We start from the raw sequence: 55,553 nt of genomic DNA on the forward strand, positions 1-55,553 counted from the left end.
GCAGGCGCAGCAGGCCAATCAGCGGGCCTACGCCCTGGGCGGCTGGATGCTGACGGGGGCTGTGCTGATGCTGTTCGTCGTCGCCGGCTGCGCGATCTGGTGGCAGCAAACCGTACTGCTGGGGCCGCTGAATACCATGCGGCGCCATTTTGAACGCATTGCCGCCGGCGATCTGGCGACGCCGGTCGAGGTGAAAGGCAACAATGAGATCAGCGCGCTATTCGCCGGACTGCGGCAGATGCAGCAGTCATTGACCAACACTGTCGGCGCGGTACAGAACGGAACGGAAGCCATGCTGATCGGGTTGCAGGAGATTGCGGAGGGCAATAACGATCTCTCCTCCCGTACCGAGCAGCAGGCCGCCTCGCTGGAAGAAACCGCCTCCAGCATGGAGCAGTTCACCTCAACGGTGAAGCAGAATGCCGACAACGCGCGGCAGGCCACGCAGCTGGCGCGCGACGCCTCGGCCATCGCCGCCAAAGGCGGCGAGCTGGCCGGCGATGTGGTCAACACCATGCACGCCATCGCCAGAAGTTCGCAGAAGATCGGCGCCATTACCGGCGTGATCGATGGTATTGCCTTTCAGACCAATATTCTGGCGCTTAACGCGGCGGTGGAGGCGGCACGTGCCGGCGAACAGGGGCGCGGTTTCGCCGTGGTGGCCGGCGAGGTGCGCAGTCTGGCGCAGCGCAGCGCGCAGGCGGCACAGGAAATTAAAGGCCTGATTGATGAGTCTGTCGAGCGGGTGCAACAGGGGTCGACGCTGGTGGAACACTCCGGCGACACCATGCAGGACATTGTACGGTCGGTGACGCGGGTCACCAATATCATGGGGGAAATCGCCTCCGCATCCGATGAGCAAAGCCGAGGAATTGAACAGGTGACGCAGGCGGTAACGCAAATGGATCAGGTTACGCAGCAAAACGCGGCGCTGGTGGAAGAGGCCGCCTCTGCCGCCCGCGGACTGGAGGAGCAGGCGATTGCCCTGGCGGATGCGGTGTCGGTATTTCGCCTGGCGGACGAGCATGTCAGCGCGTCGCCCTCAGATCGTTTACACAGGCAAAAGGAGACGCCAGATTGTCAAACCCTATAACACAGGCTTATTTCCCGGGTAAAACGCGATGAAGCCGTTACCCCACGGCGCAGCGACGCCTCTGGTACAGATGGCGCAGCGCCTGCCGCTGTCCGACGTGCATTTTCGCCGTATCAGCCAGCTGATTTATCAGCGTGCCGGCATCGTGCTGGCGGAGCATAAACGAGAAATGGTGTACAACCGCCTGGTGCGCCGTCTGCGCCTGCTGGGCATTAATGATTTCGGCAGTTATCTGGCGCAGTTGGAGGGTGACGTCAACAGTGCCGAATGGCAGGCGTTTATCAATGCGTTGACCACCAACCTGACGGCGTTTTTCCGTGAGGCGCACCACTTCCCGATCCTGGCTGAACATGCCCGTTCGCGCCCGGACGGCTACAGCGTCTGGAGCACCGCCGCCTCGACCGGCGAAGAGCCGTATTCCATCGCCATCACCCTGAGCGAAACGTTGGGGCGGCGGGGCGGCGGTTTCCAGGTCTGGGCCAGTGATATTGATACGCAGGTGCTGGAGAAGGCGCAGGCGGGCATCTACCGGCACGAAGATCTGCGCACGCTGACGACGGGACAGCTGCAGCGCTACTTTTTACGCGGCACCGGGCCGCATCAGGGGCTGGTGCGTATCCGGCCGGAGCTGGCAGCGCAGGTGCATTTCCAGCCGTTGAACCTGCTGGCGCCGCAGTGGGATCTGCCGGGGCAGTTTGACGCCATCTTTTGCCGCAACGTGATGATCTATTTCGATAAGGCGACGCAGGAAAAGATTCTGCGTCGGTTTGTTCCCCTACTGAAGCCAGGCGGGCTGATGTTTGCCGGTCATTCCGAAAACTTCAGCCAGATTAGCCAGGATTTCTACTTGCGCGGGCAGACCGTGTATGGCCTGACCAAGGAGAGGTAATGAGTAAAATCAGAGTGTTAAGTGTAGACGATTCTGCCCTGATGCGGCAGCTGATGTGTGAAATCGTCAACAACCACGCGGATATGGAGATGGTGGCGACCGCGCCGGATCCGCTGGTGGCGCGCGATCTCATTAAAAAATTCAATCCGCAGGTGCTGACGCTGGACGTTGAAATGCCGCGTATGGACGGGCTGGAGTTTCTTGAAAAGCTGATGCGCCTGCGGCCGATGCCGGTGGTGATGGTGTCGTCGCTGACCGGTAAAGGTTCGGAGATTACGCTGCGGGCGCTGGAGCTGGGGGCGATTGACTTCGTCACCAAGCCGCAGTTGGGCATCCGCGAAGGCATGCTGGCGTACAGCGAGCTGATTGCCGAAAAGATCCGTACCGCCGCCCGAGCGCGCTTGCCGTCGCGTACGCGCGCCGCCGCGCCGCCGATCCTCAGTCATACGCCGCTGCTCAGCAGCGAAAAGCTGATCGCTATCGGCGCCTCCACCGGCGGCACCGAAGCGATTCGTCAGGTGCTGCAGCCGTTGCCGGCCACCAGTCCGGCGCTGCTGATCACGCAGCATATGCCGCCGGGGTTCACCCGCTCCTTTGCCGAGCGCCTGAACAAACTGTGTCAAATCACGGTGAAAGAGGCGGAGGACGGCGAGCGTGTGCTGCCGGGGCATGCCTACATCGCGCCGGGGGATCGCCACCTGGAACTGGCGCGCAGCGGCGCCAACTATCAGGTGAAACTGCATGACGGGCCGCCGGTCAACCGGCATCGGCCGGCGGTGGACGTGCTGTTCCGTTCGGTGGCGCAGTTCGCCGGCCGCAATGCGGTCGGAGTGATCCTGACCGGCATGGGGAACGACGGTGCCGCCGGCATGCTGGAGATGCACCGCGCCGGCGCCTATACCCTGGCGCAGGATGAGGCCAGTTGCGTGGTGTTCGGCATGCCGCGCGAGGCCATCGCCGGCGGTGGCGTCAGCGAGGTGGTGGAACTGGAGCGGATGAGCCAGCGCATGCTGGCGCAAATTGCCGGGGGGCAGGCGCTGCGCATCTGATGCCTGCCGCACCGGGACGAACGGATTTAGCCGGCGTTGTCGGAAGTATGGCGACGCGGCTGTTGCTGCAATTGGCTCAATCATGGGCATTAAACCTTAGGACTAACTATGGCAGATAAAAATCTCAGATTCCTCGTGGTGGACGACTTCTCAACCATGCGTCGCATCGTCAGGAACTTACTGAAAGAGCTGGGCTTCAATAATGTGGAAGAGGCAGAGGACGGCGCCGACGCGCTGGCTAAACTGCAGCCCGGCGGCTTTGACTTTGTGGTCTCCGACTGGAATATGCCGAATATGGACGGTCTGGAGCTGCTGCAGGCGATTCGCGCCGACGGGCAACTGGCGAAACTGCCGGTGCTGATGGTGACCGCCGAAGCCAAGAAAGAGAACATCATCGCGGCGGCGCAGGCCGGCGCCAGCGGCTATGTGGTGAAGCCGTTCACGGCGGCGACGCTGGAAGAGAAGCTCAATAAGATCTTTGAAAAACTGGGCATGTAAGGAGAAAGCGCCATGACAAATATTCCGATGCCTGCCAGCGATGCGGCAAGCGCGGGGGAAATTATCGCCCGTATCGGCCAGCTGACGCGGATGCTGCGCGACAGCATGCGCGAGCTGGGGCTTGACCAGGCTATCGCCCAGGCGGCGGAGGCGATACCGGATGCGCGCGACCGGCTGGACTATGTCGTGACCATGACGGCGCAGGCAGCGGAACGCGCCCTGAACTGCGTTGAAGCGGCGCAACCGCGTCAGGCAGCGCTGGAAACGGGGGCAACGGCGCTGCAGGCGCGTTGGGATACGTGGTTCGCCAACCCTATCGAACTGGCGGATGCGCGCGTGCTGGTCAGCGATACCCGCCAATACCTGGCGCAGGTGCCGGAGCACACCGCCTTTACCAACGCGCAACTGTTGGAAATCATGATGGCGCAGGATTTCCAGGATCTGACCGGGCAGGTGATCAAACGCATGATGAGCGTGGTACAGGAGATTGAAAAACAGCTGCTGATGGTGCTGATGGAGAATATTCCGGAGCAGCCGGTCAAAGAGAAGCGTCCCAATGACAGTTTGCTCAACGGCCCGCAGCTCGATCAAAACGGCGTCGGCGTGATCGCCAATCAGGAGCAGGTGGATGACCTGCTCGACAGCCTCGGTTTCTGAGGGATACCGGGCGCGGGCAGCCGCGTCCGGTGATATTTTCTGTGTAATCGACGCTCTGCAGCTGCAAAACTGGCTGTAATCTCCGCACCCGGCCGCTCCCCATCCCCGAAATAACTCATCTTTTCCCGCGCTGTTCCATCAATAAATTCCGCATTTTTTTGTCATGCTGACCGCAATGTTATCCCTACCCGGCACGGTGCACAGGCAGTGGCTGAAGAGAGCGATCTGGAAAAAAGCGAGGCTCCCACGCCCCATCGGTTGGAGAAAGCGCGGAAAGAGGGGCAGATCCCGCGCTCGCGCGAACTGACCTCGGTGCTGATGTTGATCGCGGGGCTGGCGTGTCTGTGGCTGGGGGGCAGCAATATGGCCCGGGAGCTGTCGCAGATGCTGGCCGGCGGCCTGCATTTCGATCACGCCATGGTGAATAACGATAAACAGATGCTGCGCCAGCTGGGCACGTTGCTGCGTCAGGCGGTGTGGGCGCTGTTGCCGGTGCTGGCGGGGCTGGTGCTGGTGGCGCTGACCGCGCCGATGCTGCTGGGAGGGCTGCTGTTCAGCGCCAAATCACTCAAGTTCGATCTCAAACGGCTGAACCCGCTGTCCGGCCTGAAACGCATCTTTTCCAGCCAGGTGCTGGCGGAACTGCTGAAGGGCGTGCTCAAGGCGCTGCTGGTGGGCTGGGTGACCGGTCTGTATCTGTGGCACAACTGGGCGGCGATGCTGCATCTGGTGACGCAGCAGCCGCTGGATGCGATGGCCAACGCGCTGCAGATGGTGGCGTTCTGCGGGCTGCTGGTGGTGCTTGGCCTGGTGCCGATGGTGGCGTTCGACGTGTTTTATCAGCTGTGGAGTCACTTCAAAAAGCTGAAGATGACCAAGCAGGATATTCGAGACGAGTTTAAGGAGCAGGAGGGCGACCCGCACGTGAAGGGGCGGATTCGCCAGCAGCAGCGCGCCGCCGCCCGCCGCCGCATGATGGCGGACGTGCCGAAGGCGGACGTGATCGTCACCAACCCGACGCACTACGCGGTGGCGCTGCAGTACAACGATAAAAAGATGAGCGCGCCGAAGGTGCTGGCTAAAGGCGCCGGCGAGATTGCGCTGCGCATCCGCGAGCTGGCGGGAGAACACCGTATCCCGCTGCTGGAGGCGCCGCCGCTGGCGCGCGCGCTGTACCGTCACAGCGAGATTGGCCAACATATTCCCACTACTCTGTACGCCGCGGTCGCCGAAGTGCTGGCCTGGGTATACCAGCTGCGCCGCTGGCAGCAGGAAGGCGGGCTGATCCCGAAAAAACCTGAACATTTACCGGTGCCGGACGCACTGGATTTTGCTGGAGAAAGTAACGTTGATGGCTAATTTGGCCTCCCTGCTTCGTTTGCCGGGGAATTTTAAAGATACGCAGTGGCAGGTGCTCGCCGGCCCGGTGTTGATTCTGTTGATTCTGTCGATGATGGTGCTGCCGCTGCCGTCGTTTATCCTCGATCTGCTGTTCACCTTCAATATCGCACTGTCGATTATGGTGCTGTTGGTGGCGATGTTTACCCAGCGCACGCTGGAGTTCGCCGCATTTCCCACCATTTTGCTGTTCTCGACCCTGCTGCGCCTGTCGCTGAACGTGGCCTCGACCCGCATCATTCTGATGGAAGGGCATACCGGCTCCGCCGCGGCGGGGCGGGTGGTAGAGGCTTTCGGTCATTTTCTGGTCGGCGGCAACTTCGCCATCGGCATCGTGGTGTTTATCATCCTGGTGTTGATCAACTTTATGGTGATCACCAAGGGGGCCGGGCGGATTGCCGAAGTGGGCGCGCGTTTTGTGCTTGACGGTATGCCGGGCAAGCAGATGGCGATCGACGCCGACCTGAACGCCGGCCTGATTGGTGAAGAAGAGGCGAAAAAACGCCGCGCCGAGGTAACGCAGGAGGCAGATTTCTACGGCTCGATGGACGGCGCCAGTAAATTTGTGCGCGGCGATGCGATTGCCGGCCTGATGATTATGGTGCTGAACGTGGTCGGCGGCCTGTTGGTCGGCGTGGTGCAGCACGGCATGCCGCTGGGCGCGGCGGCGGAGAGCTACACACTGCTGACCATCGGCGACGGGCTGGTGGCGCAGATCCCGGCGCTGGTGATCTCTACCGCCGCAGGCGTGATCGTCACCCGCGTGGCGACCGATCAGGACGTTGGCGAGCAGATGGTCGGCCAGCTGTTCAACAACCCGCGCGTGATGCTGCTCAGCGCCGGGGTGCTGGGGCTGTTGGGGCTGGTGCCGGGCATGCCGAATCTGGTGTTCCTGCTGTTTACCGCCGGGCTGCTGGGGCTGGCCTGGTGGCTGCGCGGCCGTGAGCAGCAGGCGCCGCGTCAGGCGGAAGCACCAGCCGCGCCGCAGGATAACCCGCAGGCGCTGGAGGCCAGCTGGTCGGACGTTCAGTTGGAAGATCCGCTGGGCATGGAAGTGGGCTATCGGCTGATCCCGATGGTGGACTTCCAGCAGGATGGTGAGCTGCTGGGGCGTATCCGCAGCATCCGCAAAAAATTCGCCCAGGAGATGGGCTACCTGCCGCCGGTGGTGCATATCCGCGACAATCTTGAGCTGCCGCCGGCCCGCTACCGTATTCTGATGAAGGGTGTGGAAATCGGCAGCGGTGAAGCGCATCCGGGGCGTTGGCTGGCGATTAATCCCGGCAATGCGGCGGGAGAGTTGCCCGGCGAGAAAACCATCGATCCGGCCTTTGGTCTGGAGGCGGTGTGGATCGACAGCGCGCTGCGTGAGCAGGCGCAGATTCAGGGCTTCACGGTGGTGGAGGCCAGCACCGTGGTGGCGACCCATCTGAATCATCTGATCGGCCAGTTCGCCAGTGAGCTGTTTGGCCGTCAGGAAACGCAGCAACTGCTGGACCGCGTGACGCAGGATATGCCGAAGCTGACCGAAGACTTTGTACCCGGCGTGGTCTCGCTGACCACGTTGCACAAGGTGCTGCAAAATCTGCTGGCGGAACGCATTTCGATTCGTGATATGCGCACCATTATTGAAACGCTGGTGGAACATGCGCCGACGCAGAGCGACCCGTATGAACTGACCGCTGCGGTGCGTGTAGCGCTGGGGCGGGCGATCACCCAGCAGTGGTTCCCGGGCAACGGTGAAATTCAGGTGATTGGTCTGGATACCCAGCTGGAGCACCTGCTGTTGCAGGCGCTGCAGAATGGCGGCGGGCTGGAGCCGGGGCTGGCCGAACGCCTGTTGGAACAGGCGCAGCAGGCGCTGCAGCGTCAGGAGATGCACAGCGCGCCGCCGGTGTTGCTGGTCAATCACGCGCTGCGGCCGCTGCTGTCGCGCTTCCTGCGCCGCAGCTTGCCGCAGCTGGTGGTGCTGTCGAATCTGGAAATCAATGATGAGCGCCAAATCCGCATGACCGCCACCATCGGCGGCGTCTGATGAGGCGTCTGTGGCTACTGCTGTGGCTGTTTGTCGTTCCTGCGGTGCAGGCGGCTTCCGGCTCCTGGGCGGCCGATGCGCTGGGGGCGACGTTGAGCCATGGCGGCGTCAGCGAGCAATCGCCCGCGCTGCGGCCGCCGAATGTTTTAACGAGCGATAAGGCGCGCATCGTCAGCGTCAGCTGGCGTTATCTGCTGACATCACCGCCGCCGGCCGGTCTGCAGGTGCAGCTGTGCATGGCGGGGCGTTGCGTACCGCTTGCGGGCGCCAGCGGTACTACGCTGGCGCTGCAGGGGGCGCCGGCGGCCAGCGAGCTGCGCTTCAGCTATGTTGTGCAGACGCGCGGCGCGCTGTTTCCTCCGCTGCGGGTGCTTAGCAACCAGGTGATTGTCAATTATCAGTAATGTCTCAGGCGAGGATCGCCAGTCCGCTGCGTTCAACCAGCGACAGCAGCTTCATCGCCGCGGAGTTGGGTTTTGCCTCGCCGCGCTCCCACTTTTGCACCGCTTTTTTACTGACGTTGAGGTGCAGGGCGAACACCGGCTGGCTGACGTTTTCACGTTCACGCAGGGCGCGGATGTCGGCGGGCGAGTAGTGTTTAACCGGGTGTAAACAGAGCATATCGAAGGTGCGCATTGTCACATCGTCGACGAAGCCCGTTTGGTGCAGTCCCTGCACTTCCTGGTGGATCTCAGACAGAATTTTGCTCATCACACAGCCTCTTTAATTCCTTGTTGTTAACCAACTGATAAAGCCTATAAGGCGAGAAATCCAGATACAGGGCCGCCAGGCATTTTAATGCAGCCAGTTCGTCGCGGCTCAGGTTCTCCCGCTCGCTTTTGGCGAACCCGCGCATAAAAAACAGCCGGTTCTCCTCACGGAAGGCGATCAACAGGCGGTAGTCGCCGCGTTTTCCCCCACCGTGTCTCGCGACCCGTTTTTTGTACACGCAGCCGCCGAGGCTGGCCTCGTAGTTTTCATGCCGTATTTCTCTGGCGGCTTTGATCACGGTGGCGTCGCTGATGCCTTCACGCGCGGCAAAAGCCTGAAACGTTTTGGTCAGGTAGATATCCGTCATTCACGCTCCCTGTGAAATCTATACCCTTAGTGGGTATATTTCAAACGGTTTAACAACGCGCTCATCATGCCGTGTCAAACGTGGGAGGCACAGAGGAATAGAGGGATTATGCGGGACGTGATGAATTTAAAAATGACGATATAGCGGCATTTATCAAAGGAATGCGCATGGCTGCGCAAAATGGTAAACGTCGTCCGGCGCCATGGGGCAGCCGGACGACGCGAAGAGGGATTTAAACGCCGATTTTACGCCCCAGCAGGCTGCCGGCGCGCGACTGTCCGTCCGGTCCGTACAGCGTTTTATTCTGTTTGTTCAGCACCGCCAGTGCCTGAGCGTTGTGGTCGATATGGCGGCTGAGCAGCAGGCCGTTATGCTGGTTTTTCTCACGCAGCTGCTGACTCAACTGCTGCACCTGCCGCCAGCGTGCCGTCAGCGCGTCGTGGCCGGCATAGGGCGCTTTCAGGCCGCCGCTATTTTCCAACTGCTGTCGCTGCTGCTCCAGATGATTGACCGTCGCCAGCAGCTGGCTTTTGTCATCGGTGACGCGCTGCAGCGTCGGCCCTGGCAAGCGACTGGCGCACAACAGGGCGTGTTCTTCCGCCAGCGTACTCTCCAGCTCGCTGAGCGTTGCCAGCAGCTTGTCCAGCTGCAGGGTCAGGCTTTCCATGGTGTTGATTTACCTTTTCTCTCGGGTGTTCAGCGCGGGCCGGCGTTCCACTGGCTGTCGTTTTGCATTTCCTGCAGCAGCGCGTCGGCAATTTTGCCGGCGTCCATGGTGAGATCGCCGCTGCGAATCGCCTGTTTAATCGCCTCGACCCGGGTCATGTCGATATCCTGGCTGCCGGGCTGCATCAGCTGCGCCTGCGCATCGCTGAGCCTGACCTGCGTACCGCTCAGGCCGTTTTCCGCCTGGGCGTTCTTACGCGCTTTCAGCGGCGTTTCCGCTGCGGTGTCACGGGGCTGCACGGCAGAAATGGCCTGCAGCCGTTGGGTGCGATCGATACTCATGTTCAATCTCCATCTACGTTGCCGCATGTGCGACGACGGAAGTCGTTATTGCTCTGGCCGCTCAGCGGAGGGGCGGCCGATGCCGTTGATAGTGTAACTATCGGCAGGCCGGCGCAAACCTTTATACCCGGCATACTTCAATGTGACCGGGGTGTTGGCGGCGTTCAGTCATCCGAATCACTTCTGAGCATGCTCATCGGGATGCTTTCCCTTGCCGCAACGCGAACGACTTGGGGTCTGGCCGCTTTCTTTATAACGCAATGCGGATGTCGCCGTCCTCATCGACCGTGCCGCTGACGATCCGTCCGGAAGCCATACGCACCCGCACGCTGTCATCGACAGCGGCGTTGTTCATCGCCTTACCGTTGCCGCTGATAGTAAAACTTTCGCCCTGTATCCGCACCTGCACCGGTTGGCCGGCTTTCACCTGCCAGGGGCGGCGCAGCATCGGGATAGTCAAAGGCTGGCCGCGGCCGATATGGCGCAGGCTGACGGCGCCGAGGGCGCGGCGCGCCTCGCGGAGTGCGCGCGGCGGCAGCGTATCCAGCCGTCCGCGCACGACTTTTACGTCTGCCGCCGTCAGCGCCTGGCCGGCGCGAATGGCGCGCGCAGCCACCAGATAGCGGCCGCTCGCCGCCACCCGCGTCTGAATAAAACGGCGCTCGTCGCCGCAACGGGCAGAGAGAGTAACGCTGCCCCAGAGGCGGGCGCTCTGCGTCAGCGCCAGCAGCGGCGTGGCGCAGGCGGGCCATTGCGCCTTCGGCGTGCGCACCTCGACGTTGACCTTCACCGGGCTGTCGGCAAACTGCGCCTGGATAAAACGTTCGACCTGGTCGCTGAAATCGTCGGCGCAGACCGGTAAAGCCGACAGCAGCGCCAGCAGCATAAGTAGTAATCGCAATCCCGACCTCCCGGACGTTATCCGCACCAACGCCGCCGTGGCGACCTGTCTGATAGGCGATAGTGTACCCGGACTCCGCGCCGGTTAAGCGGGCAAATAGCGACGCATTTGACGTTTATTCTCGCGATAGGTTGGCCATAGCGGCGTTTATGCTGTCGGCTCCAAATTCTAACCTCGTGAGGGAGCATGCTTGACAAACTGGACGCCAACCTGCGTTTCGGGCAAGAGGCGCTGAACCTGCGCGCGCAGCGCCAGGAGATCCTGGCGGGCAATATCGCCAACGCCGACACGCCGGGTTATCAGGCCCGGGATATCGATTTCGCCGGCCAGCTGAACAAGGTGATGGCGCAGGGCCGCCCCAGCGGCAGCGGCGTGGCGCTCAGCCTGACCTCGGCGCGCCATATTCCGGCGCAGAACCTGCAGCCGCCGCAGCTGGAGCTGTTGTACCGGGTGCCGGACCAGCCGGCGAGCGACGGCAACACGGTGGATATGGATCGCGAACGCACCAATTTTGCCGATAACAGCCTGAAGTACCAAACCGATCTGACGCTGCTCACCGGTCAGATCAAAGGCATGCTGTCGGTGATTCAAGGATAAGACGTATGTCACTACTGAACATTTTTGATATTTCCGGCTCGGCGCTGAGCGCGCAGTCGCAGCGGCTGAACGTCAGCGCCAGCAACATGGCCAACGCCGACAGCGTCACCGGGCCGGACGGTCAGCCGTACCGCGCCAAACAGGTGGTGTTCGAGCTGGCCGCCTCCGCCGGCCAGCCTACCGGCGGCGTACGCGTCGCGCAGGTGGTGGAGGATCCGGCACCGGCGCGCAGGGTGTATCAGCCAGGCAACCCGCTGGCGGACGCTCGCGGCTACGTCAAGATGCCGAACGTTGACGTGGTCGGTGAAATGGTCAACACCATCTCGGCCTCGCGCAGCTATCAGGCCAACGTCGAGGTGCTGAACACCACCAAGTCGATGATGATGAAAACTCTCACGCTGGGCCAATAACCGGAGCTTTTATGGGCATTGCCGCAACCACCAATGAACCGCTGGACAACACCGTCGCCGGCGCCAACGCCAGAAGCGGCGCGACCGGCAACAGTAGTCAGGATCTGCAAAACAGTTTTCTGACCCTGCTGGTGGCGCAGTTGAAAAACCAGGACCCGACCAACCCGATGCAGAATAACGAACTGACGACCCAGTTGGCGCAGATCAACACCGTCAGCGGCATCGAAAAACTCAACACCACGCTGGGGTCGATTTCCGGCCAGATCAACAGTAATCAGTCTCTGCAGGCCAGCGCGCTGATCGGCCACGGCGTGATGGTGCCGGGCAAAGACATCCTGGTGGGCAGTAAAGAGGGCCAGGTCAGCACCACGCCGTTCGGCGTCGAGCTGGAACGCGCCGCCAGCAGCGTTACCGCCACCATCAGCGATGCCACCGGTAAGGTGGTGCGCACCATCGAGATCGGCGGCCTGGGCGCCGGGGTGCACGCCTTTACCTGGGACGGCAAGCTGGAAGACGGCAGCAACGCGCCGGACGGCGCCTATACCGTTGCCATCAACGCCAAGGGCAACGGCGAGCAATTGGTGGCAAACCCGCTGCGTTTCGCCATGGTGAACGGCGTCACCCGCGGCGCGGACGGCGCCAAACTGGATCTCGGTCTGGCGGGCAGCGCCACGCTGGAAGATGTGCGCCAGATCTTATAACAGGCAGCGCCGGCAGAATCTGCCGCGCCTTATTCAGCGCAGGCTGTTTTAACTTACCTATTTGTTTTTTGGAGACTACACATGGCTTTTTCTCAGGCAGTCAGCGGCCTTAATGCGGCGGCGACCAACCTCGACGTTATCGGCAACAATATCGCCAACTCCGCCACCGCCGGGTTTAAATCCGGCAGCGTATCCTTTGCCGATATGTTCGCCGGCTCGCAGGTCGGGCTGGGGGTAAAAGTGGCGGGCATTACGCAAAACTTTAACGGCGGTACGCCGACCAGCACCAACCGCGCGCTGGATATCGCCATTACCGAAAGCGGTTTCTTCCGTATGCAGGACAGCGACGGCGGTATTTTCTATACCCGCAACGGCCAGTTCAAGCTGGATGAGAACCGCAACCTGGTGAATATGCAGGGCCTGAAACTGACCGGCTACCCGGCAGCCGGTACGCCGCCAACCATTCAGCAGGGGGCGGATCCACAGCCGCTGAGCATCCCGGAAGGGATGATGAACGCCAGAGCATCCACCTCCGGCGCGATGGTGACCAACCTGAAGTCCACCCACAAGGTGCCGGAAAATGCGACCTTCGATCCAAGCAAAACGGACTCCTATAACTACGTCAACGTTATTACCACCTACGACTCGCTGGGCAATGCGCACAACATTAACGCCTATTTCGTCAAAACCGCCGACAATAAATGGGATGTCTACACCCAGGACGGCAGCGTTGACGGCGCTCCGGCCGACAAGGCCGGCAGCCTGAACTTCAACACCAGCGGCACCCTGACTGAAACCCTGGACGCCGACGGCAACCCGAGCGCCACGGCGTTCAGCCTGACGATCCCGATGTCGGCCAAAGACGGCGCGCCGGCGCAGGACTTCACCCTCAGCTTTGCCGGCAGCATGCAGCAGAACGTCGGCAGCGACTCGGTGAGTAAAGTGTCGCAGGACGGCTACAGCGCCGGCGAATACACCAACTTCCAGATTGAGCAGGACGGCACCGTGGTTGGCCTGTACTCCAACCAGCAAAAACAGGTGCTGGGGCAGATCGTGTTGGCTAACTTCTCCAACCCGGAAGGGCTGGCGTCACAGGGCGATAACGTGTGGCAGGAAACCGGCGCCTCCGGTCAGGCGCGCGTCGGCGTGGCGGGCGGCGGCGGCTTCGGCAAGCTGACCAGCGGCGCACTGGAGTCCTCCAATGTCGATCTGAGCCAGGAACTGGTCAATATGATCGTCGCACAGCGCAACTATCAGTCGAACGCGCAGACCATCAAGACGCAGGACTCCATCCTGCAGACGTTGGTCAGCCTGCGCTGACGGCGGGGTTAAAGGAACCAAGCTATGGATCACGCGATTTATACCGCGATGGGGGCAGCGCGTCAGACGCTGGACCAGCAGGCGATCACCGCCAACAACCTGGCCAACGTTTCGACGCCGGGCTTTCGCGCCCAGCTGGCGGCGCTGCGCGCGGTGCCGGTCAACGGGCCAAGTCTGCCGACGCGTACGCTGGTCGCCGCGTCGACGCCGGGCGCCGATATGAGCCAAGGGGCGCTGAACTATACCGCGCGTCCGTTGGACGTCGCGCTGCAGCAGGATGGCTTTTTGGCGGTGCAGCTGGTCGACGGCGGCGAAGCCTACACCCGCAACGGCAATATCCAGATTTCCGCCGAAGGGCAACTGACGGTGCAGGGCCGGCCGCTGTTGGGCGACGGCGGGCCGATCGAGGTGCCGCCGCAGTCTGAGATCACCATCGCCGCCGACGGCACCATCTCGGCGCTCAATCCGGGCGACCCGCCGAATACCATCGCGCAGATCGGCCGGCTGAAGCTGGTCAAGGCGGAGGCTGCTGAGGTGGCGCGCGGCGATGACGGGCTGTTCCATCTGACGCCGGCAAGCCGGCAGCAGCGCGGCAACCAGCTGGCGAACGACCCGCAGGTGCGGGTGATGCCCGGCGTGCTGGAAGGCAGCAACGTCAACCCGACGGAAACCATGGTCGATATGATCGCCAACGCCCGCCGCTTCGAAATGCAGATGAAGGTCATTCACAGCGTGGATGAGAATGCACAACGCGCCAACTCGCTGCTGTCAGTGAGCTAAGGAAAACAACATGATCCCATCATTATGGATTGCCAAAACCGGTCTGGACGCGCAGCAGACCAATATGGACGTGATCGCCAACAACCTGGCGAACGTCAGCACCAACGGCTTCAAGCGCCAGCGCGCGGTGTTTGAAGACCTGCTGTACCAGACCATGCGCCAGCCGGGGGCGCAGTCCTCCGAGCAGACCACGCTACCGTCGGGCCTGCAGATAGGCACCGGCGTGCGGCCGGTGGCCACCGAGCGCCTGCACAGTCAGGGCAATCTGTCACAGACCAACAACAGTAAAGACGTGGCGATCAAGGGACAGGGCTATTTTCAGGTAATGCTGCCGGACGGCAGTCAGGCCTATACCCGCGACGGTTCGTTCCAGATCGACCAGAACGGCCAGTTGGTGACCGCCAGCGGTTTCCAGGTACAGCCGGCAATCACCATTCCTGCCAACGCGCTGAGCATTACCGTGGGGCGCGACGGCATCGTCAGCGTTACCCAGCAGGGGCAGACGGCGGCGCAGCAGGTCGGCCAGCTGACGCTGACCACCTTTATCAACGACAGCGGTCTGGAGAGCGTCGGTGAAAACCTGTACCAGGAAACCGAAAGCTCCGGCGCGCCGAATGAGAGCACGCCGGGGCTGAACGGCGCCGGGCTGCTGTATCAGGGCTATGTGGAAACCTCCAACGTCAACGTGGCGGAAGAGTTGGTAAACATGATCCAGGTACAGCGCGCGTATGAAATCAACAGTAAGGCGGTGTCCACCTCCGATCAGATGCTGCAGAAACTGACGCAGCTGTAACCGATGCGGACGCATCAGGGCGCAGCCTGCTGCGCCCGCTTAACTCTCTCGTAAACAAAGGCGATATTTGTTGTGCTAACCACTCTTTTGACGGCGCGCCGGCCATCGCAGGGCAAACGCGCGCTGGCCGCCACGGCGCTGTTGGCGCTCAGCGGCTGCGCCTACATACCGCACAAACCGCTGGTCGACGGGGCCACCAGCGCGCAGCCGGCGCCGGCCACCGCGCCGGTGCCGAACGGCTCGATTTTTCAGACGGTACAGCCGATGAACTACGGTTACCAACCGCTGTTTGAGGACCGGCGGCCGCGCAATATCGGCGATACCCTGACCATCGTGCTGCAGGAAAACGTCAGCGCCAGCAAGAGCTCGTCAGCCAACGCCAGCCGCAACGGCGCCAGCAAATTCGGCGTCGCCACCGCACCGCGCTACCTCAGCGGGCTGTTCGGCAACGCGCGCGCCGATATGGAAATGTCCGGCGACAGCAGCTTCGGCGGCAAAGGGGGGGCGAACGCCAACAACACTTTTAACGGCACCATTACCGTAACCGTCAACCAGCTGCTGACCAACGGCAACCTGCACGTGGTGGGGGAAAAGCAGATCGCCATCAATCAGGGCACCGAATTTATTCGTTTCTCCGGCGTGGTGAACCCGCGCACCATCAGCGGCAATAACTCCGTGACCTCGACCCAGGTGGCGGACGCCCGCATTGAGTACGTCGGTAACGGTTATATCAACGAAGCGCAGACCATGGGCTGGCTGCAGCGCTTCTTCCTCAATCTCTCCCCGTACTAAGGAATCGCGATGCTGAAGAAATTACTGATTGCCGCGCTGCTGGCGAGCCTCAGCCTGCCGGCCGCGGCTGAGCGGATCCGCGATCTGGTGACGGTGCAGGGCGTGCGCGACAACGCGCTGATCGGCTACGGACTGGTGGTGGGGCTGGACGGCTCCGGCGACCAGACCATGCAGACGCCGTTCACCACCCAAAGCCTGAGCAATATGCTGTCGCAGCTGGGCATCACCGTACCGCCGGGCACCAATATGCAGCTGAAAAACGTGGCGGCGGTGATGGTGACGGCCCGGCTGCCGCCCTTTTCCCGCGTCGGGCAAAATATCGACGTGGTGGTCTCCTCGATGGGCAACGCCAAAAGCCTGCGCGGCGGCACGCTGCTGATGACGCCGTTGAAGGGGGTAGATAATCAGGTGTACGCGCTGGCGCAGGGCAACGTGCTGGTCGGCGGCGCCGGCGCGGCGGCCGGCGGCAGCAGCGTACAGGTCAACCAGCTGGCGGGCGGCCGCATCAGCAACGGCGCCACCATCGAACGCGAGCTGCCGACCACCTTCGGTCAGGGCGGCGAAATCAATCTGCAGCTGAACAATGAAGACTTTACGCTGGCGCAGCAGATCAGCGACGCGATTAACCGCCAGCGCGGCTACGGCACCGCGACACCGCTGGACGCGCGCACCATCAAGGTGCTGGTGCCGCAGGGCAACAGCTCTCAGGTGCGTTTTCTGGCGGATATTCAGAATATCAATGTGCGTGTCGGCGCGATCGACGCCAAGGTGATCATCAATTCGCGCACCGGCTCGGTGGTAATGAACCGTGATGTAGTGCTGGATTCCTGCGCGGTGGCGCAAGGCAACCTGTCGGTGGTGGTGGATCGGCAAAACAGCGTCAGCCAGCCGGATACGCCGTTCGGCGGCGGTCAGACGGTGGTGACGCCGAATACCCAGATCTCGCTGCAGCAGCAGGGCGGTTCGCTGCAGAAGGTCAACGCCAGCGCCAATCTGAATAACGTAGTCCGCGCGCTGAATGCGCTGGGTGCGACGCCGATCGATCTGATGTCGATTTTGCAGGCGATGCAGAGCGCCGGCTGCCTGCGCGCCAAACTGGAAATTATCTGATGAGCAGAGACGTCACCAGTATGGCCGGCGCGGCCTACGACGCCCAGGCGCTGAACGGGCTGAAAAGCGCCGCCGCCGCTGACCCGCAGGGCAACCTGAAGCAGGTGGCCCGCCAGGTGGAGGGCATGTTCGTGCAGATGATGCTGAAAAGCATGCGCGCGGCGCTGCCGAAAGACGGCATGCTGAGCAGCGACCAGACCCGGCTGTACACCTCGCTGTACGATCAGCAGATCGCCCAGCAGCTGTCGCAGAAGGGGCTGGGATTGGCGGATATGATGGTGCGCCAGCTCGGCAGCGCCGGCAGGCCACCGAGCGAAACGGCCGGCACGGTGCCGATGGCGTTGGACGGCGACAGGCTGCAGGCTCTGCCGCGTCAGGCGCTGGAGCAACTGGTGCGGCGTGCGCTGCCGCCAATGCCGTCGGTGCCGGGGAATCCTGCGCCGCTGAACAACGGCAACTTTGTCGCCCGGCTGTCAACGCCGGCGCGCCTTGCCAGCCAGCAGAGCGGTATTCCCCATCAGCTGATCGTGGCGCAGGCGGCGCTGGAATCCGGCTGGGGACGGCGTGAAATCCCGGCCGCCGACGGTTCGCCGAGCCATAACCTGTTTGGCATCAAGGCGGGCAGCGGCTGGCGCGGGCCGGTGACGGAAATTACCACTACCGAGTTTGAGCAGGGGGCGGCGAAGAAGATCAAGGCGCGTTTCCGCGTGTACGGCTCCTACGTGGAGGCGATTGCCGATTACATCAAACTGCTGACCGGCAACCCGCGCTACGCCGGCGTCGCCGCCGCCCGCACGCCGGAACAGGCGGCGCATGCGCTGCAGCAGGCGGGTTATGCCACCGATCCGCACTATGCCCGCAAACTGGTCAGCGTGATTGCGCAGATGAGAAGCGCCGGCGAGCAGGTGGCGAAGGCCTACAGCCACGACTTGCAGGATCTGTTCTGAGCACCCTGCCCGGCGACGCGCCAGATTAAATGTCACGTATTACTGTAAAATACCATTAAAACAGGTTTTAAATGGCACTTAACAAACCCTGTCACGTATTGTGCCGTGCGTCGTGACGTCGTGAGTTTTCCCTCAAGTTTTTCGCCGCCCGGCCGATAACCCAGACAGGCTGGGCGGCGTCGTTCAGCAACCTGATGAAACCCTGTGGGCCTCCGGCGCCGCAGCACAAGGAATCTCTATGTCCAATAGCTTAATCAATACCGCGATGAGCGGCCTGAATGCGGCGCAGGTGGCGCTGAGCACCGTCAGTAATAATATTTCCAACTACAACGTGGCCGGCTACAACCGTCAGACCGCCATTCTGGCGCAGAACGGCGGTATGGGCACCATGGCCGGCTTTATCGGCAACGGCGTCACGGTCACCAGCGTGAACCGTGAATATAACCAGTTCATCACCAATCAGCTGCGTGGCGCACAGAGCCAGGCCGGCGCCCACAACGCCTATTATGAAAAAATTTCGCAGATAGATAACCTACTGGCGGACAAAACCAACAACGTGTCGACCAATATGCAGGATTTTTTCACCAGCCTGCAGAACGTGGTCAATAACGCCGGTGATGACGCGTCGCGCAACACCGTGCTGGGCAAGGCCAACGGCCTGGTGAACCAGATCGGTAATGCCGATAAATATCTGCGCGATCTGGATGCCGGCGTCAATCAGCAACTGAGCGAAAGCGCGGTACAAATTAATAACTACAGCCAGCAGATTGCCCGGCTGAATGATGAAATCACCCGCCTGCGCGGCAGCAGCGGCAGCGAACCCAACGCTCTGCTCGATCAGCGCGACCAACTGGTGACCGAGCTGAACCAAATCGTCAATGTGCAGGTGACGCAGCAGGACGGCGACACTTACACCGTCTCTTTCGCCAACGGCTTGACGCTGGTGCAGGGCAGTAATACCTATCAGGTGGAGGCCGTGCCATCCAGCGAGGATCCGGCGCGGCTGACGCTGGGCTATAACCGCGGCAACGGCGCCAGCGAGATCCCGACCGGGCAGATTACCGGCGGCAGCGTCAGCGGCGTGCTGAAGTTCCGCAGTGAGGCGCTGGACGGGGCACGCAACCAGCTGGGGCAGATGGTGCTGGCGCTGGCCGACAGCTTTAACCAGCAGCACCGCGCCGGTTTTGATATTCATGGCGAACCGGGCGGCGATTTCTTCAGCTTCAGCGGCGGCCGGGTGGTGGAAAACAGTCGCAACAGCGGCGACGCCGAACTGAGCGTGAGCTATACCGACACCGGCAAAGTGCAGGCCAGCGATTACCGCGTCGAGTTTGACGGCAGTAACTGGCAGGTGACGCGCCTGTCGGACAACGTCAAAGTGAACGCCACCCCCGGCACCGACGCCGACGGTAAACCGACGCTGGAATTTGAAGGACTGCGGGTCGGCATCGACGGCACGGCCAACAAGAACGACAGCTTCACCGTCAAGCCCGTCAGCGATGTGGCCGGCAACCTGAAGGTGGTGATTAGCGACGCCGGCAAGCTGGCCGCCGCCGGCAGCGAGGACGGCGGTAGCGGCGATAACGACAACGTGAAAAAGCTGAGCGACCTGCAGACGCAAAAGCTGGTGGACGGCAAGGCCACGCTGAGCGGTGCCTATGCCAGCCTGGTCAGCAACGTCGGCAACCAGACCGCCACGGCAAAAACCAACAGCGTTGCGCAGGGCAATATCGTCAAGCAGCTGACGGAACAACAGCAGTCGGTATCCGGCGTCAACCTGGACGAGGAGTACGGCGAACTGCTGCGTTTCCAGCAGTATTACATGGCGAACGCGCAGGTGATTCAGACCGCCAGCTCGATGTTCGACGCTCTTCTTTCCATCCGTTGATTAAGGAATCCAGACTATGCGCATGAGCACCAGCATGATGTACCAGCAAAACATGCAGAGCCTGACCGACCGACAGTCGCTGTGGATGAAGTCCGCCCAGCATCTGTCCAGCGGCACCCGGGTGTTGACGCCCTCTGACGATCCGCTGGCGGCCTCGCAGGCGGTGATGCTGACGCAGTCCCAGTCGGAAAACAGCCAGTATGCGCTGGCGCGTCAGTTCGCCCTGCAAAGTATCACCATGGCGGAGAAAGTGACCGCCAGCGCCGCCGGCAGCATCAAGGATATGAAAGGCCTGCTGGTTAACGCCGGCGACGGCGTGCTGAGCGATAATGACCGCGCCTCGCTGGCGACCCAGCTGCAGGGGTTGAAAGATCAGCTGCTGGGGCAGGCGAACAACTCGGACGGCAATGGCCGCTATATGTTCGGCGGTTTTAAGGACGACCAGCCGCCGTTTGTCCAGCAGGACGACGGCAAGGTGGTGTATCAGGGCAGCAGCCGGGCGATTGAGCAGAAGGTTGACGCCAACCGCACCATGACCGTCGGCTATACCGGTGATGCGATCTTTATGTCGCTGACCAGCAACCCGAAGCCGGAGCCGGACGGCAGCGCGCCGGTGAGCAACGTGTTTGACAGTATCGATCTGGCGCTCAAGGCGCTCAATACTCCGCTGCAGGACGCCGACGACGCGACGCGCCAACAGGTGCAGGCGGATTTGGACAAGGCGCAGCGCGGTCTGGATAATGTTTACAACAACGTGCTGACGGTCAATTCCAAGCTGGGTACGCAGATGCAGGAAATTGAGACGTTGGACAATATCGGCAAAGTCCGTGATACGAACAACCAGGTTCAGATGAGCGCGCTGGTGGATGTGGATGTTGTCGAGGCCATCTCGTCTTATTTCCAGCAGCAGGCCGCGCTGCAGGCTTCATATAAAACGTTCGGTGATATGCAGGGCATGTCGCTGTTTCAGATGAATCGTTAGCGCTGACCATTGTGTGCCGCCGGTTGGCGGCGCACGCCGATTTGGCTGCGCGAAGGGGAACGGCCCGTGCTGACGCGGGCGACCATTCCCTTAAATACCGGGCGCAGTCGTTTGGCCCGTTGCTCTTTTTCCCACTAAGGTTTGGAGCAACGGGCTTTTTTTATGGGTGAACGCCGGCGGACTAGCTGCGCATGCCGCTGAGCACATCCGCCAGCCGGTTAAACACCTCGCCGAACAGATGCTCACAAAACGGCGCCAGCATCGGCATCATCATGCCGAGCGTCAGGATGCCGATGGTCATGGTGACGGGGAAGCCGATCACGAATACCGACAGCTGAGGCGTGACGCGGTTGAGCAGCCCCAGCGACAGGTTCAGCGTCAGCAGCAGGCAGATCAGCGGCAGCGCCAGCATCACGCCGTTGATAAAGATCAGCGAGCCGGCCTGAGTCAGCGCCAGGAACCCGTTGCCGCTGAGCGGCTGCGTGCCGATCGGCAGGGTGTGGAAACTGTCCGCCAGCAGCGAGATCAGCCACAGATGACCGTCGAAGGATAAAAACAGCAGCATCGCCAGCAGATTGAGCAAGCGCGCCAGCACCGGCATATTCGGCCCGCCGGAGGGATCGAAGAAGGTGGCAAACGACAGGCCCATCTGCATGCCGATAACTTCGCCGGCGGTGCGCACCGCGGCAAAGGCGAACTGCATGGTCAGGCCGAGCGCCACGCCGATCAGGATTTGCTGCAGCGCCAGCCACAGGCCGGCGGCGGAAAAAATCGGTATCTCGCTGGCCGGCAGCGTCGGCGCAATCAGCATGACGATCAGCCCGCCCAGCCCCAGCTTCACTTTTTTGCTGATTTGCTTTTCACTCAGCAGCGGCGCGGTGGCGATCAGCGCCAGAATACGCAGCAGCGGCCAGAAATAGTGGCTGAGCCAGAGGGTGAACTGCGAGCTGTCGAGGTTGAGCATGGTTAACCGATAATGTTGGGCAGATTGCTGAACAGCATGCGCATATAGTCCAGCAGCAGGTTGAGCATCCACGGGCCGGCGATAATGATGGTGGCGACCACCGCCAGGATTTTCGGGATAAAAGACAGCGTCATTTCGTTGATCTGGGTTGCCGCCTGCAGCAGGCTGACCACCAGGCCGCTGATCAGCGCCGCCAGCAGCAGCGGGGCGGCCAGCGCCAGCGCCACGTTCATCGCCTCAACGCCCAGCGCCATTACCGATTCAGGAGTCATTGCGTGTTTCTCCGCATAGTGCGGCGCTCAGCGGCTGAGCGCCGGAAGGGGAAGGGGTCAGGAATAAAAACTCTGCGCCAGCGAACCCAGCAGCAGCTGCCAGCCGTCGACCAGCACAAACAGCATCAGTTTGAACGGCAGCGAGATGGTGGCCGGCGGCACCATCATCATTCCCAGCGCCATCAACACGCTGGCCACCACCAGATCGATAATCAGAAAGGGAATAAACACCGTAAAGCCGATCTGGAAGGCGGTTTTTAACTCGCTGGTGACGTAGGCCGGCAGCAGGATGCGCATCGGCACCGCTTCCGGGCCGGCCAGCGGCGGCTGATGGGCCAGCCGGGCGTACAGCGCCAGATCGGTTTCCCGCGTCTGGCGCAGCATAAATTCGCGCAGCGGCTGCGCGCCTTTTTCCATGGCGACGTCGAGCGCGATTTTGTCCTGGCTGAACGGCAGGTAGGCATCCTGATACACCTTGTCGAATATCGGCGACATAATAAAAAAGGTCAGAAACAGCGCCAGGCCCAGCATCACCTGGTTCGGCGGCGCGGAGGGGGTGCCCAGCGCGTTGCGCAGCAGGCCCAGCACGATAATGATGCGGGTAAAGCTGGTCATCATCAGCAGTATCGCCGGCAGGAAGGTCAGCGAGGTCAGCAGCACCAGCGTCTGCACCGGCAGCGACCAGCTCTGGCCGCCGCCGGCGAGCGGCTGGCTGATAAGGCCCGGCAGCTGCGCCAGCGCCGCCGGGCTGACCAGCAGCAGGGCGGTGAGCGCGGGCGCGCAGCAGCGGCTCAGACGGGGGAGGCGCGTCGGCGACGCGCAGGAAAGGCGTTGGGGTGCATTCATGCCGATTTTTCCGGACGTTGCAGGACGTTGCGTATCAATTGGCGAAAATCCGCCGGCGGCGTGGCGCTGGCGGCATCAGGCGCGGCCGGCGGTGCGCTCAGGGTATGCAGCGGGGTGATGTGCTGCGCGGTGACGCCCAGCACCAGCCAGGTGTTGTCCACTTCCACCACCACCACGCGTTCGCGCTGGCCGACCTGGCAGCTGGCGCGCAGATTCAGCAGCGCGCCGCGGCGTTTTTGCGGCGTAAAACCCAGGCGGCGAAACAGCCAGCCGGCCAGCACGATCAGCAGCAGCACGCCGCCGAGCGCGCTGCTGACCTGGGTAAGCACCGAACCGGTCGGCAAGACCGGTTCGGCAGGCTGGCCGGTGTGCGTCTGCACGGTCGCGCTCATCGGCTCAGGCGCCGCATGCGTTCGGACGGGGTGATGATATCGGTGATGCGTACGCCGAATTTATCGGCCACCACCACCACTTCGCCCTGGGCGATCAGATAACCGTTGATCAGAATATCCAGCGGTTCGCCGGCCAGCCCGTCCAGCGCCACCACGGAGCCTTGCGACAGGCGCAGCAGCTCTTTGATGGTCATTTTGGTGCGGCCAAGCTCCACCGTCAGTTTGACCGGAATATCCAGAATCAGATCGATATCCTGCAGGCCGCCGATGGCATCCTGCGCCTCCAGCGTTTTGAACACGCCTTCGGTGGTGGCGCCTGGCTTTTCCGCGGCCTGTTGTTCGTTAAACGCGTCAGCCCACAGGGAGTCGGCGGATTCCTTTTCTTCGCCAGACGGTTGTTTCGGGTCACTCATTGGGCCGTTCCTCACTCAGAGCATGCAAAATAGGGTTAATCAAATGTTCAACGCGCAGGGCATATTGCCCGTTCAGGGTGCCGTATTGGCTGGTCAGTACCGGTACGCCGTCGACATGAGCGATCAGGCGTTCCGGTTTGTCGATCGGCAAGACATCGCCGGGCTGCAGCTTCAGCACCTTCGACAGCCGCATCGGGATGTCGACAAAGTTGGCGATCAGCTCCAGTTCGGAATGCTGTACCTGCTTTGCCAAGGTTTCGCGCCAGCGGTTATCCTCCTGGCGCGAATTCTCCAGCGGCGGATTGGTCAGCAGTTCGCGCAGCGGCTCAATCATCGAGAAGGGGATGCAGATGTTGAATTCGCCGGTCAGCGCGCCGATCTCCACCTGGAACGGCGTGGTGACCACGATATCGTTCGGCGAGGTGGTGATATTGGTGAATTTCACCTGCATCTCGGCGCGCACATACTCCACGTCCACCTTATAAATCGCGCTCCATGCGTCGCCATAGGCATCCAGCGCCAGCCGCAGCATGCGGCGGATCACCCGCTGTTCGGTCGGGGTAAACTCGCGGCCTTCCACTTTGGTCGGGAAACGGCCGTCGCCGCCGAACAGGTTATCGACGGCGATAAACACCAGACTGGGCGCGAACACGAACAGCGCGGTGCCGCGCAGCGGATTCAGATGCACCAGGTTCAGATTGGTCGGCACCGGCAGGTTGCGGGCGAACTCATGATACGGCTGGATTTTGATCGGGCCGACGGTAATGTCCGGGCTGCGGCGCAGCAGGTTAAACAGCCCCATGCGGAACTGACGGGCAAAACGTTCGTTAATGATTTCCAGCGCCTGCAGACGTTCACGCACCACCCGGCGTTGGGTATTGGGATCGTAAGGCTTGACCTCGCTCTCGTTGCCGACTATCGCCGCAGGTTCGTCGCCTGAGCTGTCGCCGTTGAGTAGCGCGTCGATCTCCGCCTGAGAAAGAATACTGTCGCCCATAGTGGATTACCGCAGGATAAAGGCGGTGAACAGCACATCGCTGACCACCAGCTTGGGTTGGCCGTTAACCAGCGGCGGGCTGAGCACTTCTTTGATCTGCGCCACCAACTGCTGTTTCCCCTGTTCGTTAGCCAGCTGCGCGGCGTCCTGACGGGACAGCAACATCAGCAGACGGCTGCGCACCTCCGGCAGAAAGTCGTTCATTTGGCGGCGCGTCGCCTCATCCGGCAGGCGCAGCGTCAGGCCGATGTACAGCACGCGATCGGGGTTGTTGTCCGGCGTCATCAGATTGACGGTAAAGGTATCGAGCGGCATAAAGACCGGCGCCGCCGGCGGCTGTGGTTTGGCCGCTGCGGCATTGCCGCCGTGGTCTTTTTGTTGCAGCAGCCACCAGCTGTAGCCCGCCGCGCCGCAGGCGGCGACGGTGATCAGCAGCAACAGGATGACCAATAGCGGGCGCTTTTTCGGCGCCGTTGGCAGGGTGTTTTGTGACATTACTTAATCAAATTCCTGTTATTGGCACGCGCAGAGCTTGCGTCCGTGCGTCCCCCTGACGGCAGGGGGAGATAAAGATGGCGTTATTATCCCGTCAATCCCGGCATGCAATAGCCTGAATAGGCGGGGAAAAACGTGTCAGCTTCGGCGTTTGCCGTGGCGCGTCAGGCGAAGATATCGACGCCGTCAACCGCCCGCGCCAGCGCCTGCAGGGTTGGCGGAGCGGCCGTCGCCTCTGCCGGCAGATCCGCGCCGCCGTGCTGCTCACGGTAGGACGGCGATCGGCCGTGTTCCTGTGAGGCCTGCTGCTGCGACTGCTGCGGCGTCGCGTCGCCGCCAACGCTGCTCTGGCCCAGATTGATGCCGCTTTCCGCCAGCGCATGGCGCAGATGCGGTATGGCGGCTTCCGCCGCGGCGCGCACCTGGCCGTGCGCCGAGGTGATATGCAGCTGCGCCTGCTGATCGTCCAGCTTCAACGTAATCTGCAGCGACCCCAGTTCCTGAGGATGCAGGCGCAGTTCGGCGCTCTGCTGGCCGCCACGGTGGAACATCAGCACCTGCTGGCTTAATGCCTGCTGCCATTCCGGGCTGCCGAGCGGCGCGTTCAGTAGCGGCGCGGACGGAGCCGCTACCGCCGCTGCGGGCTGTGACGCGGTGAACTGCGGGCCGGCGGCGGCCGGCGTCATGGCGTGCTGCGAGGCCGGCGACGATGCGCTATCGGCGCTCAGCGGTACGCGATCGGCGGTGAAGACGTCCGTTTTGAACGTCTGCGGTGCGGCGTCGGCTTCGCTATTTTGCGGAGCCGGGGCCTGATGAGACGTTACCGGCATCGCGAAGCGCCCGGCAGACGGCGCGGTATCGTCATGCAATGCGCCGATCAATGAGGCCGCCGGGGCCGACGGCCTGCCGGGCTGGCGGTTATCCGCCGGCGCCGGGACAGCGCGTTGTTCATCCGGCTGCGGTGCCGCGATCGCCGGCAGCATGGCCAACAGCGCCTGTAAGGTGGCGGCATCCGGCGCGTCATGGCTTTTCAGTGCGGATACGGGCGGGGGTTCCGACGCGTCATCCTGCGCCACCGTCGCGTTGAGCGGCGCTCGTGCGGTGAGGTTCGTCAGCGTTTTGAGCTGTTCCGGTACGTTCAGCAGCTGGCTGAGCGCACCACCGTCCGGCGTCGGTTCCGCATCGGCGGCCAGAGGCTGCAGTTGCGGCACGTCCGCGTGCTGCCCGGCGGGGCGAAAACGCTCGCCCAGCAGCTGCGCGAACGCCGATGACAGCGCATCGCTATCGGCAGCCGGCGCCAGACCGTCGGTTGCGGCATCGCCTGCGGGCGCCATAACGGGCAAAAGGGTGAGGTTCATAGGTTACTGTTCCTGTGTGAACGACGTTGAGCAAACTCGTCCATCAATTTTTGGTCACGTTTATTTTCCTGCTGCTGTTCGGCGTGCAGCGCGCGCGTATGCAGGGTGTCGAAGGCGTTCAGCCGCTGCTGTTTGTCCTGCCACTGCGTTATCGCCTGTTCCACTTTCTGGCTCCGTTGTTGCAGCTGCTGGCGGTGCTGGCTGATGGCCTGCTCCAGCGTGGCGATAAACTGCTGATAGTTTTGCCAGCTGGCGGAACCCATGCCATGGCTCAGCGTGGCGTTGAGTTTTTGCCGGTACTCATCCTGGTAATTAAGCAGCATGGAAAGCTGCTGCTCCGCCGCCTGCTGCGCCTGGCGCGCCTGGCCCAGCTGCTGCGTGGCCTGTTCTACCGCCTTTTGCGCCAGGTCGCGCAGCGTCAGCAGTGGCGAGTTTGATTTCATCGTGCCGTGCTCCCGGTCGGTTAAACGATCAACTGTTGCAGTTGCTGACAGGCTTCGTCATAACCGCTGCGTTCGAAAATACCCTGTTGCAGATAGGCCTCCATCTGCGGATACAGCGCCATCGCCTTGTCCAGCAGCGGATCGCTGCCGGCCGAATAGGCGCCGACGCTGATCAGATCGCGGTTGCGCTGATAGCTGGCCAGCATCTGTTTGAAATCGCGCACCCGGCGGTAGTGATCCTGGTCGATCAGCGCGGTCATCGCGCGGCTGATGGACGCTTCGATGTCGATGGCCGGGTAGTGGCCGGACTCTGCCAGGCGGCGCGACAGCACCACATGGCCGTCGAGAATGGCGCGCGCTGAGTCGGCAATTGGATCCTGCTGGTCGTCGCCTTCGGTCAGTACGGTATAAAAGGCGGTGATGGAGCCGCCGCCGCTGATGCCATTGCCTGCGCGTTCCACCAGCGCCGGCAGCTTGGCGAATACCGACGGCGGGTAGCCTTTGGTAGCCGGCGGTTCGCCGATAGCCAGCGCGATTTCCCGCTGCGCCATGGCGTAACGGGTCAGGGAGTCCATAATCAGCAGTACGTGCTGACCACGATCGCGGAAATCTTCGGCAATGCGCGTGGCGTAGGCGGCGCCCTGCATCCGCAGCAGCGGCGACACGTCGGCCGGTGCGGCGATCACTACCGAACGGGCGCGGCCTTCGGCGCCGAGAATATTTTCGATAAAGTCTTTCACTTCCCGGCCGCGCTCGCCGATCAGCCCGACTACGATCACATCGGCCTGGGTATAGCGCGCCATCATGCCGAGCAGCACGCTTTTACCCACCCCGGAGCCGGCAAACAGCCCCATGCGCTGGCCGCGTCCGACGGTCAGCAGGCCGTTGATGGTGCGCACGCCGACATCCAGCACCTGTTCGATCGGCGTGCGCTGCAGCGGGTTGAACGGTGCGGTGGCCAACGGTGCGCGATAGCCGGTTTCCGGCGGCGGCAGACCGTCGAGCGGTTTGGCGCCGCCGTCCAATACCCGGCCGAGCAGGGCGGGGCCGAGCGGCAGCTGCTTACCGGCGCTTTGTCCCTCCGGTGAGAGGCGGGCGTACACCCGCGCGCCGGGCACGATGCCTTCCACATCTTCCAGCGGCATCAGAAACAGATGCTGGCCGTTAAAACCGACCACTTCGCTTTCCACTTCGTGGACCTCGCCGGCGTAGTGCCGTTCGATCAGGCAGGTGGCGCCGAGCGGCATCTGCAGGCCGGTGGCCTCCAGCACCAGACCGGTGGCGCGGGTCAGGCGGCCGTAACGGCGAACCGGCGGCGCATGTTGAATGCGCTGCTCCAGCGTATCCAGCGCGCGGAGCCAGCGGCCGAGACGGGGCGTCGTCATACGTCCCCCGGCGCCGCCAGGCGGCAGATTTCGTGCCAGCGGGTGGCCAGGCTGGCGTCGAGGTCGCCTTCCTCGGCGCTGACTTTACAGCCGCCGGGGTGCAGTTCGCCGTCGGCCAGCAGCCGCCAGCCGTGCAGGCTCAGGGTTACCCCGAGCTGCTGCTCCACGCGTGGGTAATCGTCGGGATGTACGCGCAGCTGCGGCTTGCCGCTGAACATCGGCTCTTGCTGAATCAGTTGCTGGATCTGCGCCAGCAGGGCGCTGCCGTCGCAGACCGGCGGCTGGCCGAGCACCTGTTTGGCGGCGGTGAGCGCCAGCTGCATCAGGCGCGCGGCGATCACGCTGTCCAGTGCGTCCAGCGTATGCTGGAATTCGCCGATCATCTGCCGCCACTGCTCGGTCAGCGGCTGCTGTTGCTGTTCACCCTGTTCGATGCCCTGTAGTCGGCCTTCTTCAAGGCCTTGCTGATAGCCTTCCTGATAGCCCTGTTGCCGGCCTTCGTCATGGCCCAACTGATGGCCCTGCTGCTGCGCCTGCAGTCGCAGCGCTTCCCGATGCTGCCGCTCACTTTCCGCCTCATCCGGCGGCGCGCTCTCCGGCTCGGCCGGCGGCGTATCGTTTTCCGGCGTTGTTTCCGCGGTTGCGGACGTCGCTAAATCGTTAAGACGCCATGGCTGCCAGGCGAGTGGGGAGCTGCTGTCAGACATAAGTATCCTCGCCGCCGCCGATAATCATTTCGCCGCTTTCCGCCAGACGACGGACGATCAGCAAAATTGCCTTCTGTTCGTTCTCCACCTGCGACATCCGCACCGGGCCGCGGTTGGCCAGGTCGTCGCGCAGAATGTCGGCGGCGCGTTGCGACATATTCTTGAGGAACTTCTCGCGCAGCGGCTGCTCGGCGCCTTTCAGAGCGACCAGCAGCGATTCGCCTTCCACGTCCTGAAGCAGGCGCTGGATACTGCGATCGTCGACCTCCACCAGGTTTTCGAACAGGAACATTTCGTCGATGATCTTCTGTGCCAGCTCGCCGTCGTAGTCGCGCATCGCATCGATCACCGCTTCTTCCTGATGGGTCTTCATCAGGTTGATGATTTCGGCGGCGGTGCGCACCCCGCCCATTTTGCTGCGCTTGAGGTTCTGGCCGTCGAGCAGGTTGTTGAGCACCTCGGTCAGCTCCGCCAGCGCCGCCGGCTGCACGCCGCCGAAGGTGGCGATACGCAGCATCACGTCGTTGCGCAGGCGTTCTTCAAACTGCGCCAGAATATCCGCCGCCTGACCGCGTTTCAGATGCACCAAAATGGTGGCGATAATCTGCGGATGTTCGTCGCGGATCAGATCGGCCGCGCTCTGCGGCTCCATAAAGTTGAGCGTTTCCATCCCGGAGGTGGTTTCCCGCGATTCGAGAATATCTTCCAGCAGGCTGGAGGCGCGCTCTTCGCCCAGCGCTTTCACCAAGACCGAACGCAGATAGTCGCTGGCGTTGACGCTGAGAGCGGCATACTGTTCGGCATCGTCCTCAAACTCCGTCAGAATGTCGCCCAGCTGTTTGTGCGACACCTGCCGCATGCTGGCCATGGTGCCGCTCAGCTGTTGCACTTCGCGCGACGAGAGGTGTTTGAATACCTCGGCCGCGCGGTCTTCTCCCAGCGTCATCAGCAGGATGGCGCTTTTTTCTGTACCTGTCAGACTCATAATTCGTTACTCATCCATTGGCGGATTACCAGGGCGATAATGCGCGGATCTTTATCCGCCAAATCGCGGATGCGCTGGCTCTGGACTTCGGCGCTGACGCGCTGCTGTGAACGCTTGTGCTGCGCCAACTCCTCGTTGCTGGGTTTACTGCCGCCTTCGGCAGAGGGGGCCGGCGTGGCGGCGGCCTGTTGCTGCGCCTGGCGGTTTTGCCACTGCGGACGCACCAGCTTGCGCCACAGCAGCCAGGCGATCAGCGCGATCAGCAGATAGCGGCCGGCGTTCAGCAGTTGATCGATAAAGTGCTGCGACTGCCAGAACGGCAGTTCGCCGCCGCCGGTCTCCACATCACTGAACGGCGAGTTGACCACGTTCAATGTGTCGCCGCGTTCGCTGGAGTAGCCCATTGCTTCGCGCACCAGCGCTTCCACCTGCGCCAGCTGCGTTTTGCCCATCATTACCGGTTTACCGTCTTTATCCGTGCCGAGAGTGTTGAGCACCACGGCGACGGACAGGCGCTGCACCGTGCCGGCTTTGTGCTGGGTATGGCGGATGGTGCGGTCAACTTCATAGTTGGTGGTTTCGTCGCGACGGCTGCTGTGCGGCCCGCTGACGGTGTTCTCGCCACGTGCATTATCCGCCGTGGCTTTGTCGGCACGGGGCTGGGCGTCCGCGTTATTGGCCGGCGGCGTTTCAATCGGCGCCGTCGGCGCTGCGCTTGGCTGATTGGAGAGCGCGCCCGGTACGCCGCCCACCTGCGGGCCGCCGACCTGATCGCTCTGGCTCAGCTGGCGCGAGCGGATGGCGGCTTTCTCCGACGTGGGGTTAGGCTGGTATTGCTCGTCGGTCTGTTCGCGAGTGGCGAAATCGATCTGCGCGGTCACCTGCGCCCGTACGTTGGCGCTGCCGACGATCGGCGCCAGAATCGCTTCAATGCGGCGCTGGTAGCGGCCTTCCACTTCGCCGGCGTATTTCAGCTGCGCGGCGTTAAGATCGCGCCCGTTGCCGTCGGATTGCGTCAGCAGACGGCCGGCTTGATCGACCACCGTCACGTTGCCCGGCGGCAGGCCGGCCACGCTGCTGGCGACCATATAGACGATGGCGTTGATTTGGCCGTCATCCAGCGCCCGGCCCGGTTGCAGCGTCAGAGTGACCGAGGCGGAAGGGGATTTTTGCTCACGCACAAACAGCGACGGCTTGGGCATCGCCAGGTGCACCCGCGCATTCTGCACCGGCCCCAGCGATTCGATGGTGCGCGACAGTTCACCTTCGAGCGCCCGCTGATAGTTGATCTGCTCGCTGAACTGGCTGATGCCGAATTTTTCCTGATCGAGCAGTTCAAAACCGACGGCGCCGCCTTTCGGCAGCCCTTGCTGCGCCAGACGCAGGCGGGTTTCATGGACGTTATCGGCGGGAACCATCAGCGCAGAACCGTTATCGGCGAAGCGGTAGGGGATGTTCATCTGCGTGAGCTGCGTGACGATGGCGCCGCCGTCACGGTCGTTCAGGTTGCTGTACAACACGCGATAATCTGGACTTTTCACCCATAACAACAGCGCCACCACGATGGCTACCGCGGCGGAGGCCGCAATCAGCAACGGGATTTTAGGATTGGCGCGCAGGCGGTTCCACTGGGCCTGAAGGCCATTTTCACGGTTTTCACCGTGGGTTATTGAGGCGCTCATGCTGGCCCCTTACCTGGCTGAACAAAATGCTTAGCGTTGTGTGGTGACAAAACAGACTCCATGATGCACATAACTTGACGGGTTAAAACTGCCCCCATTTTGGGCATGCCATTATTTGCCCTGAGCGCGGATTTTGATGGCCCGATAAGCCGCGTTTTTTGTGGTTAATTAGCCGCTTTAGCGGCAGAGGGGCGTGTTAGGGTGTGCATCATCAAAATTGTATCGGGTATACAGAGACCCGGCGGCGACAACCACCACAGGGGGAAGAATGGCGATTCAGGGGATTGAAGGGGTACTGCAGCAGTTACAGGCCACGGCGCTGCAGGCCGGCGGTTCCACCACCGCGCAGCCGGCGCAGGGCGTCAGCTTCGCCGGTGAGCTGAAGGCCGCACTGGGTAAAATCAGCGATAACCAGCAGGCGGCGCGCAAACAGGCGCAGGATTTTGAGCGGGGTGTGCCGGGCATCAGCCTGAATGATGTGATGGTGGATCTGCAAAAATCATCGGTGTCGATGCAGCTGGGCATCCAGGTTCGTAATAAGCTGGTGGCGGCGTATCAGGATGTGATGAATATGCAGGTGTAGCGGGGTAAGGCGGCTGACAGATGGGTGATGCCCAGGCAGGAAAGGTGAGTGTCCCTAATCATAAATCGTCCTCTGGTCGGCTGGCTGCCACCCACCCCCAAAGGTTGGCCGTCCGGCTGTTAAAAAGGCGTTCAGGACGCATTCCGGTGTTAGACGCCGTCATTTTATTGTGGAAATAGCCGCTTGGCCCATCGTGCTCGTCCTGTCTTTGGGGAAATCCACGTATTTATAATATCAGCCGTTTTTCTTAAATGCTTCGAAGTCGCATGTGTCTTTTACGGTTGTTCATGGCCATTGTGGATGATTTGGACGCGTTAAAAAAGAAACTGGTGATTGTTTTTTGCTCAACTATCCTAAGTATGAAAGTGAAATAATTTTTATGTATTTTCCAGAGTACTCTTTCATAACTGGAGGTGGTTGCCATGCAGAACGATCCCTATTTTTTACGGGTGGCTAGAGGTGAGGTTATCTTGTCGCAGGTCTCAAAGATGCTGGGATGGAAGTTTGTCCACTATGATGATGATGCGATGAAAGTTCAGGTGGAGTACGACGCAGAACAGGTGTTGACCAATCCGCTGGGTTGTATTCAGGGAGGGATCCTGTCGGCAATGCTGGATGATGCGATGGGGCCGGCGGTCTATATTACGCTGCCGACGCCACTGTTGGCGGTAACGATTGAATCAAAAACCAGTTTTATCAGTCCGGCGCAGCCGGGGAAGATCAAAGGCATCGGGAAAATAGTGCGCAAGACAGGCTCCATCGTGTTTACCGAAGGTTTCTTGCATAATGCCGAGGGCGATCTGATTGCAACCGGCAGTGCGACGTTCAAACTTGGCAAATACGGCAGGATGCCGATTCCCTGGCAGGGGTAGGTGATGTGTCGGCGCCGGCTGAGGGTATGCAAACCGGCGTCGTAGTATGTTAATTAATAAAGTTAAATTATAATTTCAGCGTATAAACACGCGAACTTTCTCCCCACGGATGGTAGCCGATGCCGTTGGAAACGAAATGCTGTTTTTCGTAAAAGCCTTCCAGGTCGGTGCAAAGATGCAGGTGACGGAACCCCACCCCCTTGGCCTGTGTCGCGATATGCTGAATAAGCCGGGTGGCGTGGCCCTGACTGCGATGCTGTTCTTCAATAAACAGCGCGCATAGCCAGGGATACAGCTCGCCACGGCTGATAAAATCATTAGTGATTAGCCCCGCACAGCCGATAATTTCCTGATTCTGCATCAGCAGATACCATTGCGGCAGCGGATTTTCTGCGCCGATGGCATGGATAATGGCGTCGCGATACATCATCATCGTTTCTGGCGTAGCCCACTGGCGTTGAAAATAGGCGATGGCGGCTTCGGCGAGCTCCGGGTGTTCCCGGACGGATATTATTTTCATAATGAATAGGGTTAATATATTGTCTGAGATGATATTCTAATTGAAAATTATCATATATGGAATTAATACCTGATAAATGATGTGTAAAGTGACTCACGTCGATATATTAAACATTTGCTCAGAAAAAAAACGGTATGACGTAGTTATTTTAAAATCAATAAATTAAAATCCGGACTTTATTATTGATATAACTAACACAGGGAACAGTATGAGTTTAAAAAGTGAAACCGGATGGCGTAGAATAAGCGTTGTGATGATAGCCATTCTGATGATATTAATCTATCTCATGATGACACAATGATCGTTTACGGCCATGGTGACATGGCCGCTTGCATGGTCAGGCGCGGGCTGACCCGCCACGGGAGTCGGTCTGCCAGTAAAAACAAAAAGTCAACAAATATATAACAAAATGGCACAAAATAATTAAACTTTTTTGGCGTGAAATTATAATTCCTGCGATTTTGACAGAACGACTCTGTAGGACGGATTCTATGGTTGCAGCAATTATCATCGGTATTTTCATTATCAGCTTTATTTACGCCCACTCCCGCGGGCAGGAAAAACAAAAAGTTAGCAGACAACTTTTCGATCACTCCACTTTTATGGGGCCGTTCAACATGTTTATGACCGGTTTCTCCCGCCTGCCGGCGAAACAACCTTACTTTGCACCGCAGACTTTTCCCGAGCTGCAACAGTTGACGGACAACTGGCGGGTGATTCGCGAGGAAGCCCTGCGCCTGCAGGATCATATCAAAGCGGCGATGTTCGCCGAACTGCCCGCCGGCAGCCATCTGGGTAAACACCGGGATCCTTACGCAGGGTCGGTGCGTTATCACCTGGGGCTGGTGACGCCGAATGACGACCGTTGCTTTATCGACGTGGATCGTCAACGTCACAGCTGGCGTGACGGTCAGGCGGTAATTTTTGACGAAACCTATGTGCACTGGGCGCAAAACGGCACGGAGCAGACGCGCATTATCCTGTTCTGCGATATCGAACGACCGATGAAGTGGGGCTGGGCGCAGGCGGTGAACCGCTGGGTCGGCAGGACGCTGATGTCGGCAGCCAGTTCGCCCAATAATGAGCAGGATCGCACCGGCTTGATCAACCGCATTTTTAAGTACGTCAATGCGATCCGCGATGCGGGCCAGCGGTTGAAACAACGCAATCGCCGCGGCTATTACCTGCTGAAATGGCTGCTTATCGCTGCCATCTTCGCCGCCATTATTCTCCCGAGCCTGCGCTAAACCATCGCGCCTTGTCTCCCTCTGTGAAATGGCGTGATGTTTTCAGCCGCTTGCCGGCTCCATCACGCGCTGATGCCCGCGGATGGCGGTGGGGGCAAAACCGAAGCGTTTACGAAAACGCTCGGCAAAGCGGGAGGCGCTTTCATAGCCGACATGTTGAGCGATGACCGAAATCGGCCAGTCGGTGGATTGCAGCAACGCCAGCGCGCTGCTCATGCGCACGTCAATCATCAGGTTGCGCAGGGCGGTATTTTCCGCCGACAGCTTGCGCCGCAGCACCACTTCACTCATTGATAAACTGGCGGCTACTTTTGCCGCACTCCAGATGCTGTGCGGATCGGTGGCCAGGCAGCGGCGTACGCGCTGCGTCAGATCTTTGACTTCGCCGTGGACGAACTTGACCCCGTACTGCGCCAGCCAAAGCAAAATCTCCAGCAGTTTATGGCGGGTAATCGCCGGTGGAAAGCTGTGGTGCAGCGTAAGCGCCAGATGTGTGGTTTCAAAGCTGTGAATAAATCCGCAGGGGATATTCGCTAACGTCCGGACGCCGGAAAATGTACTGGCCGCGGACACATCGATCTGCGCTGGAGAGGCGGCGAACAGCAGCGGATCGCAGGTGATCAAATGGCAGCTGAAACGACCGTCACTGGACAGACTGTTAATAATATCAACGGTTTGTCCGCCATCAATCAGCAGTAAATCGCCGGCGTTCGCCACCACTTCATGCTGTTGCCAACGGATGCGTTTGCTCCCCTCCTGGATCAGGTACAGGTGAGGTTGTTCGAAATATACTGAAGGGAGTAGCAGTTCAGTATGTTGAATAATATGCGCCGAGCTACCGATCCCGGGACAAAGATTAATTGTGCGTTCCATCGATATTCGCTTCGCAGCCAGTCTCTGAGAATATCTTTACGCGTTGCCGCCCATTGGAGCAACTTTTTTCCATACGCGGTGACGCGCAGTTCTGCTTATTTCCTGCCAAAAATTAATTTCCTGCTGAACAGAAAACGTCCATGTCGGGATGATATTTATCCACGATGTATCCCGCCGGGCCAAACGGTATCTGTCAGGGAAACCACCGCCGCCGAGAATAGATCAGACAGAATAAACGAAAAGTGTGCCGGGCGTTAAGCCTCATCAGCCGTACGGCCGGTGGCAGAAGCCGGGTAGGACGCTTATTGTTGGCTCTGCGGCTCCCCTAACAGCAGGGCGCGGTCGTGAAATTGCCCGTAGGTGGCGTTAACGGCGTTTTGTCGCGTCGACTGATCGATTAAGGATTTTAATTCTGTCAGACGCTGCTGCAATAAGGCGCGCAGCTGCGTTTCATTATCCAGTATTTGCTGCAGTTTATGGCGTAACAGTTCCTGCAGCGCGATGGATGAGGCCATCACGTCAGAGAACTCTGCGGTTTTTTCCACCGCGGTGACATAGGTCAGCTCAAGTTCCACCAGGCGATCCCAGTCGCCGCTTTGCGCCAGCGCGAGCATTTGCGCGCTGAGGGTGGCGATATGCTGATATGCGGATAACAGTTGCTGTTGACGTTCCATTAAATGGCGTCCTGCGCGGGTTGATAATTGGGGCCGATCTGTCGCCAGGCGTCAGCGATATTTTCCAGCAGCTTCGCCACTTCGTCGAGCGCCTGCGGGTCGTTATGCAGATTGGCCTGCAGCAGACGGCGTTTCATATAATCGTACAGCGCGTCGAGCTGCGCGGCGATCTCGCCGCCCTGTTGGTGGTCGAGCCCGCTTTTCAGGCCATTGTCGATAATGTTTATCGCCTTGGACAGCGCCTGGCCCTTGCCGGTGATATTGCCTTGTTCCATCAGTATGCGCGCGCGCGACAGGGCGTTTTGCGCCCCGTCGAATAGCATTACGATTAACTGATGCGGACTGGCGCTCATGACGCCGCTTTCTAAACCGACCTGTGCGTAGGCCTGTGTTCCGCTACGGTTGTACATGCTGTTTTATTTACCTGTGGTTAATCTGCGTTAAGAGAACTGCTTATTTAAGTAGTTACTGGTGCCGTTCAGCTTCGACATCATGGTGTCCAGCTGGATAAACTGTTGTTTATAGCGGTCGATGGTGTTCTGAATACTTTCCGATACGCGGGTGATTTGCGTATTCAGCCGGTCAAGGCTGCTGTTGATGCTCTTGGTGGAACTCTCAATAATGCCGCCGGCCTTGATATAGTTCTGGATTTCGTTATGAATCTCGGTCGCCATGCCGCTGTCTTTGCCGTTGCCGGCAAAGAAGTTCGCCACCTGGTCCGGCTTGTCCTCAATCGCTTTTTTCAGCTTTTCACTGTCGACTTCCAGCTTGCCGGTTTTGATATCGGTCTTGATGCCCAGGTTGCCGAGCCCCTTCAGCTCCGGGTTATCCTGCGCGGCGCTCAGCGCGTTTTTGATTGATGACTGAATGCCACGCAGGGTGTTGTCGCCCAGCAGTGCGCCGTTGCTGTTTGACTGCGCCTCGCCGCTTTTTACCGGCGTGTACTTGGTCAGCGAGTTAAAGGTATCCAGCAGGGAATTGTAACTGTCGACCCACTCTTTGATCTTATCGGCGGAACCGCCTTTATCAGCCTCAATCACCAGGTTTTGCGACTCGCCGGGTTTGGTAAGGGTCTTCAGATCCAGCGTCACCCCCTGCAGCGCATCGGAGATAGCGTTGGTGCTGCGCTGAATCTGCGTGCCGTTGATGGTGACTTTCGCATCCTGGCCTTTCACCGTCTCCTGCAGCGCGCCCTTGCCGCTGGTGCCGTCGTAGTTCAACACCGCGCCCAATTTTGCGTCGTTATTGACCTGTACGGAAATTTTGCTCTCTTCACCCGGCGTGCTGGCGCTGATGGCCAGTTTGTACTCATTATCGCCGACGCGCATGATGCTGGCGTTAACGCCTGCCTTGGCGCCGTTGATGGCGTCGCGCATTTCCACCAGCGAGGTCTGGTCATCGCTGAGCGGGATGTTCACCGCTTTCGGCGGGTTGCCGGTGGTCAGGGTGAGGGAGCGGTCGCCGGCGCCGGCTTCGCCCAGTTTCTCCGTCTGGCTGGCAATCTTGGCGGTGGTGGTCAGCGTTTGCGGCTGCGCCAGTTGGTCAACGGTGATGGTGTAGTTGCCCGGCACCGCCTTGGCGTTGGTGGTGGCGTTGAACTGATCGTGTTTGCTGGTGGTGGTATTAGTGAAAAATTCCGGTTTAGCCAGTTCTTTACTCAGGTTGTCGAACTTTTCCAGCGCGCCCTTCAGCGTGCCGTAAGCGGTCAGCTTGGCGTTGTAGCTGCTTTGTTGCGTGGTGTAGGGCGTCAGACGCTGTTGTTCCGCCTTACTCAACTGGTCCAGTAATCCGTTCAGGTCCATGCCGGTGCTGATGCCTAATGAACTGATCGATGCCATGGGTTGTGCTCCTTGGTTGATGTATTCGCTTACTGCGTTATCGGCCCAGCGATGAAAAAGTTTACGCAAAAAAGCAAAAACCGATGGCGCAATAGAAGAGGGAAAAAGCGTGTTATTTACGCCATTGTGCTGGCACGAAAAAAAAATAAAAAAAATCTAAAGGTTGCAAGGGCAGCGCCGATACCTGAGTGGACGGTGATTGACGCCGTGGGCAACAGCCCGAACCTTTAATTGTGAATATGAATGGCACTGTGCATTCATACTGATTCGTAAGGAAACTCACACTATGGCACAAGTAATTAACACCAACAGCCTGTCGCTGATGGCGCAGAACAACCTGAACAAATCTCAGTCTTCTCTGGGTACGGCGATCGAGCGTCTGTCTTCCGGCCTGCGTATCAACAGCGCGAAGGATGATGCGGCCGGTCAGGCGATCTCCAACCGCTTCAGCGCCAACATCAAAGGCCTGACTCAGGCGTCCCGCAACGCCAACGACGGTATCTCCCTGGCGCAGACCACCGAAGGCGCGCTGAATGAAGTGAACGACAACCTGCAGAACATCCGTCGCCTGACCGTACAGGCGCAGAACGGCTCCAACTCTGACAGCGATCTGAAGTCCATCCAGGACGAAATCACCCAACGTCTGTCTGAAATCAACCGCATCTCTGAGCAAACTGACTTCAACGGCGTGAAAGTGCTGAGCAAAGATCAGTCCCTGACCATTCAGGTTGGTGCGAACGACGGCGAAACCATCAATATCGATCTGCAAAAGATTGACGCCAAGCAGCTGGGACTGGATGGCTTCGACGTGACGGTTAAAGGCCCGACCGCGGGCAGCGAAGTCGCCAAGGGCACCACCATCAAGGCGTCTACCGGCGAAGATGTCAGCTATGACCCGGATACGGCGAAGAGCGGTCTGGCAGCAGGTAAGACTCTGATCACCGGTAAGGACGCGGACGGTAAAGACACCATGTTCGTTGAAACTACCGATAAAACTACCGGTGAGAAAACCTACGCATCAGCGACCGTGGATAAAGACGGCAAAGTCACCGAAGGCGGCAGCGCCGTCACCATGAAAACGCCGCTGGATACCCTGGACAAAGCGCTGTCTCAGGTTGATAAACTGCGTTCTTCCCTGGGTGCGGTACAGAACCGTTTCGATTCTGTGATCAACAACCTGAACAGCACCGTCAACAACCTGTCCGCTTCCCAGTCGCGTATTCAGGATGCCGACTACGCGACCGAAGTGTCCAACATGAGCCGCGCCAACATCCTGCAACAGGCCGGCACCACCGTACTGGCGCAGGCAAACCAGTCGACTCAGAACGTACTGTCTCTGCTGCGTTAATCACCTCTCTCCGATTAACCGTCGCTTACCACCCCGCCTGCCACGGCGGGGTTTTTTTATGCCCGTGCGCCGGCGTTTCGCCGCATGGGGTAAATAAGGCCTGTTTTTTACGGCTGTTCCGCCGATTGTCATTACCGCCGCTGCGGATAATAGCGCTGACTCCTTTACCCGCAGGTTTTAGACATAGTGAGCGATCTGTATACCGCCGAAGGCGTGATGGACAAAAACTCTCTCTGGCTGCGCTACGTTCCGCTGGTGCGCCACGAGGCGCTGCGCCTGCAGGTCAGGCTGCCCGCCAGCGTGGAGCTTGACGATCTGCTGCAGGCCGGCGGCATCGGGCTGCTGAACGCCGTCGAACGTTACGACGCACTGCAGGGGACCGCCTTTACCACCTATGCGGTGCAGCGCATCCGCGGCGCGATGCTTGATGAGCTGCGCAGCCGCGACTGGGTGCCGCGCAGCGTGCGGCGTCACGCCCGCGAAGTGGCCCAGGCGATGCAGCGGCTGGAGCAGCAGCTGGGGCGTCCGCCCGCTGAGCTGGAGGTGGCGCAGGCGCTGGATATCTCGCTCAGCGATTACCGTCAGATCCTGCTGGATACCAATAACAGCCAGCTGTTCTCCTACGACGAGTGGCGGGAGGAGCAGGGGGAAAGTGCCGAACTGATGCTGGAAGGGCATGAAGAGGCCAACCCGTTGCAGCAACTGCTGGAGGGCAACCTGCGTCAGCGGGTGATTAACGCCATCGAAGCCCTGCCGGAACGCGAGAAGATGGTGCTGACGCTGTATTACCAGGAGGAGTTGAACCTGAAGGAGATTGGCGCGGTGCTGGACGTTGGCGAATCACGCGTCAGTCAATTACACAGCCAGGCGATCAAACGCCTGCGCGCTCGTTTGGCTAATGATTGATCGGCGATAACAGGAGCCCTCATTATGTCTGGAACAGTACTGAAAAAGCGGCCGCTGAGCCGTTATGTAAAAGATTACAAACTTACTCAGACCCACTGCGGTCAGTGCGGTAAACAGCTGGACCGCATGGCGCTGGTGTTTCGCGGTAAAATCATCAACAAAGAAGCCATCGCCCGCATGGACCAGCCGATCGATGAACAGGTGTGGCAGAGCGTGCAGCAGGAGCTGACCGCACTATGCCGTTTCTGCAGCGAAATCTCCTGCAACAGCCACCCGAGCTACTTCGACATTATGGCGTTCAAACAATATCTGTTCGAACAGACCGAAATGAGCCACAGCACCGTGCGTGAATATGTGGTGCGCCTGCGGCGGCTGGATGAAATGCTGAGCGCGCGCAATTATCCGGCGGAGAAACTCAGCAACGGCTGCTGTTATCACCTGATTGACGACCTGCCCAGCGCCGGGCATAACAACTATCGCATTGCCCTGCGCAAATACGATCAGTACCTTGCCTGGCAGAAGAGTTACTAAGCCTGTGACGGTCGCCCCGGGGCGGCCGTCGGCGCTCCCGCGATCGATAATAAGTGATTATTGACGTCACTTCTGTTACACCTAGCTGTCAGACGTTAATATCGCTTTACTGGGAGTAAGCTGTGAATCTGCAACAGCAACTGGCGCAATTCCCGCGCCTCGATTTGGTTGGCTCCGCCACGCCGCTGGAGAAACTGTCCCGCCTTTCTGACTACCTTGGCCGTGAAATATACGTTAAACGTGACGATGTCACGCCGATGGCGTTGGGCGGCAACAAACTGAGAAAACTGGAGTTTTTGGCCGCCGAAGCGCTCGAGCAGGGGGCCGATACCCTGGTGACCGCCGGCGCCATCCAGTCCAACCACGTCCGCCAGACCGCCGCCGTCGCCGCCAAACTTGGCCTGCACTGCGTGGCGCTGCTGGAAAATCCCATCAATACTCAAGCTGAAAACTACCTGACCAACGGCAACCGCCTGCTGCTGGATCTGTTCAACGTGGAAGTGGTGATGTGCGATGAACTGCACGCGCCGCAGCAGCAGTTGGAGGCGCTGGCGACGCGTCTGGAAGCACAGGGGTTCCGGCCTTACGTGGTGCCGGTGGGTGGCTCCAACGCGCTTGGCGCGCTGGGCTATGTGCAGTGCGCGCTGGAAATCGCCAGCCAGGGCAAGGACGTTGCCTTCAGCTCCGTGGTGGTGGCCTCCGGCAGCGCCGGCACCCACGCCGGTCTGGCGGTCGGGCTGCAGCAACTACTGCCGGAGAGTGAACTGATTGGCGTCACCGTTTCACGCCGCGCCGGAGAACAGCTGCCGAAAGTCGAACAGATTCAGCAGGAGCTGGCCCGTTCGCTGGGGCTGGAACAGGCGCTGGCGCCGATTACGCTGTGGGATGACTATTTCGCGCCGCAGTACGGTATGCCGAATGACGAAGGGACGGCGGCGGTGCAACTGCTGGCGCAGCAGGAAGGCCTATTGCTCGACCCGGTGTATACCGGCAAGGCGATGGCCGGACTGATCGACGGCATTGCCCAAGGGCGCTTCCGCGATGACGGCCCGATCCTGTTTGTGCATACCGGCGGTGCGCCGGCGCTGTTCGCTTATCACCCGCAGGTGTAGGCCGGGGGTGTGGTGATATTCCATTCTGAACTATATTTATTAGGTAATATTCCTTTATACCGCCATGCAGGCTGTTAAAGTCCTGAAATCAAAAAAGATAACATTCTATACGGGGTAGCTATGCTCTTTTCTAACGTTCGACGCCAGCTGGTTCTGGGGATGATGGCGGTGGCGCTGACCACCGGCCTGAGTGCAAACACCTTCGCGGCAGACAATCTGCTGGATCAGGTAAAACACAACGGTACGCTGAAAGTGGGCCTGGAAGGCACCTATCCGCCGTTCAGCTTCCAGGGGGAAGACGGCAAGCTGACCGGCTTCGAAGTGGACTTCGCCAACGCGCTGGCGCAGCATCTGGGCGTTAAAGCCAAACTGAGCCCTACCAAATGGGACGGTATGCTGGCGTCGCTGGATTCCAAACGTATCGACGTGGTGATCAATCAGGTCACTATTTCCGACGAGCGTAAGAAAAAATATGATTTCTCTACGCCGTACACCGTGTCCGGTATTCAGGCGCTGGTGAAGAAGGGCAACGAAGGGCAAATCAGCAAGCCGCAAGACCTGAAGGGTAAGAAGGTCGGCGTTGGCCTCGGCACCAACTATGAGCAATGGCTGCGCGAAAACGTGCAGGGCGTTGACGTGCGCACCTATGACGACGACCCGACCAAATATCAGGACCTGCGCGTAGGCCGCATCAACGCGATTCTGGTGGATCGCCTGGCGGCGCTGGATCTGGTGAAGAAAACCGGTAACACGCTGGCGGTCGCCGGCCCGGCGTTCTCCCGTCAGGAGTCCGGCGTGGCGGTGCGCAAAAATAACCCGGAGTTGCTGAACGCCATTAACCAGGCGATTGCCGAGATGCAGAAAGACGGCACGCTGGCGAAGATCTCTGACAAATGGTTTGGCGCGGACGTAACGAAATAATGCAAGAGAGTATCCAACTGGCGCTGGATTCAGCGCCGTTTTTATTGAAGGGCGCCATACTTACGCTGCAGCTGAGCCTCGGCGGCATGGCGCTGGGGCTGATTCTCGGTTTTCTGCTGGCGCTGATGCGCCTTTCGCATTTCTGGCCGCTGTCGTGGCTGTCGCGTATTTACGTGTCGCTGTTCCGCGGCACGCCGCTGATTGCCCAGCTGTTTATGATTTACTACGGTCTGCCGCAGTTCGGCATTGAGTTCGATCCGTTCCCGGCGGCGCTGATCGGCCTGTCGCTCAACACGGCGGCCTACACGTCGGAAACCCTGCGCGCCGCCATCTCCTCGATCGATAAAGGGCAGTGGGAAGCCGCCGCCAGTATCGGCATGTCGCCGTGGCAGACCCTGCGCCGGGTGATCCTGCCGCAGGCGGCGCGTACCGCGCTGCCGCCGCTGGGCAACAGCTTTATCGGGCTGGTGAAAGACACCTCGCTGGCGGCGACCATTCAGGTGCCGGAGCTGTTCCGCCAGGCGCAGTTGATCACCTCGCGCACGCTGGAGGTGTTCACCATGTATCTGGCGGCATCGCTGATCTACTGGCTGATGGCGACGCTGCTGTCCGCGCTGCAGAACCGTCTGGAGTCGCACGTTAACCGTCAGGATAAGGAATAAGCCCATGAGCGCCATCGAAGTAAAGGACGTGGTGAAAAAATTCAATGGCCATACGGTGCTGCACGGTATCGATCTCGAGGTGAACTCCGGCGAGGTGGTGGCGATCATCGGGCCAAGCGGCTCGGGGAAAACCACGCTGCTGCGCTGCATCAACCTGCTGGAAGTGCCGGATTCCGGCACCATCCGCGTGGGTGATATCGAGATCGATAGCGCGCGTTCGCTCGGCAAGCAAAAGAGCCAGGTGCGCGAGCTGCGTCAGCAGGTGGGGTTTGTGTTTCAGAACTTCAATCTGTTCCCGCACCGTTCGGTGCTGGAGAACATCATCGAAGGGCCGGTGATTGTGAAGGGTGAGGAGCGCGCCAAGGCTGAACAGCGCGCCCGCGAACTGCTGGCGAAGGTCGGGCTGAGCGGTAAAGAGCAGGCCTATCCGAAGCGGCTGTCCGGCGGCCAGCAGCAGCGGGTGGCGATCGCCCGCGCGCTGGCGATGCAGCCCGAAGTGATCCTGTTTGACGAACCCACCTCGGCGCTGGACCCGGAGCTGGTGGGCGAGGTGCTCAACACCATCCGTGCGCTGGCGGAAGAGAAGCGCACCATGGTGATCGTCACCCACGAGATGAGCTTTGCCCGCGACGTCGCCGACCGCGCCATCTTTATGGACAATGGCCGCATCGTCGAACAGGGGCCGGCGAAGGCGCTGTTTGCCGACCCTCAGCACCAGCGCACCCGTCAGTTCCTCGATAAGTTTATTAACCAGTAAATAGAGCGCCGGGCGCTGATACGCCCGGCTTCGTGCTGTGAATTCAATCACACAATATATATTCTGCGGAACAAAGCGCGGACGCAGGCTCTATCCTTCACTTAACTAAAAAATAACATTACCGACAGGGCCGGTATTGCGATGACAATGCCGCCCGTTATGCATGGAGCAATGCTATGGCGAGCATTGGGACGCCTTTTGATTTTCCGGCAATCATGGAAACCAAAGCCAGGGCGAATAAATTTACGCTTGATTCCTATCAACGACAGGCTATTTCCAGCTTAAACGCGCTGATTGCTGCCAACCTGAATCCGCAGAACGGTCACGCTCACCGCGACGGCGTTTATATTTGGGGAAAAGTAGGGCGGGGAAAAACGTTTATTCTTGACGCTTTTTATGACGCGGCGCCGATAAAAAATAAACGCCGCGTACACTTTCATCATTTTTTCCGCGAGTTGCATCAACGACTTGCCGCGCAGGATACCCAAGGGCAGCCGATAGCCGAGGTATTAAGCGCTCAGTTGGGCGACTGCCGGTTATTGTGTTTCGATGAATTTCATCTGCACGATATTGGCGATGCAATGTTAATCAAACCCCTGCTGGACTTTATTTTTCACCAGAAAATCCTGCTGGTGGTGACTTCCAACTATCCACCGGATGAATTGTTAGCCAATCCCCTTTATCACCAACGGTTTGTGCCTTCGATCGCCCTGATAAAACAGCATATGGAGATCTTCGCATTGGCCGGCGGCCAGGACTACCGTTCGCTGGGCGCGAATGACAGCACGCCGTTTTGCCAGGGCGTCTATCTGTGTCCCGGCAATGCAGCGCAGCGCCGGGAGTGCGGGCTGCCGGAGCCTGACGGCCTGCTGCATGCCCTTGAGGTCGGTTACCGTACCCTGGCGGTGCTTTCTCCCGCCGGGGATGTTCTGCACTTTTCCTTTGCCGCGCTGTGCGCGGCGCCTACGGCGGTGATGGACTATCTGGCGTTATGCGAGCGCTGCCGCTGCTGGATTATTGAGGATGTTCCGGCGCTGGCGACCCAGTCTCCGGCGGCGCAGCAGCGTTTTATCAACGTGATTGACGTGCTCTACGACCAGAATTGCCGGCTGTATGTGATCAGCGACTATCCGCTGGCGGTGATGACCGACGGCGTCGAACTGGATGATATCCAGCGCACTCGCAGCCGCCTGAGCCAGCTGAAACACTACCTGCCCGCGACATAGCGCCAGCCACGATCATACAATTAGGCGGATACTGACATGCAAGACGCACTGCAGCTTTCCCACTATCTGGTATTGGCCGGTGCACTACTGGTGGCTTATGTCATCTTCGGCATTGCCGGCTTCGGCACTGCGTTGATCGCCAGCCCGGTGATGGCGCTGTATATCCCGGTAGCGAAAATCGTGCCGTTGCTGGCGCTGTTGGATATGTGCGCGGCGATGGTCAATGTGAGCCGCGACGGGCGCAATGCACAATGGCCGGAATTAAAACGGCTGGTGCCGCTGATGATCGCCGGCAGCCTGATCGGCGCGCTCATTCTGCTGAGAACCCGGCCTGATATTCTGCTGCTGGCGTTGGGGATTTTCGTGGTGTTGTATGCCGCCTACGCATTAAGCGGGCTGAAGCCGGATCGCCGTTTCTCTGCCAGAGCTTCCGTTCCGTTTGGTCTGCTCGGCGGGGTGTTCAGCGCGCTGTTCGGCAGCGGCGGCTTTATTTACGCGATTTACCTCAGCGGACGGATTGAAAGCAAAGAGGCGATGCGCATTACGCAAACCACGCTGATCGGCCTGAGCACGCTGACCCGCGTGGTGATTTTTGCGCTGGCCGGGGTCTATTTTGATGCCGATCTGCTGCTGCTGGCGTTAGCCCTGGTGCCGGGCATGCTGTTAGGGATCACGCTTGGCCGCTATTTCACGCTGAACATGTCGCGCGAACAGTTCCTGAAGCTGATTAATGTGATCCTGCTGGTGTCGGGCAGTATGCTGATCTTCCGCTATCTGACCACCTCGCTGTGAATACTGACCATGTTCCATACCAATAAGGGCGGGGCTGAAATTAAAGTCGCCTGATGGTTAAAACTCGCTCCCGCACAGGTATTCGTTCTACCGCCATACTCTCCTTGATTGCGGGGGCTGTCAGTAGCTGAAACCGTAACACGCAGCTGTTTTCCTTGGTGTTTTCTGTGCTTTGCATTCTGTGATATATGCCCATTGTAATCGTTGAAACCTTGGACAGAGATCGTTTAAGGTACATCACTCACATACCCCCTATGGCGTCATTATGACAAAGAGTCTTATTAATGGCCTTTCCTCCCCGTCAACGTATTGAGCCCGGTTATTGCGTCGTTGAAACGCCGGGTACGCTCTCTTCACAAGGTAATATTCTGTTCAGAAACCCACGCAGCGAAGCCGCCCGTTATTTTATGCAGCTTAATGCCGATACGCCCTGGGTGAAACCCGGACATATCCTGATCGTTATCTGACTGGCGGTGCTGCGGGGAATGCGATCGGTGAATTTGGCGGTGATCCTATCTATAAAATAGTAGGTGGCTAATGCTTTTGATGTTGGGATATACCGGGGCAATACTCTCTTTTTTGGCCTGTTTTATTGGTTTCCTTACCATGATTTTTTTCGGGATAAACCGCAAAAAGTATGAACGCCTCGTTGCCGTATACCAGGGAGAGAGTTTATACATGAACGATTTCAATAAACTCGCTGTATATTTTGGCTATTTCAGTAGCTACTTCCCGATCGTGTTTTTTTATAATTTGTTGAAAAATAAAAAGATAAAAACAGGAAAAGATACCTTTGCGCCCGCTGATGCCTATACCTTTATGCAGTCCCTGCCTCGCGAGCTGACAGGATGGATCACGATATACTACTGGATGCATTTTATCTGGATGAGCATGATTGCGGTTGGCGGCGTCATGCTGGCGATTGCCAAAGTATCGGGCCTCGATCCTACCGCCTGAGCCTGAGCCTGAACGAAGAGCGGTGCGTTGGGTGATGAAACCGCTCTGATAACCCGTTTGGTGAGCGCAGTGCTTGATTATCCGGTATGGATAGTCGGATTTTCAACAGGGTAATCATCGATGCTGTCCACAAAAGAAAAACCCCACTTACAAGGTGGGGTTGGTTAGCAGTCTTGAAACCCCGCCAAAAGCGGGGCTTGTCTTACCGAGTGGTAACTAATCAGCCGATAGTCATCAGGCTGGCGTTACCGCCGGCGGCGGCGGTGTTGACGCTCAGCGAGCGTTCAATCAGCAGGCGCTCCAGCAGGATATTGGTTTCGCCGTAGGCGAAGCCCTGCACGGAGACGATGGCGCCGCTGCGCTGGGCGATCTGCTCGCACAGGATACGCAGCTGATCGGCGTCGCCGTGATGCATGGCGGCGTCGAACTCCACCTTATCGCTCTGCCAGTCTTTAGTGAAGGCGATGCGCGCCTGCACCTCGTTTGGCAGACGACGGTACAGCGTGCGCTGCAGCTCCGCTTCCGGCCACAGCGCCTGGCTGCCGACCGCCAATACGGCAGCCAGCTGCGTCAGCGCGTCGGCGTCGTTATCCGCCAGACACAGCACGCGCTCGCGCGGCAGCAGGGCATAGGTGTTGCGTTCGCCGGTCGGGCCAGGCAGCGGACGTACGGTACCGCCCTGGCCTAGCTCGGCATAGCGCTGCGCCAGCTGCGCCAGATCGCGCAGGTTCTCCGCCACCGCCCATTTCTCCAGCGCCTGATGCGGCGCCAGCAGGACCGGACGCGCGCTGGCTTCCATCGGGCGCTCGGCATCCTGACGGTCCAGCGTGCGCTGCACCGCGTCTTCCGGACGGTTAGCCAGCAGGCGATAGAGGTACAGCGGGCCGCCGGCTTTCGGACCGGTGCCGGACAGGCCTTCGCCGCCGAACGGCTGAACGCCGACCACCGCGCCGACCATATTGCGGTTAACGTACAGGTTGCCCACCTTGGCGCGCTCGGTCACCCGTGAGATGGTTTCATCAATACGGGTGTGAATGCCCAGCGTCAGGCCGTAACCGGCGGCGTTGATCTGATCGACCAGCGCTTCCAGGTTGGCGCGACGGTAGCGCACCACGTGCAGCACCGGGCCGAAGATCTCTTTTTGCAGCTCGTCGAAGCTCTCCAGCTCGATCAGCGTCGGCTTGACGAAGGTGCCGCGCGGCCACTCTTTCTCATCCTGCGCGTTGTTCTGCGCCGCCTGATACACTTTGCGGCCTTTGGAGCGCATGGTCTGAATGTGGCGGTCGATGCCGGTTTTGGCTTCGGCGTCGATCACCGGGCCGATATCGGTGGACAGACGTTCCGGGTTGCCCATGCGGCACTCCGCCATCGCGCCGCGCAGCATCTGCAGCGTGTGTTCCGCCACGTCTTCCTGAATGCACAGCACGCGCAGCGCGGAGCAGCGCTGGCCGGCGCTGTCGAACGCGGAAGCCACCACGTCGGTGACCACCTGCTCGGTCAGGGCGGAGGAGTCGACGATCATCGCGTTCAGGCCGCCGGTTTCGGCGATCAGCGGCGTCGGCCGCCCCTGCGGATCCAGACGTCCGGCGATGCTGCGCTGCAGAATGCCGGCCACCGCGGTGGAGCCGGTGAACATCACGCCGCGCACGCGCTCGTCATTAACCAGCTGCGCGCCGACGGTTTCCCCCAGGCCCGGCAGCAATTGCAGCACGCCGTGCGGAATGCCGGCCTCCAGCAGAATGCGCACCGCCTGCGCCGCCACCAGCGGCGTCTGTTCCGCCGGTTTGGCCAGCACGCTGTTGCCGGCGGCCAGCGCCGCAGCGATTTGCCCGGTGAAGATCGCCAGCGGGAAGTTCCACGGACTGATACAGACCACCGGCCCCAGCGGACGGTGGCTGTCGTTGGCGAAATCGTCGCGCACCTGGCCGGCGTAGTAATGCAGGAAGTCGACCGCTTCACGCACTTCGGCGATGGCGTTGTTAAAGGTTTTGCCCGCTTCGCGTACCAGAATGCCAATCAGATTCTGCAGTTGGCTGTCCATCAGCTCGGCGGCGCGTTCCAGCACCGCGGCGCGCTCTTCCGGCGGGGTGGCGAACCAGATAGGGCCGGCGGCGGCGGCGGCGTCCAGCGCGCGGCTGACTTCGCCTTCGGTAGCTTCACGCACGTAACCGACGATATCGCTCGGTTCGGCCGGGTTAATCACCGGTTGTTCCACGCCCTGATCGGCGTCGGCGTCGATAATCGGATCGGCGCGCCACTCTTGCGCGGCGCTGGTGAGCAGGGCGCTGGACAGGGAAGCCAGACGCTGTTCGTTCGACAGATCCAGACCGCTGGAGTTAACGCGTTTTTCGCCGTACAGATCGCGCGGCAACGGAATTTTAGGATGCGGCAGGCCAATCTGACCTTCGCTGGCGGCCAGCGCTTCCACCGCCAGCACCGGGTCGGCCACCAGCTCGTCGAGGGACAGCGTGGTGTCGGCAATACGGTTGACGAACGAGGTGTTGGCGCCGTTTTCCAGCAGACGACGCACCAGATAGGCCAGCAGCGTTTCATGGGTGCCGACCGGTGCGTAGATGCGGCACGGACGGTTCAGTTTACCGTCGGCGATTTTGCCCACCACCTGCTCGTAGAGCGGCTCGCCCATCCCGTGCAGGCACTGGAACTCGTACTGCCCCGGATAGTAGTTGTTGCCTGCCATATGATAAATCGCGCTCAGCGTGTGGGCGTTATGGGTGGCGAACTGCGGATAAATCAGGTTCGGCACCGACAGCAGCTTGCGAGCGCAGGCCAGGTAGGAGACGTCGGTGTAGATCTTGCGGGTGTAGACCGGGTAACCTTCCAGGCCGTCCATCTGGGCGCGTTTGATTTCGCTGTCCCAGTAGGCGCCTTTCACCAGACGGATCATCAGGCGGCGACGGCTGCGCTGCGCGATGTCGATCACCGCGTCAATGGCAAACGGGCAGCGCTTCTGATAGGCCTGAATAACGAAGCCGATGCCGTTCCAGCCGGCCAATTGCGGTTCGAAGCAGAGTTTTTCCAGCAGATCGAGCGAGATCTCCAGACGGTCGGCCTCTTCGGCGTCGATATTGATGCCGATATCGTACTGACGCGCCAGCAGGGTCAGCGACAGCAGCTGCGGATACAGCTCCTCCATCACCCGCTCGTACTGCGCGCGGCTGTAGCGCGGGTGCAGGGCGGACAGCTTGATCGAGATCCCCGGGCCTTCATAAATGCCGCGGCCGTTGGAGGCTTTGCCGATGGCGTGGATCGCCTGCTGGTAGGAGACCATATAGGCCTGTGCGTCAGCCTCGGTCAGCGCGGCTTCGCCCAGCATGTCGTAAGAATAACGGAAGCCTTTGTCTTCCAGCTTGCGCGCGTTGGCCAGCGCTTCGGCGATAGTTTCACCGGTGACGAACTGCTCACCCATCAGGCGCATCGCCATATCGACGCCTTTGCGGATCAGCGGCTCGCCGCTCTTGCCGATAATGCGGTTCAGCGAGCGCGACAGGTTGGCTTCGTTATGGGTGGACACCAGTTTGCCGGTGAACAGCAGCCCCCAGGTGGCGGCGTTGACGAACAGCGACGGGCTGCGTCCCAGGTGGGAGTGCCAGTTGCCGGTGCTGATTTTGTCGCGGATCAGCGCGTCGCGGGTCGGTTTGTCCGGAATGCGCAGCAGCGCTTCCGCCAGACACATCAACGCCACGCCTTCCTGTGACGAAAGCGAGAACTCTTGCAGCAGGCCTTGCACCATGCCGGCGCGTCCGTGTGCACTCTTTTGGTTCCGCAGCTTCTCGGCGATGCCGTAGGCCATCTTGTGGGTGGCCTGTGCAAGATCGGCCGGTAATCGCGCCTGTTCGAGCAACATCGGCACCGCTTCCTGCTCCGGGCGGCGGTAAGCGGCGGTAATGGCGGCGCGGGTGACCGACTGCGGCAGGATGTGTTCGGCAAAATCCAGGAACGGCTGGTGGGACTCTTCCTGCGGTTGCGGCATAATGTCGTCCGCGTCGCTACTGCCGGCGGCATTAACTGCAGGAATTTCAGGGATATCGGAACCGCTCTCAAGACGTTCGAGATAATTAAAAATGGCTTGCTTGATTAACCAGTGCGGCGTGCGATCGATGCGTTGTGCAGCGTTTTTAATGCGATCGCGCGTTGCCTCGTCAAGCTTGACGCCCATTGTGGTCGTGCCCATACCATCCAGCTCCTGTGTGTTTAGAACCTATCCCGGCAGGCTATACAAATTCCGGGCCGCTTTTAGCCTGCGGGGATAGGCTCGTGAAATATGTTGTGTATGTCTGAAGGCAGACAATATCCTGCATGTTGCAACTTTGTGCAACCTTGTTAAATCAGGCTGATTAACGAAGTGTGAGTTAAATCGATTTTTTGGCCGCAGGAAGCGGCATGGTTTTTGCTCGTTATTCAGTGGTTGCCGGGGAATATGCAGTATAACCGGTCACCCCTGAATTTTTATGGTTTATTCTGCCGGGGTGCAACTACGGGTGCGTAGGGGGAGTGCAACCGATAACCTGGTTAAATGTGACGCAGGGTGAACTTTGTGTAACTTTGTTGTTAAAAGTGTTGTTGAATGGCAAAAAGGTCATCTAGGATAGCCAGCGGTCTGACAATACCGGGCAAAAACGAGATTGACTACGCACTGCGCCGACGGCGTTTCGTTCCGACGCGTCGGCAGGCGACAGACACCGCACTACAGCGCGAATTAAAACACCCGAAAGAATTCACGGCGTTGCCGGCGAAGGATGAAGGGGAAAATGAAAGTGGAGAGTTGAATGACAATAAGCACACCTATGCTGGTGACCTTCCTGGTGTATATCTTCGGGATGGTGCTGATCGGCTTACTCGCCTACCGGGCGACCAACAACTTCGATGATTACATCCTTGGTGGCCGTAGCCTGGGCAGCGTGGTGACCGCGCTCTCCGCCGGCGCATCCGATATGAGCGGCTGGCTGCTGATGGGGTTGCCGGGCGCGATTTTCATGTCGGGCATTTCCGAAAGCTGGATCGCCATCGGCCTGGCGATCGGCGCTTATCTGAACTGGAAACTGGTGGCGGGCCGGCTGCGGGTGCATACCGAAGCCAACAACAACGCGCTGACGCTGCCGGACTACTTCACCAGCCGCTTTGAAGACAACAGCAAGCTGCTGCGGATAATTTCGGCGGTGGTGATCCTGGTATTCTTCACCATCTACTGCGCTTCCGGCATCGTTGCCGGCGCACGCCTGTTTGAAAGCACCTTCGGCATGAGTTATGAAACCGCGCTGTGGGCCGGCGCGGCGGCGACCATTCTGTACACCTTTATCGGCGGGTTCCTGGCGGTGAGCTGGACCGACACCGTGCAGGCCGGCCTGATGATCTTTGCGCTGATCCTGACGCCGGTGTTCGTGATCCTGGCCGTCGGCGGCATTGATACCTCCATGATGGTGATTGAGGCGAAGAACCCGGCCAACCTGGATATGCTCAAAGGGCTGAATCTGGTGGCGATCCTGTCGCTGCTCGGCTGGGGTCTGGGCTACTTCGGTCAGCCGCACATTCTGGCGCGCTTTATGGCGGCGGACTCTCACCGCACCATCCGCAGCGCGCGCCGCATCAGCATGGCCTGGATGATCCTGTGTCTGGCGGGCACCATCGCGGTCGGCTTCTTCGGCATCGCCTACTTCGCCAATAACCCGGCGCAGGCGGGCAACGTATCGGAAAACGGCGAGCGGGTGTTTATCGAACTGGCGATGATCCTGTTCAACCCGTGGGTGGCCGGTATCCTGATGTCGGCAATTCTGGCGGCGGTAATGAGCACCCTGAGCTGCCAGCTGCTGGTGTGCTCCAGCGCTATTACCGAAGATTTCTACAAAGCCTTCCTGCGCAAAGGCGCCAGCCAGCGTGAGCTGGTGTGGGTCGGCCGCGTTATGGTGCTGGTGGTGGCATTGATCGCCATTGCCTTGGCCGCCAACCCGGAAAACCGGGTGCTGGGGCTGGTGAGCTACGCCTGGGCCGGCTTCGGCGCCGCCTTCGGGCCGGTGGTGCTGCTCTCCGTCACCTGGTCGCGCATGACGCGCAACGGCGCGCTGGTCGGCATGTTGGTGGGTGCGATCACGGTACTGGTGTGGAAACAGTACGGCTGGCTGGATCTGTATGAAATCATCCCAGGCTTCCTGTTCGCCAGCATCGCGATCGTGCTGGTCAGCCTGATGGGCCGCAAGCCTTCAGCCACCATGACCAAACGTTTCGACCAGGCGGAAGCGGAATTTAAAACCGTGTAACGCCCGCTGACGACAGCATGGATGACCAACGGCCTCCCACTGTGGAGGCCTTTTTTATGCCGTATCCGGCGATGACGCCCCGGCACGGCTTTTGCAGGTTTCCGCCTATTCTAGCTGAACGGAGCCTGCACCATGAGCCGCAATTCCGCCTTTCCGCCCAGCGCCGCCGATTTCCTGCTGGCGTCGAAACGCTGTGAGATCGCCGTACTGCAACAGCTGCTGCACATGGGGCAGCTGGTGGGACAGGTGAGCCAACTGATCCATATGCTGCAGCGCGAGCGGGGCACGGTAAATATTTATCTCTGCTCGCAGGGTGCGCTGTTCGGCGATCGGCTGGCGGCGCGGCGCGACGATGTGGCGCAGGCCGAGCGGGCGGTGCAGCGTCTGCTGGCGCAGATGGATGCCACCACCGCGCCGCTGGCGGCCGCCGGCCGGCTGTTCGGCCGTATCGCCGGCGCGCTGCAGCATCTCACCGCTTTGCCGGCGCTGCGTCAGCAGGCGGATGCGCGCAGCCTGACGCCCGCCGAGGCGATGCAGCATTTTAACGCGATCATTCACAGCCTGCTGGCGCTGGTGTATGAGGCGACGGATGCCTGCCTGGAACCGGCCATGGCGCGCCGGCTGATCGCCATGTTCAGCTTTATGCAGGGTAAAGAGCTGGCCGGGCAGGAGCGGGCGCTGGGGGCGGCGGGCTTTGCCGCCGGGCAGTTTGACGACGCGGCGCAGCAGCGGCTGCCGCAGCTGATGGACGGACAGGATCGCTGTTTTCACACCTTCGCCGAGTTTGCCGACCCCGCGTCGCTGGCGCAGTGGCGGCGGCTGCAGCAGCAGGACGATCGCGAGTTTGAACGCCTGCGGCGCGTTGCCTGCACCCAGCGGCAGCCCGGCGGCGATCTCAGCCTGCGCTGGTTTGATATCACCTCGGCGCGCATTGATGCGATGAAACAGATTGAGGATCGCCTGGAGGTTGCGCTGATGGACGGCTGCCGCGCCAGCCTGGCCGCGGCGCAGCGGGCGCTGACGCAGCAGGAGCCGACGTGGCCCGCGCCGGAGCAGGGCTATACGGTGTTTGTCAGCGCAGCGGCCGACGGCGACGCACTGCTCGACGACGGCGTTAATCCGCAGTTGGGGCGTTCGCTGATGGCGATGATCCGGCAGCAGTCGCAACGCCTGCAAACGCTGTCGGAGGAACTGGCGGCGACGCGCGCCACCCTGCAGGAGCGGCGGGAAATCGATCGCGCCAAAAGCCTGCTGATTCAGTATCGCGGTCTGACGGAAGAGAGCGCCTACCAGCTGCTGCGCAAAATGGCGATGGACCAGAATAAGCGTCTGATTGATATTGCCCGCGCCATGCTGGCGGTGGCGGATATCCTGCCGGGGAAATAGCCGAGGGATTTGCACGGCCTCAGTGCAGGCGATGCCTCGCCGTTGTGCAATCGCCGCCATACCGCGTGGTCGCCGTGCGCGTTGGCCCGCGCCAGCCGGCGCTGACAAACATTGGCACGTAAACTGCATTGTTTTATGCGTTATCAGCCAACGGCGGTTGATGACCTGACTAATTTGGATAAAGGCGTCCTTTCTGTGCGTTTCACCGTGG

General features: G+C 60.2%; 60 protein-coding genes (1 of these 60 running past the window's edge). 36 read left to right on the top strand and 24 right to left on the bottom strand.

Annotated features, from left to right (window positions below; genetic code table 11):
* The 8 genes from FO014_RS19325 to FO014_RS19360 form a co-directional block, all read left to right on the top strand.
* Positions 1-1,093: the 3' portion of a methyl-accepting chemotaxis protein gene (locus FO014_RS19325; protein WP_160030688.1), read on the top strand. 512 nt of this gene lie to the left of the window's left edge; only the last 1,093 of its 1,605 coding nucleotides appear in the window; the start codon falls outside the window, past its left edge; the stop codon is at positions 1,091-1,093.
* A gap of 28 nt (positions 1,094-1,121) precedes the next feature.
* Entirely contained in the window at positions 1,122-1,982 is an 861-nt protein-coding gene (gene cheR, locus FO014_RS19330; RefSeq protein WP_160030689.1) for a protein-glutamate O-methyltransferase CheR, read from the top strand.
* Positions 1,982-3,031: a protein-glutamate methylesterase/protein-glutamine glutaminase gene (locus tag FO014_RS19335; protein WP_160030690.1), complete on the top strand. Its 1,050-nt coding sequence runs from the start codon at positions 1,982-1,984 to the stop codon at positions 3,029-3,031. Before cheR ends, FO014_RS19335 begins: the two co-directional genes overlap by 1 nt.
* Positions 3,032-3,139: 108 nt before the next feature.
* A complete protein-coding gene (cheY, locus tag FO014_RS19340) occupies positions 3,140-3,529 on the top strand; it encodes a chemotaxis response regulator CheY (RefSeq protein WP_160030691.1) in 390 nt (129 codons plus the stop codon).
* Positions 3,530-3,541: 12 nt separating this feature from the next.
* Positions 3,542-4,186: a protein phosphatase CheZ gene (gene cheZ, locus FO014_RS19345; RefSeq protein ID WP_160030692.1), complete on the top strand. Its 645-nt coding sequence runs from the start codon at positions 3,542-3,544 to the stop codon at positions 4,184-4,186.
* A gap of 207 nt (positions 4,187-4,393) precedes the next feature.
* Positions 4,394-5,545 carry a flagellar biosynthesis protein FlhB gene (flhB, locus tag FO014_RS19350; RefSeq protein ID WP_160030693.1) on the top strand — a complete coding sequence of 384 codons (1,152 nt, stop codon included), beginning with the start codon at positions 4,394-4,396 and terminating at the stop codon, positions 5,543-5,545.
* On the top strand, positions 5,538-7,619 hold the full coding sequence (gene flhA, locus FO014_RS19355) for a flagellar biosynthesis protein FlhA (RefSeq protein WP_160030694.1): 2,082 nt from the start codon (positions 5,538-5,540) through the stop codon (positions 7,617-7,619). Before flhB ends, flhA begins: the two co-directional genes overlap by 8 nt.
* On the top strand, positions 7,619-8,023 hold the full coding sequence (locus FO014_RS19360) for a flagellar protein FlhE (RefSeq protein WP_160030695.1): 405 nt from the start codon (positions 7,619-7,621) through the stop codon (positions 8,021-8,023). The genes flhA and FO014_RS19360 overlap by 1 nt, the downstream gene beginning before the upstream one ends.
* Positions 8,024-8,027: 4 nt before the next feature.
* Here the strand turns inward: FO014_RS19360 and FO014_RS19365 are convergent, their stop codons facing one another.
* The 5 genes from FO014_RS19365 to flgA form a co-directional block, all read right to left on the bottom strand.
* A complete protein-coding gene (locus FO014_RS19365) occupies positions 8,028-8,330 on the bottom strand; it encodes a helix-turn-helix domain-containing protein (protein WP_105231592.1) in 303 nt (100 codons plus the stop codon).
* Positions 8,311-8,697, bottom strand: coding sequence for a type II toxin-antitoxin system RelE/ParE family toxin (locus FO014_RS19370; protein WP_160030696.1), 387 nt, complete (start codon positions 8,695-8,697; stop codon positions 8,311-8,313). The genes FO014_RS19365 and FO014_RS19370 overlap by 20 nt, the downstream gene beginning before the upstream one ends.
* Before the next feature lie 232 nt (positions 8,698-8,929).
* Complete coding sequence (locus FO014_RS19375; RefSeq protein WP_160030697.1) at positions 8,930-9,364, bottom strand: flagella synthesis protein FlgN; 435 nt, start codon at positions 9,362-9,364, stop codon at positions 8,930-8,932.
* A 29-nt stretch (positions 9,365-9,393) separates the two neighbouring features.
* The gene (gene flgM, locus FO014_RS19380) at positions 9,394-9,705 is read right to left on the bottom strand and encodes a flagellar biosynthesis anti-sigma factor FlgM (RefSeq protein WP_160030698.1); all 312 of its coding nucleotides are present in this window, start codon (positions 9,703-9,705) and stop codon (positions 9,394-9,396) included.
* Between the two features lie 250 nt (positions 9,706-9,955).
* Positions 9,956-10,591: a flagellar basal body P-ring formation chaperone FlgA gene (flgA, locus tag FO014_RS19385; RefSeq protein ID WP_201282952.1), complete on the bottom strand. Its 636-nt coding sequence runs from the start codon at positions 10,589-10,591 to the stop codon at positions 9,956-9,958.
* Positions 10,592-10,792: 201 nt separating this feature from the next.
* Between flgA and flgB the strand changes: the two genes are divergently transcribed.
* The 11 genes from flgB to flgL all read left to right on the top strand — a co-directional run bounded on the left by flgB (position 10,793) and on the right by flgL (position 20,926).
* Positions 10,793-11,203, top strand: coding sequence for a flagellar basal body rod protein FlgB (gene flgB, locus FO014_RS19390; protein WP_160030700.1), 411 nt, complete (start codon positions 10,793-10,795; stop codon positions 11,201-11,203).
* A gap of 5 nt (positions 11,204-11,208) precedes the next feature.
* Complete coding sequence (flgC, locus tag FO014_RS19395; RefSeq protein WP_160030701.1) at positions 11,209-11,613, top strand: flagellar basal body rod protein FlgC; 405 nt, start codon at positions 11,209-11,211, stop codon at positions 11,611-11,613.
* Between the two features lie 11 nt (positions 11,614-11,624).
* A complete protein-coding gene (flgD, locus tag FO014_RS19400) occupies positions 11,625-12,314 on the top strand; it encodes a flagellar hook assembly protein FlgD (protein ID WP_160030702.1) in 690 nt (229 codons plus the stop codon).
* 81 nt (positions 12,315-12,395) lie between these two features.
* Positions 12,396-13,634 carry a flagellar hook protein FlgE gene (gene flgE, locus FO014_RS19405; protein WP_160030703.1) on the top strand — a complete coding sequence of 413 codons (1,239 nt, stop codon included), beginning with the start codon at positions 12,396-12,398 and terminating at the stop codon, positions 13,632-13,634.
* A 24-nt stretch (positions 13,635-13,658) separates the two neighbouring features.
* Entirely contained in the window at positions 13,659-14,414 is a 756-nt protein-coding gene (locus FO014_RS19410; protein WP_160030704.1) for a flagellar basal body rod protein FlgF, read from the top strand.
* 10 nt (positions 14,415-14,424) lie between these two features.
* The gene (gene flgG, locus FO014_RS19415; RefSeq protein WP_004961475.1) at positions 14,425-15,207 is read left to right on the top strand and encodes a flagellar basal-body rod protein FlgG; all 783 of its coding nucleotides are present in this window, start codon (positions 14,425-14,427) and stop codon (positions 15,205-15,207) included.
* Between the two features lie 87 nt (positions 15,208-15,294).
* Positions 15,295-15,999 (top strand): flagellar basal body L-ring protein FlgH, encoded by a 705-nt coding sequence (gene flgH, locus FO014_RS19420; protein ID WP_187044722.1) that lies wholly within the window; start codon positions 15,295-15,297, stop codon positions 15,997-15,999.
* 9 nt (positions 16,000-16,008) lie between these two features.
* Positions 16,009-17,109: a flagellar basal body P-ring protein FlgI gene (locus tag FO014_RS19425; RefSeq protein ID WP_160030705.1), complete on the top strand. Its 1,101-nt coding sequence runs from the start codon at positions 16,009-16,011 to the stop codon at positions 17,107-17,109.
* Entirely contained in the window at positions 17,109-18,056 is a 948-nt protein-coding gene (flgJ, locus tag FO014_RS19430; protein WP_160030706.1) for a flagellar assembly peptidoglycan hydrolase FlgJ, read from the top strand. The genes FO014_RS19425 and flgJ overlap by 1 nt, the downstream gene beginning before the upstream one ends.
* 238 nt (positions 18,057-18,294) lie before the next feature.
* Entirely contained in the window at positions 18,295-19,944 is a 1,650-nt protein-coding gene (flgK, locus tag FO014_RS19435) for a flagellar hook-associated protein FlgK (protein WP_160030707.1), read from the top strand.
* 16 nt (positions 19,945-19,960) lie between these two features.
* Positions 19,961-20,926 (top strand): flagellar hook-associated protein FlgL, encoded by a 966-nt coding sequence (flgL, locus tag FO014_RS19440; protein ID WP_160030708.1) that lies wholly within the window; start codon positions 19,961-19,963, stop codon positions 20,924-20,926.
* A gap of 181 nt (positions 20,927-21,107) precedes the next feature.
* Here the strand turns inward: flgL and fliR are convergent, their stop codons facing one another.
* The 13 genes from fliR to fliF form a co-directional block, all read right to left on the bottom strand.
* A complete protein-coding gene (gene fliR, locus FO014_RS19445; RefSeq protein WP_160030709.1) occupies positions 21,108-21,890 on the bottom strand; it encodes a flagellar biosynthetic protein FliR in 783 nt (260 codons plus the stop codon).
* A 2-nt stretch (positions 21,891-21,892) separates the two neighbouring features.
* Positions 21,893-22,162, bottom strand: coding sequence for a flagellar biosynthesis protein FliQ (gene fliQ, locus FO014_RS19450; RefSeq protein ID WP_160030710.1), 270 nt, complete (start codon positions 22,160-22,162; stop codon positions 21,893-21,895).
* Positions 22,163-22,219: 57 nt separating this feature from the next.
* On the bottom strand, positions 22,220-23,008 hold the full coding sequence (gene fliP / locus FO014_RS19455; protein ID WP_246168004.1) for a flagellar type III secretion system pore protein FliP: 789 nt from the start codon (positions 23,006-23,008) through the stop codon (positions 22,220-22,222).
* The gene (gene fliO, locus FO014_RS19460; protein ID WP_160030711.1) at positions 23,005-23,400 is read right to left on the bottom strand and encodes a flagellar biosynthetic protein FliO; all 396 of its coding nucleotides are present in this window, start codon (positions 23,398-23,400) and stop codon (positions 23,005-23,007) included. The genes fliP and fliO overlap by 4 nt, the downstream gene beginning before the upstream one ends.
* The gene (fliN, locus tag FO014_RS19465; RefSeq protein ID WP_160030712.1) at positions 23,397-23,813 is read right to left on the bottom strand and encodes a flagellar motor switch protein FliN; all 417 of its coding nucleotides are present in this window, start codon (positions 23,811-23,813) and stop codon (positions 23,397-23,399) included. Before fliN ends, fliO begins: the two co-directional genes overlap by 4 nt.
* On the bottom strand, positions 23,806-24,810 hold the full coding sequence (fliM, locus tag FO014_RS19470; protein WP_160030713.1) for a flagellar motor switch protein FliM: 1,005 nt from the start codon (positions 24,808-24,810) through the stop codon (positions 23,806-23,808). Before fliM ends, fliN begins: the two co-directional genes overlap by 8 nt.
* 6 nt (positions 24,811-24,816) lie before the next feature.
* On the bottom strand, positions 24,817-25,305 hold the full coding sequence (gene fliL / locus FO014_RS19475; RefSeq protein WP_160030714.1) for a flagellar basal body-associated protein FliL: 489 nt from the start codon (positions 25,303-25,305) through the stop codon (positions 24,817-24,819).
* Between the two features lie 164 nt (positions 25,306-25,469).
* On the bottom strand, positions 25,470-26,663 hold the full coding sequence (locus FO014_RS19480; RefSeq protein ID WP_160030715.1) for a flagellar hook-length control protein FliK: 1,194 nt from the start codon (positions 26,661-26,663) through the stop codon (positions 25,470-25,472).
* Positions 26,660-27,106, bottom strand: a complete 447-nt coding sequence (fliJ, locus tag FO014_RS19485) for a flagellar export protein FliJ (protein WP_160030716.1) — start codon at positions 27,104-27,106, stop codon at positions 26,660-26,662. Before fliJ ends, FO014_RS19480 begins: the two co-directional genes overlap by 4 nt.
* Positions 27,107-27,126: 20 nt before the next feature.
* Positions 27,127-28,491 carry a flagellar protein export ATPase FliI gene (fliI, locus tag FO014_RS19490; protein WP_160030717.1) on the bottom strand — a complete coding sequence of 455 codons (1,365 nt, stop codon included), beginning with the start codon at positions 28,489-28,491 and terminating at the stop codon, positions 27,127-27,129.
* Entirely contained in the window at positions 28,488-29,198 is a 711-nt protein-coding gene (gene fliH / locus FO014_RS19495; protein WP_160030718.1) for a flagellar assembly protein FliH, read from the bottom strand. Before fliH ends, fliI begins: the two co-directional genes overlap by 4 nt.
* Complete coding sequence (fliG, locus tag FO014_RS19500) at positions 29,191-30,183, bottom strand: flagellar motor switch protein FliG (RefSeq protein ID WP_160030719.1); 993 nt, start codon at positions 30,181-30,183, stop codon at positions 29,191-29,193. The genes fliH and fliG overlap by 8 nt, the downstream gene beginning before the upstream one ends.
* On the bottom strand, positions 30,180-31,865 hold the full coding sequence (fliF, locus tag FO014_RS19505) for a flagellar basal-body MS-ring/collar protein FliF (protein WP_160030720.1): 1,686 nt from the start codon (positions 31,863-31,865) through the stop codon (positions 30,180-30,182). Before fliF ends, fliG begins: the two co-directional genes overlap by 4 nt.
* 268 nt (positions 31,866-32,133) lie before the next feature.
* Between fliF and fliE the strand changes: the two genes are divergently transcribed.
* Together fliE and FO014_RS19515 are read left to right on the top strand one after the other, a co-directional pair.
* A complete protein-coding gene (fliE, locus tag FO014_RS19510) occupies positions 32,134-32,448 on the top strand; it encodes a flagellar hook-basal body complex protein FliE (protein WP_160030721.1) in 315 nt (104 codons plus the stop codon).
* Between the two features lie 470 nt (positions 32,449-32,918).
* Positions 32,919-33,320, top strand: coding sequence for a PaaI family thioesterase (locus FO014_RS19515; protein WP_246168005.1), 402 nt, complete (start codon positions 32,919-32,921; stop codon positions 33,318-33,320).
* A 67-nt stretch (positions 33,321-33,387) separates the two neighbouring features.
* Here FO014_RS19515 and FO014_RS19520 read toward each other — a convergent pair whose 3' ends face one another.
* Entirely contained in the window at positions 33,388-33,840 is a 453-nt protein-coding gene (locus FO014_RS19520; protein WP_160030723.1) for a GNAT family N-acetyltransferase, read from the bottom strand.
* A 491-nt stretch (positions 33,841-34,331) separates the two neighbouring features.
* Here FO014_RS19520 and FO014_RS19525 point away from each other — a divergent pair, with 491 nt between their 5' ends.
* Positions 34,332-35,087 (top strand): aspartyl/asparaginyl beta-hydroxylase domain-containing protein, encoded by a 756-nt coding sequence (locus tag FO014_RS19525; protein WP_160030724.1) that lies wholly within the window; start codon positions 34,332-34,334, stop codon positions 35,085-35,087.
* A gap of 42 nt (positions 35,088-35,129) precedes the next feature.
* On the opposite strand, the gene FO014_RS19530 is transcribed toward FO014_RS19525, so the two are convergent.
* From FO014_RS19530 to fliD, 4 genes are all read right to left on the bottom strand, one after another.
* Positions 35,130-35,960, bottom strand: coding sequence for a helix-turn-helix transcriptional regulator (locus FO014_RS19530; RefSeq protein WP_160030725.1), 831 nt, complete (start codon positions 35,958-35,960; stop codon positions 35,130-35,132).
* Between the two features lie 302 nt (positions 35,961-36,262).
* A complete protein-coding gene (gene fliT / locus FO014_RS19535; protein WP_160030726.1) occupies positions 36,263-36,634 on the bottom strand; it encodes a flagella biosynthesis regulatory protein FliT in 372 nt (123 codons plus the stop codon).
* Positions 36,634-37,044, bottom strand: coding sequence for a flagellar export chaperone FliS (gene fliS / locus FO014_RS19540; RefSeq protein WP_105231561.1), 411 nt, complete (start codon positions 37,042-37,044; stop codon positions 36,634-36,636). Before fliS ends, fliT begins: the two co-directional genes overlap by 1 nt.
* Positions 37,045-37,074: 30 nt before the next feature.
* The gene (fliD, locus tag FO014_RS19545; protein WP_160030727.1) at positions 37,075-38,472 is read right to left on the bottom strand and encodes a flagellar filament capping protein FliD; all 1,398 of its coding nucleotides are present in this window, start codon (positions 38,470-38,472) and stop codon (positions 37,075-37,077) included.
* 51 nt (positions 38,473-38,523) lie between these two features.
* Between fliD and FO014_RS19550 the strand changes: the two genes are divergently transcribed.
* The 12 genes from FO014_RS19550 (at position 38,524) to FO014_RS19605 (ending at position 47,684) form a co-directional block, all read left to right on the top strand.
* A complete protein-coding gene (locus FO014_RS19550; protein WP_246168008.1) occupies positions 38,524-38,703 on the top strand; it encodes a hypothetical protein in 180 nt (59 codons plus the stop codon).
* 55 nt (positions 38,704-38,758) lie between these two features.
* Positions 38,759-39,820: a FliC/FljB family flagellin gene (locus FO014_RS19555; protein ID WP_160030728.1), complete on the top strand. Its 1,062-nt coding sequence runs from the start codon at positions 38,759-38,761 to the stop codon at positions 39,818-39,820.
* 186 nt (positions 39,821-40,006) lie between these two features.
* Positions 40,007-40,726 (top strand): RNA polymerase sigma factor FliA, encoded by a 720-nt coding sequence (locus FO014_RS19560; protein ID WP_160030729.1) that lies wholly within the window; start codon positions 40,007-40,009, stop codon positions 40,724-40,726.
* Between the two features lie 24 nt (positions 40,727-40,750).
* Positions 40,751-41,257, top strand: a complete 507-nt coding sequence (fliZ, locus tag FO014_RS19565) for a flagella biosynthesis regulatory protein FliZ (RefSeq protein WP_160030730.1) — start codon at positions 40,751-40,753, stop codon at positions 41,255-41,257.
* Between the two features lie 122 nt (positions 41,258-41,379).
* Complete coding sequence (locus tag FO014_RS19570) at positions 41,380-42,369, top strand: D-cysteine desulfhydrase (protein WP_160030731.1); 990 nt, start codon at positions 41,380-41,382, stop codon at positions 42,367-42,369.
* Between the two features lie 120 nt (positions 42,370-42,489).
* On the top strand, positions 42,490-43,290 hold the full coding sequence (gene tcyJ, locus FO014_RS19575; protein ID WP_105231555.1) for a cystine ABC transporter substrate-binding protein: 801 nt from the start codon (positions 42,490-42,492) through the stop codon (positions 43,288-43,290).
* Positions 43,290-43,952 (top strand): cystine ABC transporter permease, encoded by a 663-nt coding sequence (gene tcyL / locus FO014_RS19580; protein WP_054306766.1) that lies wholly within the window; start codon positions 43,290-43,292, stop codon positions 43,950-43,952. Before tcyJ ends, tcyL begins: the two co-directional genes overlap by 1 nt.
* A 4-nt stretch (positions 43,953-43,956) precedes the next feature.
* Complete coding sequence (tcyN, locus tag FO014_RS19585) at positions 43,957-44,709, top strand: L-cystine ABC transporter ATP-binding protein TcyN (RefSeq protein ID WP_015672792.1); 753 nt, start codon at positions 43,957-43,959, stop codon at positions 44,707-44,709.
* Between the two features lie 176 nt (positions 44,710-44,885).
* Complete coding sequence (zapE, locus tag FO014_RS19590; protein WP_160030732.1) at positions 44,886-45,935, top strand: cell division protein ZapE; 1,050 nt, start codon at positions 44,886-44,888, stop codon at positions 45,933-45,935.
* A 36-nt stretch (positions 45,936-45,971) separates the two neighbouring features.
* Positions 45,972-46,727 (top strand): sulfite exporter TauE/SafE family protein, encoded by a 756-nt coding sequence (locus tag FO014_RS19595; protein ID WP_160030733.1) that lies wholly within the window; start codon positions 45,972-45,974, stop codon positions 46,725-46,727.
* Positions 46,728-47,011: 284 nt separating this feature from the next.
* Positions 47,012-47,194 (top strand): hypothetical protein, encoded by a 183-nt coding sequence (locus FO014_RS19600; RefSeq protein WP_105231551.1) that lies wholly within the window; start codon positions 47,012-47,014, stop codon positions 47,192-47,194.
* Between the two features lie 211 nt (positions 47,195-47,405).
* Positions 47,406-47,684 (top strand): hypothetical protein, encoded by a 279-nt coding sequence (locus FO014_RS19605; RefSeq protein ID WP_246168010.1) that lies wholly within the window; start codon positions 47,406-47,408, stop codon positions 47,682-47,684.
* A gap of 220 nt (positions 47,685-47,904) precedes the next feature.
* Here the strand turns inward: FO014_RS19605 and putA are convergent, their stop codons facing one another.
* The gene (putA, locus tag FO014_RS19610; protein ID WP_160030735.1) at positions 47,905-51,876 is read right to left on the bottom strand and encodes a trifunctional transcriptional regulator/proline dehydrogenase/L-glutamate gamma-semialdehyde dehydrogenase; all 3,972 of its coding nucleotides are present in this window, start codon (positions 51,874-51,876) and stop codon (positions 47,905-47,907) included.
* A gap of 595 nt (positions 51,877-52,471) precedes the next feature.
* On the opposite strand from putA, the gene putP reads away from it, so the two are divergent.
* Together putP and FO014_RS19620 are read left to right on the top strand one after the other, a co-directional pair.
* Entirely contained in the window at positions 52,472-53,956 is a 1,485-nt protein-coding gene (gene putP, locus FO014_RS19615; protein ID WP_105231548.1) for a sodium/proline symporter PutP, read from the top strand.
* A 132-nt stretch (positions 53,957-54,088) separates the two neighbouring features.
* Positions 54,089-55,342, top strand: a complete 1,254-nt coding sequence (locus tag FO014_RS19620; RefSeq protein WP_160030736.1) for a nitrate regulatory protein — start codon at positions 54,089-54,091, stop codon at positions 55,340-55,342.
* Positions 55,343-55,553: the final 211 nt, after the last annotated feature.

The sequence above is a fragment of the Serratia rhizosphaerae genome (genome assembly GCF_009817885.1).
Taxonomy (GTDB): Bacteria; Pseudomonadota; Gammaproteobacteria; order Enterobacterales; family Enterobacteriaceae; genus Serratia_B; species Serratia_B rhizosphaerae.

What these genes read in the sequence shown, in the direction of transcription:
- FO014_RS19410 (WP_160030704.1), top strand. Translation starts at nt 13,659, where the DNA reads ATGGATCACGCGATTTATACCGCGATGGGGGCAGCGCGTCAGACGCTG.
- flgL (WP_160030708.1), top strand. Translation starts at nt 19,961, where the DNA reads ATGCGCATGAGCACCAGCATGATGTACCAGCAAAACATGCAGAGCCTG.
- cheR (WP_160030689.1), top strand. Translation starts at nt 1,122, where the DNA reads ATGAAGCCGTTACCCCACGGCGCAGCGACGCCTCTGGTACAGATGGCG.
- cheY (WP_160030691.1), top strand. Translation starts at nt 3,140, where the DNA reads ATGGCAGATAAAAATCTCAGATTCCTCGTGGTGGACGACTTCTCAACC.
- flgE (WP_160030703.1), top strand. Translation starts at nt 12,396, where the DNA reads ATGGCTTTTTCTCAGGCAGTCAGCGGCCTTAATGCGGCGGCGACCAAC.
- fliG (WP_160030719.1), bottom strand. Translation starts at nt 30,183, where the DNA reads ATGAGTCTGACAGGTACAGAAAAAAGCGCCATCCTGCTGATGACGCTG.
- FO014_RS19555 (WP_160030728.1), top strand. Translation starts at nt 38,759, where the DNA reads ATGGCACAAGTAATTAACACCAACAGCCTGTCGCTGATGGCGCAGAAC.
- fliM (WP_160030713.1), bottom strand. Translation starts at nt 24,810, where the DNA reads ATGGGCGACAGTATTCTTTCTCAGGCGGAGATCGACGCGCTACTCAAC.
- tcyL (WP_054306766.1), top strand. Translation starts at nt 43,290, where the DNA reads ATGCAAGAGAGTATCCAACTGGCGCTGGATTCAGCGCCGTTTTTATTG.
- flgD (WP_160030702.1), top strand. Translation starts at nt 11,625, where the DNA reads ATGGGCATTGCCGCAACCACCAATGAACCGCTGGACAACACCGTCGCC.
- fliF (WP_160030720.1), bottom strand. Translation starts at nt 31,865, where the DNA reads ATGAGCGCCTCAATAACCCACGGTGAAAACCGTGAAAATGGCCTTCAG.
- fliH (WP_160030718.1), bottom strand. Translation starts at nt 29,198, where the DNA reads ATGTCTGACAGCAGCTCCCCACTCGCCTGGCAGCCATGGCGTCTTAAC.
- fliJ (WP_160030716.1), bottom strand. Translation starts at nt 27,106, where the DNA reads ATGAAATCAAACTCGCCACTGCTGACGCTGCGCGACCTGGCGCAAAAG.
- flgB (WP_160030700.1), top strand. Translation starts at nt 10,793, where the DNA reads ATGCTTGACAAACTGGACGCCAACCTGCGTTTCGGGCAAGAGGCGCTG.
- tcyJ (WP_105231555.1), top strand. Translation starts at nt 42,490, where the DNA reads ATGCTCTTTTCTAACGTTCGACGCCAGCTGGTTCTGGGGATGATGGCG.
- flgM (WP_160030698.1), bottom strand. Translation starts at nt 9,705, where the DNA reads ATGAGTATCGATCGCACCCAACGGCTGCAGGCCATTTCTGCCGTGCAG.
- FO014_RS19365 (WP_105231592.1), bottom strand. Translation starts at nt 8,330, where the DNA reads ATGAGCAAAATTCTGTCTGAGATCCACCAGGAAGTGCAGGGACTGCAC.
- FO014_RS19360 (WP_160030695.1), top strand. Translation starts at nt 7,619, where the DNA reads ATGAGGCGTCTGTGGCTACTGCTGTGGCTGTTTGTCGTTCCTGCGGTG.
- FO014_RS19335 (WP_160030690.1), top strand. Translation starts at nt 1,982, where the DNA reads ATGAGTAAAATCAGAGTGTTAAGTGTAGACGATTCTGCCCTGATGCGG.
- fliS (WP_105231561.1), bottom strand. Translation starts at nt 37,044, where the DNA reads ATGTACAACCGTAGCGGAACACAGGCCTACGCACAGGTCGGTTTAGAA.
- flgJ (WP_160030706.1), top strand. Translation starts at nt 17,109, where the DNA reads ATGAGCAGAGACGTCACCAGTATGGCCGGCGCGGCCTACGACGCCCAG.
- fliO (WP_160030711.1), bottom strand. Translation starts at nt 23,400, where the DNA reads ATGAGCGCGACCGTGCAGACGCACACCGGCCAGCCTGCCGAACCGGTC.
- fliL (WP_160030714.1), bottom strand. Translation starts at nt 25,305, where the DNA reads ATGTCACAAAACACCCTGCCAACGGCGCCGAAAAAGCGCCCGCTATTG.
- fliP (WP_246168004.1), bottom strand. Translation starts at nt 23,008, where the DNA reads ATGAATGCACCCCAACGCCTTTCCTGCGCGTCGCCGACGCGCCTCCCC.
- fliI (WP_160030717.1), bottom strand. Translation starts at nt 28,491, where the DNA reads ATGACGACGCCCCGTCTCGGCCGCTGGCTCCGCGCGCTGGATACGCTG.
- tcyN (WP_015672792.1), top strand. Translation starts at nt 43,957, where the DNA reads ATGAGCGCCATCGAAGTAAAGGACGTGGTGAAAAAATTCAATGGCCAT.
- fliN (WP_160030712.1), bottom strand. Translation starts at nt 23,813, where the DNA reads ATGAGTGACCCGAAACAACCGTCTGGCGAAGAAAAGGAATCCGCCGAC.
- FO014_RS19425 (WP_160030705.1), top strand. Translation starts at nt 16,009, where the DNA reads ATGCTGAAGAAATTACTGATTGCCGCGCTGCTGGCGAGCCTCAGCCTG.
- FO014_RS19370 (WP_160030696.1), bottom strand. Translation starts at nt 8,697, where the DNA reads ATGACGGATATCTACCTGACCAAAACGTTTCAGGCTTTTGCCGCGCGT.
- FO014_RS19550 (WP_246168008.1), top strand. Translation starts at nt 38,524, where the DNA reads ATGAAAAAGTTTACGCAAAAAAGCAAAAACCGATGGCGCAATAGAAGA.
- fliZ (WP_160030730.1), top strand. Translation starts at nt 40,751, where the DNA reads ATGTCTGGAACAGTACTGAAAAAGCGGCCGCTGAGCCGTTATGTAAAA.
- flhA (WP_160030694.1), top strand. Translation starts at nt 5,538, where the DNA reads ATGGCTAATTTGGCCTCCCTGCTTCGTTTGCCGGGGAATTTTAAAGAT.
- fliE (WP_160030721.1), top strand. Translation starts at nt 32,134, where the DNA reads ATGGCGATTCAGGGGATTGAAGGGGTACTGCAGCAGTTACAGGCCACG.
- flgG (WP_004961475.1), top strand. Translation starts at nt 14,425, where the DNA reads ATGATCCCATCATTATGGATTGCCAAAACCGGTCTGGACGCGCAGCAG.
- FO014_RS19525 (WP_160030724.1), top strand. Translation starts at nt 34,332, where the DNA reads ATGGTTGCAGCAATTATCATCGGTATTTTCATTATCAGCTTTATTTAC.
- cheZ (WP_160030692.1), top strand. Translation starts at nt 3,542, where the DNA reads ATGACAAATATTCCGATGCCTGCCAGCGATGCGGCAAGCGCGGGGGAA.
- FO014_RS19600 (WP_105231551.1), top strand. Translation starts at nt 47,012, where the DNA reads ATGGCCTTTCCTCCCCGTCAACGTATTGAGCCCGGTTATTGCGTCGTT.
- zapE (WP_160030732.1), top strand. Translation starts at nt 44,886, where the DNA reads ATGGCGAGCATTGGGACGCCTTTTGATTTTCCGGCAATCATGGAAACC.
- FO014_RS19375 (WP_160030697.1), bottom strand. Translation starts at nt 9,364, where the DNA reads ATGGAAAGCCTGACCCTGCAGCTGGACAAGCTGCTGGCAACGCTCAGC.
- FO014_RS19530 (WP_160030725.1), bottom strand. Translation starts at nt 35,960, where the DNA reads ATGGAACGCACAATTAATCTTTGTCCCGGGATCGGTAGCTCGGCGCAT.
- FO014_RS19480 (WP_160030715.1), bottom strand. Translation starts at nt 26,663, where the DNA reads ATGAACCTCACCCTTTTGCCCGTTATGGCGCCCGCAGGCGATGCCGCA.
- FO014_RS19605 (WP_246168010.1), top strand. Translation starts at nt 47,406, where the DNA reads ATGAACGATTTCAATAAACTCGCTGTATATTTTGGCTATTTCAGTAGC.
- flgC (WP_160030701.1), top strand. Translation starts at nt 11,209, where the DNA reads ATGTCACTACTGAACATTTTTGATATTTCCGGCTCGGCGCTGAGCGCG.
- flgA (WP_201282952.1), bottom strand. Translation starts at nt 10,591, where the DNA reads ATGCTGCTGGCGCTGCTGTCGGCTTTACCGGTCTGCGCCGACGATTTC.
- FO014_RS19520 (WP_160030723.1), bottom strand. Translation starts at nt 33,840, where the DNA reads ATGAAAATAATATCCGTCCGGGAACACCCGGAGCTCGCCGAAGCCGCC.
- FO014_RS19595 (WP_160030733.1), top strand. Translation starts at nt 45,972, where the DNA reads ATGCAAGACGCACTGCAGCTTTCCCACTATCTGGTATTGGCCGGTGCA.
- fliR (WP_160030709.1), bottom strand. Translation starts at nt 21,890, where the DNA reads ATGCTCAACCTCGACAGCTCGCAGTTCACCCTCTGGCTCAGCCACTAT.
- fliT (WP_160030726.1), bottom strand. Translation starts at nt 36,634, where the DNA reads ATGGAACGTCAACAGCAACTGTTATCCGCATATCAGCATATCGCCACC.
- FO014_RS19620 (WP_160030736.1), top strand. Translation starts at nt 54,089, where the DNA reads ATGAGCCGCAATTCCGCCTTTCCGCCCAGCGCCGCCGATTTCCTGCTG.
- flgK (WP_160030707.1), top strand. Translation starts at nt 18,295, where the DNA reads ATGTCCAATAGCTTAATCAATACCGCGATGAGCGGCCTGAATGCGGCG.
- putP (WP_105231548.1), top strand. Translation starts at nt 52,472, where the DNA reads ATGACAATAAGCACACCTATGCTGGTGACCTTCCTGGTGTATATCTTC.
- fliD (WP_160030727.1), bottom strand. Translation starts at nt 38,472, where the DNA reads ATGGCATCGATCAGTTCATTAGGCATCAGCACCGGCATGGACCTGAAC.
- fliQ (WP_160030710.1), bottom strand. Translation starts at nt 22,162, where the DNA reads ATGACTCCTGAATCGGTAATGGCGCTGGGCGTTGAGGCGATGAACGTG.
- putA (WP_160030735.1), bottom strand. Translation starts at nt 51,876, where the DNA reads ATGGGCACGACCACAATGGGCGTCAAGCTTGACGAGGCAACGCGCGAT.